This window comes from Microvirga medicaginis (assembly GCF_052658925.1).
Genome location: NZ_JBQWEL010000020.1, coordinates 56,281 through 99,705, shown reverse-complemented (window position 1 = coordinate 99,705; position 43,425 = coordinate 56,281). Strand labels below are relative to the sequence as shown.

Below are 43,425 nucleotides of genomic sequence, written 5' to 3'. Positions count from 1 at the left end.
CCGGAGATCTGGTCGAGCAACGCCTCGATCTGCGAGCCATCTTCGACATCATGGGCCGTCAGCTCTGAGGCGAGCATCTGCCCAGTGCTTGCATCGATCCCGATGTGCAGCTTGCGCCAAGATCGGCGTCTGCGGGTGCCATGCTTCTCGACCAGCCATTCGCCGGATCCACACAGCCGCAGCCCTGTGCTGTCCACCAACAGATGCATCGGCCCGGTGCGTGAGATTGATCTTGGCACCTCGAGGGTCTCGGCGCGACGGCTGAGGGTCGAATGATCCGGCACCGCCAGATCCAGACCGAGGAGCTGAAGGATCGAGCCAATCAGGCCTTCCGTCTGACGCAGCGCCAACCGGAACACTGCCCGGAGCGTCAGGGCTGTCCTGATCGCCAGTGCCGAATAATGCGGCTGACCGCCCCGTGTGGTGCGGGGCTCCGCGCGCCAGTCGGCGATCGCTTCCTCAGAAAACCAAACGGTGAGACTGCCCCTCTGACGCAGGCTGGCGTCGTACTCCGCCCAATTTGTCACCCGGTGCCGCTGCTTAGGGATACGGTGACGGCGAGCGGCATTGGCTTTGAACGGCACGGCAGAAATCCGACTGAAAGGGCGCAGGCCTCCTATGTCACCCCGTGCCGGTTACCAACTCGCTCATCCGTGCAACAAAGCCTTCCTGACAGGGCAGCCCTCAGGATCGCGCGACTTGTCAGGACAACGAGCGACGCCAATTCCTTTGATCGCGCTGCTTCAAGCGATGGACTGGCTTTGGCGCGGCGTCTGTTCTTCTTGGCGCTGTAATTCCACAGACCTGCACACCCCTAGACGATGCCCCGGGCGCGGTAACGGGTGCGGCCGGTGAGTTCGCGTGGCAGCGCGCCGCCGAGCTGGGCCAGCATCAGATCGATCGCCTTGGGCGTGACCTGCAAGAGCTTGGCGCCAAGCGGCACCGTCACCAGCGGGCGCGACAGGAACAGCTCGACCAGCTCCGGCAGCCTGGAGCTGCTGCGGCACTTGTCCGTCACGCGCCTCATCAGCTCACGAGCAAGGATCAGCCGGTCGAGATCCCGGTTGGCGATGGCAAGCGCTTCCTCAAGCACCTGGCAGAAGCCCTCCAGCTTCTCGCGCGCGCCTTCCCGGCCCTGCGGCCTCAACTTCGATTGCTTGAAGCCAGCGGCGAGCGGCAGCAGATGGGAGGTCAGGCCGCGCGCCCGCAGGATGGCGGCGGCCATGATCAGGCCGAGCCACGGCAGGCGGGTGTAGAGGTTGAGATCGAGCCAGGCATTCCACGCCACCGCCGCGGCGGCGATCGCGGGCCAGTGCGAGGTCCTCTTTACCACATCGAGCCACAGGTCCTCGGCCTCGGCCTCATCCTGATCGGGGTCATAGACCAGATGCGAGCGGCGTTTCGGCAGCGGGGTTTCGCCGGCGAGCACCTGGCTGGTGCGCTCGAGCAGAGCGTCGATCTCGGCAAAATGCGCCCGCCATGGGTCGGCATCATTGGCGAAGGGCGGATAGGCCTCGTCATCTTCCGGATCCGGCTTGCCCCTTGTTGGCTTGTGAGCGCCCTCCCCGCGCACGGGGCCGATGCCGCGCAGAGCCGCAAGACCATCGATCGAGAGCGGCCACGGGGCCGGTCGGGCCAGGGCGGTGCGCCGGGCCCGCAGGGCGGCGGCGGCGCGGGTGAGCTCGCGGGTGGGATGGCGCACGTCCATGCCGGCATCGTGCAGCACCAGGTCGCCGACATCGACCAAGTGGCCGTCGAGGATCAGCGCCCGCACAGCCTCGGTCATGTCGCAGCGGGACTGCCAGCCGGCGGCCAGGCCGGAGGCTTCCAGCCGGGCATCGAAGCGCAGGACGCTGATCGTGATCTGCTCGAGCTGGCCGGCGACAGCCTCCCACGGCAGCTCCGGCAGGTCATAGGGGGCGGAACAAGATCTGTGCCTATTGATACGCTAAGGTAGAACGGATCAGGAATTCGCCTTTCCGCTCCTTGACGATCCATCGTCCGGCGCCGAGCGCACTTACTGGGAGGTAGCAGCCCGGCGCTCTCAGCGATTAGCCGGAACCCTGCTGGTAACGATACCCAGAACGTAGCGTGTGGATACGCAGGGTAGCAGCAGTACGGGGTTCGTGGATCTCGCACCAATATCCGGCTCCTCAGGAGCGATTGAGCCAATAATTGGTCTTGTGCTGACCCCAACCCGGGACGCTAAAGATCAAATTCGGTGCAGGTCAGCTTGAGAGTGGCTTGGCGAGGGTTGCCCGCACCAGCTTGTCTAGCTCCTCAACCCGCTGCGTCTGATCGTGAAGCAAGCCTTCGAGATGCTCGACGCGAATGCGGTCAAGCTTGTCGTGGAGGGCCATGATCTCAACCTCGGCCTTCAGGTTAACCTCATAATCCAGGCTCGCGGCCAACCGGTCCCTGGCGGCCTGGCGGTTCTGAGACATCAGGATTACAGGGGCTTGGAGCGCGGCGACCATTGACAGGATCAAGTTCAGGAAAATGTAAGGGTATGGATCAAAGCCTCCGCCGAGGCGGGCCAAGGCAAGGCTGTTCACGACAACCCATGCGATGAGCATCCCCGTGAAGATCGTGATGAAGGTCCAGGAGCCGCCAAATTGAGCGACCCGATCCGCGAGGCGTTCGCCCAAGGTCTGCTGTTCTTCGAGAACACTGTTTACATTTCGGGCTATATGCGAACGCTTGGCAATATGGAGGATTACCCGCTGCTCGCGTTCAGACAGCCGTGTTACCCCGCTGTCGAGCAATTGGCGAGCGAGTTGCGTTACCTCGTCCATCAGCGCCCTCCGCTGTCACTCTGGTTAGAGACTTGCAGTCTACTCTAGCCATAAGCGCTGGAGGAGGCTTGCCATTCGAGTCTATGGCACATCCCAGGGCGATCGCCCCCTATTGAACACCGAGACCCGTGCCTCTCATCAACACATCGGGTCAACACATCGGGCGGCTGCTGCCTGCTTGCCAGGTGCATCAATCGGACCCGCTGGACACATCATCTATGCAAGAGCCAAGAGATCAGGGAAGGATAGCCACCTGTTTCCCATGTTTCCGACCGTTTAGGTCAGATGCAAAACCCGCGCAATCGCTCCAATCATGCTGAAGTAGACCTGTTTTGAGATAGTCATATATTTTTGTCTACTAAGCGCGTATACTTCGATAAAACTAGGAGGGCAGCATGATTCAGAGAATCAGGTCCTAAATTTCTTATGAAAACGAAGCGATCCTCGTTGCGGCTCTGGCCTTCCTGTTCTGCGGAGCCGTGATCTTGGGATTCATGTGATGCTTTCCCAGGCGCTGATTTCACTCCTTCTGATCGCTGGCATTCTCGCCGTCTTCACGCTGGCGCTCCGCTCCCATGGGTGAGAGAACCCTGATCGCGAACGCGGGTCCGTGCAATATCGCTGGTGCCGCCTGTCTGTCAGGAACGACACTCAGTCCTGGCCGATTATCCTGTAGACCGCGAAGGCTCTACCGACACGACATGGGCCTGGGCAGGCCCATGAAGAGTGGTGTCCGACAATGAACAAGCGCGCATCAATCATGCAACGCCGCCTCGCCGCGATCCTCTACGCTGACGTGGCAGGCTACGTGCGCCTGATGAATGCGGATGAGACAGGAACTTTGGCCCTGCTCGACTCTCGCCGCGAGATCATGGATCGGTACATCACCCAACACGGCGGTCGAACGGCCAACACCGCAGGCGACAGTATTCTCGCTGAGTTCCCAAGCGTCGTCGATGCAGTCCAATGTGCGGTTGGCATTCAGGAAAGGATCGCCGCGGCAAACGAGGAAACACCCAAGGAACGTCGCCTCACCTTCCGGATCGGCGTCCATGTTGGAGAAGTCATGGTTCGAGACGGCGACATGTTTGGTGATGGGGTGAACATTGCCGCCCGCATGGAGAAGCTGGCACAACCGGGATTGGTCTGCCTCTCAGGAACGGCGTATGACTACGTGTCCAGGGTGCTGCCGCTGGCCTTCGACGACCTTGGGACGCAACTGGTGAAAAACCTGGATGCGCCCATCCGGGCCTATTTGGCCCATCCGTCGGATCATCCGCTATCCCGGGCGCTGCCACCGGTTCACCGCCGCAGTGAGTTCAACCTGGCGCGACGCTTCCATACCATCCTGAACCATGCTCTCGTGGACGTGACCAAGCCCGAGGGCCTGACACTGGTCGAGCCTGCGGTGCTGGCCTCCCTCCACGATGCGCCTAACATCGACGAGCGGCGACTGGCCGAGCGGATCGGTATCGACCTCGCCAGTGCCCAGCGGATGGTCCGGCACCTGGAGCTTCTCGGGTTCGTCGCCCGAACATCGGGGAAACACGGACGCGACACGCGTCTCCTCAGCCTCTCGCCAGAAGGACACGAACTCTATGCACGGTTATACCCGGCGATCCTTGCTGTGCGGGATCGGGTGATGGCTGCCCTGTCGGAGCGCGAGCGGGAGACCCTGCAAGATCTCTTGGCGCGGGTGATCAACGCCAATGAACTCACGGGCAATCGCCGCTCGGGCTGATCCTGGCGAGACCACGCGGCTGAACCGAGGGGCATCCCTCAGAGCGCTATGACGGATTGCTCCAGTGTGCTGTGATAGCGCGAGCCTTCAGGGAGATATCCCATGGCCTTTGTCATGTTTCAGTATGACCGCCCGACCGACTCGCATCGCTGGAACGATTATAACCAGCGGGTCCGGGACTGGATTGCCGAGCTTCTTCAAATCCCTGGAGCGGTGTCCTTTATGGCCTATCGCACTGCTGACGGAGCCAGCCCCGACACGATCACCCTGCTGGAGTTCCATACTGTGGAGGATGCTCGCAAGGCGCAAGCATCCGAGCAGATGCAGAGAGTTCTCGAAGGTCTCCAGTCAGTCGGCGTGGCGGCCAAGATTCTGCTGGTGGAGCGCTCCCCATTCACGCCCGAGCCATTTCACGCGTGAGACCAGAGCCGTGTGGGAGGCAAGTGAGCCGACGAAGAGTCAACCAACGGCGCAAATTGCGCCGTCAGCCGGAGCACCGAGAATTGGAATCCGACCCAGAATCCGTCGACACTGATCAGGGAAGAGCCGAAGCGGGAATCAATACTGTTCAGCATCGCGGCGGCCCGTTCGTCGCCGCAGTCGAGGCCACCCGCATGCCGATGGTGGTGACCGACCCCAGCATTGACGGCAATCCCATTGTCTATGTGAACCAATCCTTCATCGACCTGTTCGGCTACACCCGTGAGGAGGTTCTGGGCCAGAACTACTTCTTTCTGACCGGTCCCGATACCGACCCTGAGGTGGAACGGCACATCCGGGCTGCCATGCAAGCCGACGAACCTCTCACCCTTGAGGTGGCGCTTCGCGCCAAAGATGGCCGCGAGGTCTGGGCGGCACAGTTCGTCAGCCCCGTCCATGATGAGCAAGGCCGCGTTATCCAGCACTTCGCGTCGTTTTGGGACATCACCCGCCGTGTCAGAGCCGAGCGTCACACCCAGCGCCTGAACGAGGTTCTGGAGACAAGGGTCAAGGAGCGGACCCAAACGCTCCAGAATGAAGTCGACCGCAGGCGGGCTCTGGAAGCGATTTTGACGGAAAGCATCCGCGAGAAGGATCAGCTTCTGAGCCAAAGGAGCGTGTTGCTGCATGAGGTCAACCATCGGGCCAAGAACAGCATCGCCATGGCGATCTCGATGCTGCGCCTTCAGATCGGACGACAGGACAATCCCGAGGTCTCGGAAGCCTTGGAGAATGCCATCCAGCGCCTGGATCACCTCGCCCGCATTCACGAGCTTCTCTACCGGCAGGACAGCAACGACGTGCAGGCAGTCGATATGGCAGGCTACCTGACGGAGCTATGCCGGAACTTCGGCCATCTCCGGAGCCCGCAGGATCAGCGCATAGACCTCACGAGCGACGCCGATGAGATCACGTTGGATGTTGATCGCGCCATCAACGTGGCGTTGATCGCGGGGGAGGCAATCACCAACGCGCTCAAGCACGCCTTCCCCGACAAGCGGCGCGGCACCATTCGGGTCGGGCTGCACCGCCAGGGAGAGGATGTGCTCCTCTTCATTGAGGATAGCGGTGTGGGTCTTCCCGCCACACGGCGCACAGGGTCATTGGGCATGCGCCTGATCGAAGGTATGGCTCGTAGTCTTAACGGCACCCTGGCGATCGAGGGGGATCGGAGGACACGGATTCAAGTGCGGTTTCCGCTCACGTCTGAGCGCAACGATCCTGCTGGCTAGGTCAGCGGCCACACGAGCAGGATGAGCGGCACGCCGATTAGAATGACAATGACGGAGAGTGGTAACCCCAGTTTCCAGTAGTCGCCGAAGCGATAGCCGCCCGGCCCCATCACGAGTGTGTTGCACTGGTGTCCTATGGGCGTGAGGAAGTCGCAGGCTGCACCGACCGCAACCGCCATGAGAAAGGCGTCAGGTTTATAGCCAAGTTGTCCGGCAAAAGTCACCGCGATGGGAGCCATCACCAGCACCGTGGCCGCATTGTTCAGGAACGGCGTCACGGCCATGGCCGCCATCATGATCAGCGCGAGCGCTCCATAGGATGGCAGGGTGCTGGCAAGCAGCGAGAGCCATCCGGCCACGAGATCGGCCCCACCGGTCGTACGGATCCCGTCGCTGACCGGGATCAGCGCCCCGAGCATCACCAGAATGGGCCAATCGATCGCTTCGTAAGCCTCCCGGAGCGAGAGTGCCCCAAGCAAGACCACCAGGGCGGCGGCGGTGAAGAAGGCGGTGGCGACGGGCAGCACGCCAAAGGCCGTGAGCCCCATGGCGCTCGCCAGGACCACCACCGGGGCGAGACCCTGCCGGACATTGCCCAGGCGGATTTCGCGCTCGGCCAGCGGCAGACAGCCGAGTTCCTTCAGCTTGTCCGGAAGCCGGGTGAGATCGCCCTTCAGCACGAGAACGTCGCCGGTCTGCAAGGTGATGTCGCGCAGGCGCTCGGTGAATCGCTCGCCGCTGCGACTGACGGCCAGGAGATTGATGTTGAAGCGCTCGTGCAACGCCATGCGTTTAGCCGTCTGACCGATCAGCGCCGAGCTCGGCCCAACGACGGCCTCGATTCCTCCGATCTCTTCGCCTGCCCCCTTGCCTTGCGTGGGGCGGTCGTCCCCTTCGAGCTCCAGGTGAGCGCGGGCGACCGCCCGCTCAAGCGCTTCCGGATCGCCCTCAAGGAGAACAATATCGCCCTTGCGAAGGACAGCATCCGGCAGGGGTGCCATGTGCTCGGTTTTGTTCCGAACGATCCCAGTGACCAGGACCTCGTTGTCACATGCGTTTGCCAAGTCGCTGACCGTCTTCCCGATCATCGGCGAATTCGCCGCAACGCGCGCTTCCGTCATGTAGTCGGTGAGGTTGATTGCCTCGTCCATGGTCCCCGCGGCTTTGCGACCGCCTGGCAGAAGCCGGTAGCCGAAGGCGAGGAACGCCACGCCGGCCGCCGCAAGGCCGAGACCGACGGGGGCGAAATCGAACATGCCGAAAGGCTGCCCCGTCAGGTCCTCACGTACGCGAGAGACGATGATGTTGGGTGACGTGCCGACAAGGGTGATCAGACCGCCGAGCAGAGACCCGAAGGCCATCGGCATGAGAAAGCACGAGGGGGAGGCATTGGAGCGACGCGCCATCTGGAATGCCACCGGGATCATCATCGCGAGCGCGCCGATGTTCTTGACGAAAGCGGACAGAATCGTGACCACCGCCACGAGAACCACGATTTGGCCCTGCACCGAGGTGATGTAAGGCGAGACCCGATGGAGGGCCGCCCCCATCACGCCAGAGCGTGCGACGGCCGCGCTGACGACGAGCGCACTCGCGACAATGATGACGATGTCGTCCCCAAAGCCGGAGAAGGCCGCCTTTTGTGGGACAATGCCGCTGAACACCGCGGCCAGGAGAGCCAAAACAGCGACAAGGTCGTAGCGCAGCCGTCCCCAAATGAACAGAGCCATCATTCCGGCCAGTATGGCGAAGGCGAAGGTCTGGTCCTGCGTCATCGTTCTGCCTTAGACCGCGCTGCGGAGAAGGAGCCCGCGCGATTTCCTGATCCGATCCGTCCTGCTGTCCTGTTTACACCGTGCAGGGTCTCGAATCTCATCCGACCGATGCCGACGCCACAATCCCATCGTGATCGCCTATCACCGCTCATGGAGCTTTGTCCTACAGCATCTGTTGTCTTTAAATCCGCCCAAGGATCTCATATTGCTCAAAGGAAGAATGCAGAGGCATGTTCAAGCTCAGTAGAAGAGTAGTCCCATTCAATCTGGGAATTCGTGCCGCTGCCCTGTTCTCCTTCACCGAAGGCTTCAGCGGCGAAGCCATCGGTGCGCCTGTTGGCGCTCTTAGGGCCACAGTCCTGCTCCCTCTTCTGGTTGGCACCGTGTTCGCGGCGGGCCACTGTGCCGAGAGGCGTCGTGTTGGAGCGGCGAGGTGCTTCCGAACCTGATATTCTGCCGAAACCGGATCAAAAAACCATGGCTCCGATGAATGAACAGGCAGAGGATTGGCGCTCCAGCGTCGGCGAGGAGGCGGCCCGCGGCGATCCATCGGACGATCGGGCCCGCGCCCGTGAGCCTGGCCGGGGACGCGACGCCAACACCCCTGGGGAGATCCCGGCGCGGGGCTGGAAGGACATCCTCTGGCGCATGGTGCGGTCGATCCCGGAGAACCGGATCCTGTCCACGTCAGGTGGGGTCGCATTCTTTGCCCTGCTGGCGGTGTTCCCGGCAGTCGCCACAATCGTGTCGCTCTACGGGCTCTTTGCCGATACCAGCACGATCAGGGGTCACCTGTCGCTTCTCACCGGGATACTGCCCGGCGGCGTGCTGGAACTCATCGGCGAGCAGATCGGCCTCATCATCGCCCAGGACAGCGACACGCTCAGCCTTGCCTTCGTGGTGGGTTTTCTGGTGGCGCTCTGGAGCGCGAACTCGGGCGTTGCGGCCCTCTTCGATGCGCTCAATGTAGTCTATGGCGAGAAGGAGAAGCGCAGCTTGCTGCGCTTCTACGCCACGACCTTCCTGCTCACGCTTGGCATGATTGGCGTCGTGATCCTGGCCATCTGCGCGGTGGTGGTGACCCCCGTCGTGCTTACCTTCATGGGCATCGTGACCCCGGCCGGACGGCTCCTGAGCATTCTGCGCTGGCCTGCCCTGTTCGTTATCGTCTTTGCCTGGCTTGCCGTCGTCTACCGCTACGGTCCTAGCCGCCGCGATCCGAAGTGGCGCTGGGTGACCTGGGGCAGCGCCATGGCGGCCGTCCTCTGGCTGGCGGCGTCGATGCTGTTCTCCTGGTACGTCGCCAATTTCGACAGCTACAACAAGACTTATGGCTCACTCGGCGCCGGCGTTGGCTTCATGATGTGGATCTGGCTGTCGGTGGTGATCGTCCTTCTCGGGGCCGCGCTCAATGCCGAGATGGAACACCAGACTGCTAAAGACAGCACGGAAGGCCCATCCAAGCCGCTCGGATCCCGCGGCGCCAACATGGCGGATCACGTCGGCGCGTCACACGCCTGACCAACTCGCCCTGAGATCGCGTCCGGAGACAACGCTCATCCGCAGGACCCGCAAACGTCGTCGGAGGGCCGTGCCTGGATCGAGGCTGCGGGAGGATCGCGCCTGCGCTATCATGATCATGATGACCCGGTCTCGCGCTTCACTCGGTACAGATGGCGCTGGCAACTCAGCGCGGCTATTGGCGGCAGAGGTTTCTAGGCTTCAACCCACGTCGGAGTTTATCGGAAGAGCCGAGAACAGGCACGAGCTCTCTCATGTGCAGACCACCAGCGATGTCGAGTTCCTGGTGCTGGCTCAGCAGGACTGGGATCCTTGTCGGATCAGGAACCGTTCTTGGCAGGCTTTTCGGGTTTTGGCGGCCTGCCACCCTGCTTCCGTGACCGGTCGCCACTCGAAGGAGCGCCTCCCTCGTTGTCCCATTGTGAGATACCATCGTTGGGCTTGCGCTTAGGCGGGCTTGGGCGAGGTTTCGTGGTCATTGGGATGTCCCTTCTAAAGGAACGCTCTTCGTCGGGGGCTGTTAGCGCGGCTCCGGTGGCGCTCGTGCGACATGGAAACCTTGTTCAGAAAGCGCGGTTAAGATTGCTCCTGCGACAGCCACCCGCTCCTCGGTCGATAGGACAACGCCAGGATTATCGGAAGCCTTCTGCGTGTGCTGGAGGGCAAATTGGATGGCGTTGACGATGATAGAGAGCACCATGTCTTGGTCCTTCATATCAACCTCCAAGGCTGCCCTGAGAGTAACACCAGCGGTCTCCCCCTGTTCCGAAAACCGCATCTCCAGACCAGGAACGCTGAAGTTGAAGCCAAGGTCAGGGAAAGGTCCGCCGTTCAGACAATGGGAGCGCCTGATGTCGACAGCGAACGCTGTGCTCTCAGACCTCAGTCGGGCAGTTTGATGCTGTCGTCTCCGTAGCCTCGCCTTCCGTTGAGCTGCGGTCGTGGTTGCACGGCGGGAGCTGGGGCAGGCGCCAACGCACCCCAAAACTTGCGGATGATGGATTTCGTCAAACTGAGGATGTCCTGGGTCATATCTCGCTCACTTTCCTTCGTGAAGCCACGGCTCGGCTTCGTCATGCTTCCGGCAGCTTGGTGCAGGTTCCTGCCCGAACCAGGGAACCCGGAGAGGAGCCTTAACGGCCACGAGCGCGGGCGCCCAGGTCCTCGCGGAGTTCGTGCTCACGCACGATCCGGTCGTAGGACTGATCTGCGCTTCTGATCGCGTATTGCGGTTCGTCGCGCGGATCATCGAGCCTGACGATCTCATAGCCGCCTTTCCAGACCTCGGGCCGGCCGTCCTCCGCGTAAGAGACGGCCTGTCCCACAGCAAAACGGTGCAGACCCCGGAGGGGCGTTGATGAGCTCTCCTCCGGGTGCTCGGCCGGCATGAGAGGCGCTGGGCGCGGTTCTTTACCGGCAGCCTTAGCCGGAACAGGTCTGGGTGAATAGGTCACCGGCTGCGCAATCTCTACCGGCACTGTCCAATCGAGCAGCGTGCGGCCACCATCGTCCATCACACGCAGAGCATCGGTCCGCACTGGCCAGCGCCTCATTCCGGCGGGGCTCCGGGCGAATGCCAAAGCGGCGGCACCATCGGCAGCAGTAATAGGCAGAGTTCCGATGACCTCGGGAACACCGCGTCGAAACCGTTTGAACTGGATCAGGAATCTCATGGCGACCTCCTTGATGCAGAGTTGCCTCAATGAACGCCCTCGGCCAAGCTCAACCGAAGCTGCAATGCCCGTGCGGCGGCGAGTGTCTGCGGTATACGGACATGCACGTCGATCCTTAGTAAGATATGGAACTCTGCCGCCTGAATAAACAGGGCCACAAGGCGAAATAAAAACCAAATAAGCTACTTGTTTGTGTTATGCTGATTTGTGAGAATGCATAGACTTCTGATTAATTCGCGCCAAGAAAACACTATGCAGACCCCAGAGTGGCTGAGGCCTGGACTCTACGGCGCCGCCTGTGCGCTGCCGCTCTTGCACCGTCGGGTTCTCCTGGGGCGGTTGGGTGACCAGCGGAACCGTCCGCACGATAGCCTCTGATCAGTGAAAAACCGCTGTGGTCACGGCTTTGTCCCTGATCTGCGTCGATCAATCAAAGCGCGATCCCCAGCTTGCCGAGCGCATTGCTGCAATCAAGGCGCCTTGTCCTGGAGCAGAGGCGATATGGTCTTGAAGAACGGGGGCTGACGATGCCAGGCACCACGGAAGGCGCGAGCCAGGTTGCCAAAGATTGCACCGAGATGATCGCGGCTTAGGAGCAACTCATGCGTACGACACGAAAAACCATTAGTTTCGATCACCCGTTCTCACTGATGGCTGTTGATGGCTTACAGCCCGCCGGCGCATACACGATCGACATTGACGAGGAACTGATCGAGGGACTGTCGTTCCTGGCCTACCGGCGAGTTGCGACCACCATTTACCTGCCATTTCGTCAAGGGGACCACGCCTCGGTGCAGGCGGTCAGGGTCGATCCTCGGGAGTTGACAGCAGCTCACGAAGAGCCGCCCACTGGAGGCGGGGATCAGCCGCCTCTGTGGTGAACGGCCTCGCCGATTGAACCCTCATCAGCAGCCGCGAGCACCAATGCATCCGCTGGTGAGTGGCTGAGGTCATGCAAATATCAATAGCTGAGGACCCGCAGCACGGCTTGGCTTATTTACTTCCAGGAAGAAAACGAATGAAGGAAACGCAAATGGAGCCGAGCACCAATTTCACCGAGGACCAAGTAAGACAGCGCGCCTTCGAGCTTTGGAAAAAACGCGGTTGCCCAGAAGGTCACGAGGCGGAGTTTTGGCGTCAAGCCGAGCGTGAGCTGAAGGGTGAAGGAAGCGCTAGCGACATCAGTAAAAGCGTCAGCGCCAATGCTGCTTCCGCGAAGAGCGGCTCCGGATCGGACGGCCCAGGTTAGAGATCGATTTCAGAGCCATGCAGACAGGCGGTTCTGGCGGGAAAGACCGCTGCCGCAAAGTCGGCTGACGATGCCTCGATCAAAGTGAAGCCTTCCAACTTCAGCACGTTCACGCCGACTGATCGCACGCACGGATCGATCCTATTCCGATCGACGGCACATTCGATCGAGCCGGAGCATTGCTCGGCGGGCGGGTGCGCGCTGAAAGTCGTCGGGCTCGCACCTTGGGAATAGCTTTTCTAGCAAGGGTCGACGAAACCGGGTATGGTCCACTGTGGACACAGGGACATGCTCACACTCCAGAAGGGAGAAAGGCCATGGTTCCGGTCTCAACGCCACCGCAGCGCCCCCCGTTGGCACCCGTCCAGGATGATCAGCCGCCGGAACCGAATGCCGTGTCGATGGAGACCTCCGACGAGGCAGAGATGCCGCTGCCATCAAGTCCGCAGACATTCTATCTCGGTGGACTTTTCGCATTGGCCTTCCTGGCGGCGCTCTACGTGGCAAGCGCGATCGTCCTCCCTGTCGTGCTCGCCTTCGTGTTGAAGCTGCTTTTGCAACCCGCTGTGCGCCTCCTGGAGCGTATGCGTTTCCCCCGGGCCGTTGGAGCGCTCGTAGCCATCCTGCTGGTGACCGGAACGATCGTGGGTGCTGTAGCGGCCTTGTCAATCCCCGCCGCGACTTGGGCGGAAAGGTTGCCGCAGGGCATACCGCGCCTCGAAGCCCACCTGGTTGTTCTCAAGGGGCCGATCCAAGCGGTGCAGAAAGTTATCGAGCAGACCGAGCAGGCCGCCAACGCTTCCGGACCAAAGGGGGCCACCATTGCGGTTCGCCGCGATCTTGGCCTGACAAGTGCACTGTTCGCGGGAACGCGGTCCATCCTCGATGGCCTGTTTACGACCATTCTGGTGCTCTACTTTCTAATGGTATCGGGCGATCTCTTCCTTCGGCGCATGGTCGAAATCCTGCCGAAGTTCAGCGACAAGCGGCAAGCTGTCGACATCTCCCAGCAGATCGAGGAAGACATATCCGCCTATCTCGTGACGATCACGGCCATGAATGCGGCGGTGGGAGTCGCAACCGCGACCGTGATGTATCTTTGCGGGCTGGGAGATCCTCTCTTGTGGGGGGCCACAGCCTTCCTGCTCAACTATATTCCGATCTTGGGGCCGCTGTTTGGGATCGGCATCTTTCTTCTCGCCGGAATGCTGAGCTTCGACAGCTTATGGTGGGCCCTGCTGCCGCCGGCCCTCTATCTCGGCATTCACCTCGTCGAGGGCGAAACTCTGACACCCATGCTGCTGGCGCGGCGCTTCACGTTGAACCCCGTGCTGGTGATCCTGTCGCTGGTGTTCTGGTTCTGGATGTGGGGCGTGCCCGGCGCGATCTTGGCCGTTCCGATGCTGGCGATCCTGAAGATCGTCTGTGATCGGGTGCGCCCGCTGAAGGTCCTGGGACACTTCCTGGAGGGATCATAGCGGTATCGCCTTCCGCTCGCACCTCCTCCTGAGCGCCGGTGGGAGACAATTCTCCTCAATAGGTCCACGTCCTTGTCGCCGATTACAGGCCTGAGCGAGCGATACTCGCCGTTGCGCGAGCCAGCCAAAATCAATTGGACGCGGGCGTGATCGAAGTACGATGCTCCGCTTGCCACGCATGGGAGGTACTTATTGTGACGGCTTGGGTGATCTTGAAATGTGAGGGAGCCTTGGCTGGCTATCCAGCCCTATTTATGATCGCCGAACTTTCAACTGCACCCAAGCCGCCTCAGGAAATGAGAACCACAGCCTTCACGGTATTTGCGCGGAGCGCCAGGGCAAGCAAGCTCATCGGCAGCACGGTCTACACGGGTGACACATCCATCGGCCAGATCGAAGATGTGCTGGTTGATCTTGACCATGAAACCCTAGCGACAGTGATCCTCTCGGTGGGGGCTTCCTCGGCATTGGCAATAAACTCGTTGCCGTGCCGGTGCGGCCAAGTATGGAAAATCGGCCCCATCGAGGAACGATGATGGGGCTTTTGTGAGACTACGCTGAGCTTGGTTTACTTCTTGAGCGCATCTTTGACGCTGCCTACGGCATTTTGGATCTTACCCTTGGCCTGATCCATCTTGCCTTCGCTTTGGAGCTTGGAGTCGCCCGTCAGATCGCCGGCAGCCTGTTTGATCTTGCCGCCTGTGCGTGTCGCTGAGCCTTTGATGCGATTTTTGTCCATGATTCTCTCCTGAGGGCTGACGTGTATTGACGTCACCAGAAGCAAGCATTTGGAGCCGATGATCGTTCCTGTGGCATGAGCGCACCCCATGAGCCTGAAACCCAATTGAGGGAAGCCACTGCGGATGATCCTCCTAAAACGGCCACTATCCTGAACGAGACTGACGCTGGGCGCCGTTTCAAGGATGAATACGATGCACTGTTCAGCTCCTATGGTTCTCATCGCCGCCCTCGGTTTTGGAAGCATGGCTCAGGCTCAGAGCACTCCCGCCGCGTCCAGTGCGCCTCAGTTCATCACGGTCAATAACAATGCCATTCTCAGCTCAAGGCTGATCGGATTGGATGTCCAAAATGCCAGTGGCAAGGAGATGGGTAAGATCGAGGACATCGCCTTTGAAGGCGGCCAGATCTCCGGCATCGTGCTGTCAGTCGGCGAGGCCTTGGGCGTCGGCCAAAGATATGTGGCCGTGGATCCCTCATCGATCTCGATCCGGTATATGGAGGGCGAGAATAAGTGGCATGCGGCGATGAACGCCGACCTCAATCAGCTCAAGTCGGCCCCGGAGTTTCGTTACGAGGGCAAGTGGACACGTTAATCTTCCATCGGTCACCATCTCGCCTTAAGTCGCGAGCCATATGGCCGAATGACAATGAATGTTGAAGCACCGGCCCGGCTTATCTTCTGGCATGATTATGATGGGGCGATAAGAGGCCAGGATTTCCCGACACTCGGCGGAGCCCTTGCGGCAGTGCTGCGAGATCGGATGCCTCGGGTTCATTGGATTGTGACCAACAGCGGGAACATCATTTGACCTTGGCATATTGCTTCCCTGCTGATGCGTCACCGTAATCGGATTTGCCTGTCCAATCGGGAGGGTCGGAGCCATGAGCCATCCTGACCTCAGTCGACCGGCCCAGGTCGTCTGGTCCGCCCCTGACGAGCCGACCCGGCAGCAGACGGGAGATCCGGGGACTGTCAAGCAGTTCAGCTGTCTAAAAGACGCCGTGGTCTTTACATTGGAAGGTCTGCCGGAACGATACCGTGAAAGCGCTCGCATCACTGTCGTGGATGGGGGCTCATTGGATTTCGATCAGATCAAATGCATCTACGCCGACATCATCAGATCCTGACATGCCGAATGCTAGAGGCAGTCTTCTCCACTGGATCTATCTAAGGTTTCGCAACTTGCGCTTCGCAAAGCTCTGTCAGGCGCTGTCGTTGATCCGGCTGTATCCGGCGATCTGCTCAAGATTCTCGATCAGAACGTGATCCATCTTCTTATGCAAAGCCATGATCTCGATTTCGGCCTTGAGGTTGATCTCATAATCGAGGCCAGCAGCAATGCGATCCCGGGCCGCCTACCGATTCTGTGACATCAGAACGAGCGGAGCCTGCACGGCAGCGATCATCGAGAGAACCAGATTGAGAAGGATATAAGGGTAGGGATCGAACGCCCCATTGGCCCGCTACAGCGGAATCGTATTGAGACGGGTCCGGACAAGGAGGCTGCTCAGGAAGGTCGCGATAAAGGCCCATGGCCCTCCGAACCCGGCGACGCGGTCAGCCCAACGGTCTCCCCGCGCTTCTTCCTGTTGGAGTGCGTGGTTGACTTTCGGGTCACATGGCGGCGGGCTGCAATTTGCGTCAGAAGCGGCATTCCCGTTCGGAGAACCGGTCAAAGCCGCTCTCCCGAAGTTGCTGGGCCAATTGTCGGATCTGATCGGGCTCACCCGCATCGTCCTCTCGCGCCGAGATCCTCCTGGAGCTGGGATTCCCCAACGACCCGATCATACGTCTGATCATCGCTGCGGATCTGGTACTGTGGCTCCCGGTCTCCGGCAGAGAGAAGGAAGACGATCTCGTAACGCCCGCTCCAGACATCATGGGGTGGATAGGCCTCGGCATAGCTCGTGCGGGCCGACGGCGTAGCGATGCGTTCTCATGACACAATTCTTTCCGGTCCTGGGGCAACGTCGCCAATCCTGCTCGTCTGTCACCAAGACCAGCCGCGCACGACGATGAAGTACACGGCAATCGACGCCGCGATTACAACGATGACGAGCGTCAGGTTCAGTGGATCATTGATCCAGGGCAGGCGATTTTTATCGAACATCTTGTCCTCCTTTACCGCAGGGTTTGGTAATGCTTGACCGTTCTTTCTCGAGTGCCCGCTTCGTAGAGGAGGAGGCACCCGGCAATGAGCAGAACCGAGACTACCGCTTGTCTAACATTGTTCTGCTCCTTGAATGAGGAATGAGCCATGTCGAATTTTCTAAGTAAATAATCCTTATATCGGTTTGATTTATTATTTCCCAGCATATTCTCTTGTCTGCATCTTAGATATAGAAATCGTATTTACTTGATATTTATTTTGTGAACCACCTGTAATTGCAACTCACGCCCACCATATTAATTTAAGATTAACTTTGTTCTTACTTTGCGATGGCCAAGATTCTTATATGAGAGGGGGAGGTTCCCCATGTGCCCGAACAGCCGCTTCATGTTCGATCTTCAGCACTATCGAACGCACGACGGCCCCGGACTGACGCTTCACGCCCTGTCGACGATGCAAGCCATGTGGGATCGATTGACGGCGCTAGAGGTGTCGGGGATCCGGACCCCATCGGAACTCATCGAGAAAGTCGAAGAGAGCTACAGTCTCTCCCACGAGCAGGCGACCAGAGATGTCGAGTTCTGGGCCCTGGATAAGCAGCTTTGAGCTGGTCGCTGTATGACGAGACCAGCCCCAACGATGGAGGCTACAATGTTTGGCTATCAAGGCGGCGAAAGCCAGGAGACCGTACGCGTAAGACCGGGTATCGGAATGACGCGAAGCGTCAGTGGGGCTGCCTAACCACCATAGACTTGTCCCAGATCAAGAACGCGGAGCAACTGATTGCGCTGGTGAAGGTCCGTTACAGCCTGCCCTACGAGACGGCCAAGGCCGATGTCGAAAGCTGGATGGCAGGCAAGCAGTTCTAACACCCCTTACCGGACTGAAGGGCAGTGGCGATGCCCTCGAGGGCAAGCAGGCGGACCTGTGCCTCAAAGGAGTGTGCCATGACGCGCGAAGTCTACGTCGTTCAGCATCACGGAGCCTGGCGGACCAGGATCGAGGGCAAGCATTGCGGCGAGTATCCGTCGCGAGAAGCTGCCGTCCGCCGCGCCGTCGCCAGGGCTGAGGAGACCGGACAGGACACCCGCGTCTTCAGCCAAGGCATACTCTGCCAGTTTCGCCTCGAGTGGCATTCTGGCGGTCAGCCTGACACCCCGTCCGTTTAGCATGCCATTCGGGGACCGAAAGTTCGTTGGCCCCGATACTTCTGCAACGTGATCGTACTGGCGCGATCCCCTGTTTGGAGAAATCACATGGCCTGGATCAACTTGACTGACACCAATGGCAGCAGCGTCTTCGTGAATACCGACAACGTGCTCTGGTTCAGCGCCTCGGGCGAGGATGGGCATGCCTGGCTGATCACCACAGCCAGCGAGAGAGACAGAGCTCTTTCCCTTCATGTAAAACAGTCTCCAGCTGAGGTTGTCGCGCTCTTGAGATCTGCCAGGCAAGAAGTCGCTGACGGACGTGCCTAACTCGCATTGAACAGCCCTCCGTGCTCGGGACACAACGTGAGGCGTCAACGCGAATACAAATGACGTCTCGGGACGGGCTCTCTCCGCCAATCCTAGCAATCAATCCGGTTCACAGGAGACCATCATGGCCAAAGGGCAAAAACGCAGTAATCGGGAGATCCGAAAGCCCAAAGCGAAGAAGCAGCCGACGGCCGAGGCGACACCAGCCGTGTTGACGAAAGGAATGCTGTCCCCGATCAGTCCTCCCAAGAAAAAGAGATGAGGTGCTCATCATGACGATCCGAACCACGGAGACGACTGTCACTTTCAGGTGCCCGTTCACGTTGACCTCTCTTGATAGCCCTCAGCCAGCAGGAACCTACCGGCTTGTGACTGATGAGGAGGAGATCCTCGGTCTTTCATTCCTGGCCTTCCAACGCACAGCCACGATGCTGTACGTCCCGGCGATCTCGACCTCGGGCAGCCCTACCCAGGTTTTCCATGTCAACCCGGCTGAACTCACAGCCACCCTGGAGGCTGATGGACAAGCGCAGCCCCAGATTCGATAGCTCACAGGAGACGGTTATGCACTATCTCGGCAAGATCTCAGGGTATGGCGTACTGCAGTGCAGCGGCGAACCCATCGCGCGTGCATCCTATGATTTCGATGGCTTCTTCAGGGAGCCGGTCGGTGTCACATGCTGTGGCGAGATCCAGCTCTCTGCCGCCGCTCTCAGCGGCGTGTTCGGCCGCAGGGACGTTCAGCTCCTCACGGACGAGGGCCGCCTCCTCGATCTCAGGTTCTCCGAGAGGGCACTGGTTTCGGCAAGCGACGTTGCCCACGTCGACGTCACAGGAGAGTTGCCGACCACACCACTAAGCTGGCGCAACTGACCACCCCTCGGCAATCGGCGCTTTGTTTAAGCCATGCCCTCATCAACAGCCCCTGGCACTCGTACTACGTAGAAGTGTGGAGAATGCTTGGATGTCATTGTGACTCCAACAGACGGCAAGGGATGAAGCCCGGCAGATCGACTTGGCTGCCCCCGTGCCTTTTATCAGAGCGTTGAGCCCTTGCGTGACTTCTCCTGTTGCACCAGTTCCTGCAGAAGCTGGTGGGCAAGGGTCTCGTGCGCCACCTTGGGGGCAATCTCGGCGGACTTCCTGCCGTAGCTTGTTGTGACAGTCAGGATCTTTCGGTCGACGTTGTAGGTCCCGGAATAGGTTCGTCCATCAACCTTGATGTGGATTGCGTGCCCTGACATGGGGATCTCCTCCTTGATGAGAACTCGCCCCCGCCTCAGCAAGAACATACCTTCGCAACGGCCAGGAGACCACATCAATGAGCCGCGCCAGAGCAGGCGGATCTAAAAGCCTGATCAGTGGACAGTTGGTCTGTCCCAAGCCCACGTTGGGTCGCTTCGATCAAGGGCTGAGACTATGTGAAGGTGCGCTTGCCGCCCAAACACGAAACTCAGGCTAAGGTCTGTCTCGTGTCATGAACTGACCTTCCGACCGGTAAATATGGTATTGAAGTCGCAGAGAAACTCTGCCAGCAGCGGTTGCATGGGCCCCGTCGCGCAGATCTGATGCCCAGTAGAACCGCGTTGGTCTTTGTGGGACACGACGACAGCGATGCAGCACGTCACGGTCTTCGGCGGGACGGGCTTTATCGGCCAGCATCTGGTCGAGCATCTCGCCAGGGCGGGAGCATCCGTACGGGTCGCGACGCGCCATCCGCTCACAACAGCAGAGCCTCCAAGGATGGCCCGGATCCAACACGTCGCGGCCGACCTTCTTAATGATGCGGCTGTCCAAGCGGCCGTCCAGGGAGCCGACACGGTCATCAATCTGGTTGGCATCCTCTCGCAGGCGCAACGGCAAACCTTCACAGCCATCCATGAAGACGGGGCTCGTCGGGTGGCAACCAGCGCCAGACGCTTGGGTGTCAGGCAACTCGTTCACGTCTCGGCGCTTGGGGCCAGCCGCACGGCACCCGCGCTGGCGGACCGCTCCAAAGCGGCCGGCGAAGCGGCGGTACGCGCCGCCTTCCCCGAGGCAACGATTATCCGCCCCAGCTTGGTTTACGGGCCAGACGATCACTTCTTCAACGGCTTTGCCACGCGGGCGCGCCGGCTGCCGGCGCTGCCGCTGATTGGCGGCGGGCAAACGAGGTTTCAGCCCGTCTATGTGGAGGATGTGGTGGCAGGAGTCGCCGCCATCCTTGCGGACCCGACCAGCCGCGGCCAGACCTACGAATTCGGAGGCCTGCGGGTCTATACCTTCAAGGAGCTGATCGAGTTCGTCTGTGCGACGATCGACGCCCGACCATTGCTGGTGCCTCTGCCGTTCTGGGCGGCCGAGGTGTTAGGCGGGGTGCTGCAGGTGTTCCCCAATGCGCCGCTCACCCGCGATCAGGTCCGGCTGCTGAAAACGGACAAAGTGGTCAGCGGCTCTGAGCCAACCCTCGCCGATGCTGGGGTTGAAGCCAAAGCCCTTGAGACCATCGTCCCTGAGTATCTGGAAATGTATCGACGGCGGGCCTGACGTCTGCGGCGCCTGTCCCGACGAGCATGAAAGCTGTAGCGCCTTTCCGCCATTAGCACAGGTTAACATCCTGTCTAGACGGCAAGATTCCACTCAACAAAACCAAGAATGTCAGAGGGGACGCCAGCCGTATGTGTACCTACCGAACGAGTTGCGGATGCAGCGGCCTCACCAATCCTTCGTAGCCTGACTGTGCTGACGCGGCGTCTCGGGCCTGAGACCGCGAATGGTCGAGACGCTCGTCAATGGAACAGAACCAAGCCGTGGGGCTGGGGCATTGATCAATGCCTTGCCGGTCTGACAACGTTAATCGACCTTGTGCCGGACAAGGAAAGGCACGGGGCCAAACGGGCGGAAGGAGCGTCCCTGTGATCACTCGCCTGCTCCACAAGCCGGAACGGCGCGACGTCCTCTCGGACGGGGAGAAGCAGGTTCTCGAAAGCGCAGTGGGAAGGGTCAAAGAGGTCCGCATGGATAAGGACTTCGTCCGCGAGGGGGGACCGTCCATCTGAGTGCACTCTTCTGCTCGAAGGCTTCGCCGTCCGCTATAAGTTGCTGCGGAACGGCCGGTGCCAGTTCACCGCCCTGCACATCCCGGGCGACTTCGTCGACCTGCACAGCTTAGTTCGCCACCGCAGCTGATCACCAGAGCGGCAGTTCGATTGTCGCTGGCGAGCCAGAGGCGTATACTATGTAAATACTAAGCAGCCGCGCCACGGGGCGCCAGTCGATCAGGACATGCCTTGTGACGCAGGGAACCCCTTGCCTCATGGGAGGCACGTCGTGGCGATCGCACCCACACTCCAAAAGTACATGGACGAGCGAGGGATCCGGTACGATCATGGTCCCGCATGAACGGACCCTGTCGGCCCTTGGGTCCGCCCACGCGGGTCACATCCCGAGTGACAGGCTGGCCAAAGCCGTCGTGCTCAGCGATGGTGGCCGCTACACGCTCGCTGTTCTCCCCGCCTCGCATCATCTCCGGCTGTCCGACCTCAGGATGGAGATCGGTCATGAGGTTCACTTGGCCACTGAGCCGGAAGCCGCGGAGGTCTTCCGCGACTGTGCGCTCGGTGCGGTTCCAGCGGTGGGCGCCTGCTATGGGCTGGATGTCATCATCGACAACAGCATCGATCCGCAGCAAGAGCTGTACTTTGAGGGCGGAGATCACGCGGCTTTGATTAATGTGAACCGGACCGAGTTTGCCCGGCTCAATCCTCAGGCCCAGCACGGCTCCTTCAGCGCCTATGATTGATGGCGTGGCTTGGGCGGTAGGAGTTGAGCATGGAGCCCGACGGGGTGCGGCTCAAACGAAGGGAGAAAGATCATGAAAGCAGCTCTGGTGTTTGCCGGCAGCGGACCGATCGTAATCCTGACGTCGTATCCGTCCTTGTCCGACGCGGGCCTGTTGCGTGCCCTGAAGGCGCACGGGGTTGGCAAGTTTATCGCTTACGAGCTTCCGCTTGATCTCGTAGCGGCCCGCTATGGCGGCCATTTCCAGGTTGTGATGAACGACGCTCGTGACAGCGATGACCTGCGGGTGCTGGACGTCAACGGCGACCGGGCCTTCCGGCTCTTCCGCTTCTCCGAGCTGGGTCCGCCGCTCATGCATGACGACGAGCACTCAGGCCAGGCAGAGACGGCAGCCTGAAGGGCTGTGTTGCAGTAACTCGGATAGCGCACATCGGGCCTAACCCAATAGGCCGCTCAGGCAGCAAAGCCGAACGGCTGGCTGACGAGACGGATTTCGGCTGTCGCTTCTGGCGCCCGCACGATGCGGTGGCTCCCGCGGGCCGTGCGCATGACCTCGAGCCCCTTGATCGTTGCTGAGACCGTTTGCATTCTCTGGAAGACGCGCATCGGCCGGATCATGCTCTTGAGGGCACCGTGATCCGCCCGGGCAGGAAGTTCGGACCTGATGATGCTTGGCGCCTTCGTCGCATGCCCCCACGCTCGACTGACGTTTGGCAGCTGAGGATTTTCAGTCCACGATTTCCTGCGGCGTGGCTATGGCGTCGTCCAGAACAATAGAGGTCAAGCGCCGTGCGTCTGAAACATTGCCTCAATTTTCATGATTTCCGCCAACTGGCCAAAAAGCGCCTGCCCGGTCCGATCTTCAACTACATTGACGGCGCTGCCGATGACGAAGTCACCTACCGGCGCAACACGGCCGCTTTCGACACGTGCGACCTCGTCCCCAACGTGCTGCGTGGTGTCACCGAGGTCGACCTTTCGGTAACCGTCATGGGCCAGAAGCTGGCACTGCCGGTGTATTGCTCGCCGACCGCCCTCCAGCGGCTGTTTCATCACCAGGGCGAACGAGCCGTCGCCGCAGCCGCGGCAAGATTCGGTACGCTATTTGGTGTGTCTTCACTGGGCACGACAAGCCTGGAGGAAGCGCGCCGGATCAGCGCGACGCCTCAGGTTTATCAATTCTACTTCCACAAAGATCGCGACCTTAACCGGGAGATGATGACACGGGCCAAAAAGGCTGGTGTCGAGGTGATGATGCTGACCGTCGACAGCATCACAGGGGGCAACCGGGAGCGTGACAAGCGCACCGGCTTTTCGATCCCGTTCAAGCTCAATCTCGCCGGGATCACGCAGTTTGCCATCCGCCCGGCGTGGGCGTTCAACTATTTAACACACGAGCCGTTCAAGCTGCCACAACTCGACGGTCATGTGGACATGGGCCGTGGGACCATGTCGATCAGCCGCTACTTTACCGACATGCTTGATCCGTCGATGTCATGGCAGGATGTCGCTCAGATGGTCGGAGAATGGGACGGTCAGTTCTGTCTCAAGGGTGTGATGTCGGTTGAAGACGCCAAGCGGGCGGTCGAGATCGGGTGCACCGGGATTGTACTGTCAAATCATGGGGGACGGCAGCTCGACGGCTCCCGCACCGCCTTTGAACAGCTTGCAGAAGTCGTTGATGCCGTCGGCGACCGCATCGACGTCCTTATGGATGGCGGGGTGCAGCGCGGCAGTCACGTCCTGAAGGCGCTTTCGCTCGGGGCGAAGGCCGTAGGCCTTGGTCGATACTATCTGTTCCCGCTGGCGGTTGCCGGTCAGGCAGGAGTCGAACGTGCGCTCGAGCTGATGCGTTCAGAGCTGGAGCGCGATATGAAGCTTATGGGCTGCACCTCAATCGATCAACTCAGCCGTGCCAATATACGCTTCCGCTGATTCTTGTTATGTCATTTTAGGAAAACCCGGATGTTTGTGGTTTCACAGGCCCCCGGTTCCATCCCAAACTCGATCAGGGACGAAAGTAGCAGGTGCTTCGTGACACGACCATGGTTCGCGGAGGGCTCTGCTGCAACAACTCGGTCGGGCACAATCCGTAGTTGGCTTTCAGGGGTCAGCACAAGATCTGTTCCTGATTATACGCTAAGCTAGAACCAACAAGGAACGACCTCTATCGACAGGCTATGCGGCGTGGGCCAAAGCCTTTGGCAGTCGCAGGGGACGAAAGCCGTCCACGAGCACAGGATGCTCGCCCCAGGCGTAGGTGCCGGTGAGGTTGATATGCTCCCAGCTCAGAGGCGAGACGTGTTTGAGCACCTCAGGCCGAACGATCCGTCCCTGGCGGCGGAGATGATCCACAGCGCGTCCAAGATAGACCGTGTTCCAATGGATGATGGCGCTCACGACCAGGTTCAGCCCGGATGCTCGGAAGGCTTGGCTCTCGAACGAGCGATCGCGGATTTCGCCGCGCTCATGGAAGAACACCGCGCGTTTGAGCTTGTGGGCTGCCTCGCCCTTGTTCAAACCAGCCTGGCAGCGCCGCCGCAGAGCAGGGTCCGAATACCACTCGATCATGAACAGCGTGCGCTCGAGACGACCGAGTTCGCGCAGAGCGCGGGCCAATTGACTGGGATTACGAGAGGCGGCCAGCCGCTTGAGGATCGTCGAGGGAGCGACCGTGCGTGTCTGGATCGAGGCCGCCAGATGAAGCAGATCGTCCCAGTATTCCATGATCAGACTGGTGTTGATCGGCACGCCGATATGCTTTTGCAGCGCAGGATAGGTCTCCGGTTTCTCGAAGGTATGGAGCTTCCGGTCTTTGAGGTTGCGCAGCCGCGGAGCAAATCTCCGGCCCGTCAAAGCGAAGAGGCCAAACACGTGATCGCTGGCGCCGCCGGTGTCGGTGAAGTGCTCCTGGATATCGAGTTCCGTCTCGTGATCAAACAGGCCATCTAGCACGTAGGGAGCCTCGCTCTCGGTAGCGCTGATCGGCAGGATGCTGAAGTAGCCGTACTGGTCGGATAAGTGGCTGTAGAACTTCGAACCGGGTTCGCTACCGTAATGCAGGTTGATGTCTCCACGCTTCCCGGCACGGTCACTGGCTTGGAAGAACTGCCCGTCAGAGGAAGCCGTGGACCCGTCGCCCCATAAAGCGGAATGAGGGTGCTGAGCGTGCCCGTCGGTGATGCAGGCCTGCGCCTGCTTGTACGTCTCCGGTCGCGTATGGAAGATCCGCTTCCAGGTAATCTCCTGCGGGCTCACTCCTTTCGACGCTGCTGCCATGCGCTTGGCGCCGAGATTGGTCGCATCAGCCAGAACACCGGCCAGCATGGCCGGTATGCTGCGTGGCGGCTCCTGCGTACGGATATGCGTGAACCGATCGGCGAACCCGGTCCAGTTATGAACCTCCATCAGGAGATCAGGTACCTCGACCATCGGGTACATGTCGCCAAGTTCCCATTTCAGCTCTTCGGCGGCGGCCGGCACGTCGCCGGGCAAAGGAGTAACGATGAGCTGTCCGGCCTCAAGCCGGACGCCCTCGAGCTTGCCGTTGCGGGCGCGGTAGGCCAGCCGCTTCAGGTTGAAGTCGACCGTTTGTCGCGCCTCGCTCAGATAGCTGATGACATCCTGTGGCACACCGAGCCCGAGATCGTCCGATGCTTTCAGGGCAGTGAAGGCAGGCTTCGGCATCAGCTGTTCGTCCATGGGCCGGAAGGCGCGGCTGCCCTCAACCCAGATGTCGCCGGAGCGCAGCCCATCCCGTAAGACGGCCAATGTCGCGATCTCGTACAGGCGACGATCTGGCCCAGCATCTCCAAAGATCAATTTACGACTCTTGATGCTGAGATGGCCGACCGGCACGCGCTCGGGCAGAGTGCGCCGGTTCGCGGCCTGCAAAGTCTTGAGTGTACCAATCGCAGCCAACAACGAGTCATGTTTGCGTGACGAGCAGAACGTAAAGGTCTCCAGGAACCGCACTGCGTACTTACGGATGGTGCTGTAGCGCTCTGCTGCCAGGAGAAGCGGATCAGGGTCGGCATCCCGCACCATGGCTTCGACTTCCGGTTGGGCCTGCAGCAGGCGGTGCCAGCCGACTTCATCATCGAGAACATCGATGGCATTCCGGCCCGTGTCGCTGGCGACAACGAGAGCTCGCAGGGTGTCTCGGAACAGGCGCAGCACCTTGGTCGTATCTTGTTGAGCCTCAACATACCGCTTCTTGCGCCGAGTATTGGCTCGGGCGAAGAGCCGTCCGATCAGCTTGTTGAACATCGTGACTGCCGCGTCCGTCAGCGTCTGCTCGAGCGTGATGGCTTGAGCCACAAGCGTGGCTCGTCTCCTGCGAGCGCCGAAGTCGGCAACCAACCACGCGGGTGTTACATCGCCTTCTCGCACAATCTGGGTCCATCGCTCAGGATGGATCCGGGCCTGTCGCCGGGGATCGATCGCCAGAGTACGTACAAACGTGAGACGGTCTATGAGGCCGATGAGGTTATCGGCGCTGGGGGCATCTGGAGCCGATCGTAGCCATGCGAGCCGGGTCTGCTGGACAGCCGGGTCGACCAAGAGGAGGGCTTCGAGCTGCTCTATCTGGTCTACCGAGAGGCCATCCAGAAGAGCGGCTTCGGCCCGTTGTCGGGCAATGGCACGTCCGGCGATGCCAATCTTCTCGAGCGCCGCATCCGGCAAGAGAAGGGCTCCGCGTCGGCGCAACTCGTTCACGACCGCGGTCATGATGGGCAGACCGCTTTCGGTCGCGCTGGCGGCCTCGGCAGCTGCGAGAAGGGCTGCTCGACGATCGTCTCGCGTTGCGGTCCGGACGCCGAGGTATTTCGCCAAGCGGTGACTGTGCTCAAAGCGTGTCGGGATGCGCCGCGCATAGGACGCGAAGGCACCAGGAGTGATCCCCAGTTGCTCGGCCACATAGGAGACCACTGCAGCGGGCGGATCCTCACTCATGCCTAAGACCCGGCCGGGATAGCGCATGATGCAGAGCTGGACTGCATAACCGAGCTGATTGTGAGGTCGCCGGCGGACTTCGGCTTGCAGGCGATCCTGCGGAGACAGAGTGTAGTGCCGGATCAGGCTTTCCTCATCGTCTGGAATACCGAGCAGGGCCTGGCGTTCGTCAGGGGTTAAGAGTTTCCGGCGCGCCATCGATCACCTCGCAGAATGTCGGCTCAATCGCTCCTGAGGAGCCGGACATTGGTGCGAGATCTACGAACCCCGTACAGCTGCCACCCTGCGTATCCACACGTTACGTTGTGGGTATCGTTACCAGCAGGGTTCCGGCGAATCGCCGAGAGCGCCGGGCTGCTCCTCCCAGCAAGTGCGCTCGTCGTCGGACGCTAAATCGTCAAGAAAAGCTGAGTTCCTGATCTGTTCTACCTTAGCGTATAATCAGGAACAGATCTTGCGCTGGCCCCACATACGGCCAGCCGTCGTGGTGGTGGAGATCGGACATAACCCAAAGACGCACAGAATCCTCCTGTGATGAGGATGATGATGGGAATGGAGCAAGGATCGAGAGATCAGGCGTGCTTATCGCAGGCGGTGTAGTAGTAGCCCTGCGCGGTTTTCCGTACCGTGCCAGGCTCTCCGTATTGCCCGCAGATGCCGTACGACACAGTCTCGCATGCAGCTATCACACCACGTACGCGGATGATCTGAGCATGAGACATGCCGAGGCCACACGAGTACGCCCGCAGTCCGGCGAGTTTCTCTTTGACCTGGCTGAACTTGAATCTCGGCGGCACGCCGATCTCGTGGACCCACTCAGCCATCGCCTGAATGAGGTCTGCCCACCCGACATCGCACTCGAATTCCAGATCAAACCAGCGCGGGAAATAGCGCCTAAGCTCTGCCGCCCAACCAGCCGACGGAGGGAGCGTTCTGCCCGTCTCTCGGTTGACGCGCCTGGAATAGGCGCAGGCTGTCCGAGCGATTGCCTCGACAACGAGGGCACGGTCCACGGCATAACTGATGACCTGCTCCGGCCATGTCGACGTCCGAGGCCCTGTCGGCGGGTGCTCGTAGTCGACAGTCGCCTCGGCAAGATCGTAGTCGTACGTCACACCAAAGACGCGAAAGGGCCGCTCGATCGGTCCGACGATTTCACGGACAACGCGGTCGAAGAAGAAGCCGGTTGGATTGCAGACTGTTGCCGGCCCGCGAAGGTAATATGTGTCATCTGTCATGATCCGCCCTTCTCAATGCCTGGGCGCGAAGGCCATCCGGCCGGCAAGGATCGTCTCAATCATCCTCCGCAACGGCCGCAGAGATCCGCCGCGCCATTGCCGAGCCAAGAGATTGAGCTCGCCGCAGTTGAGTTCCGGACACCAAACTTCGTCCTCGTTCCTCTGCTGCCGGATCTCGACAAGAATCGTCCGGACGACGATCAGCAGGTCTTGCTTCCGTGGCTGCGGGATCTCAAGCACGCGGAGGCGGTCGAGCAACGGTCCACTCAGGCGAAAAGATGTATTCGCCGTCGCGATGTATGAAACCGCCGACAGATCGACGGAGCACTCGAGATAAGGATCGTGGTACCGCCGCGAGCTCTCGATCTCGAGAAATGGGATCAAGACGTCGGTCAAACGGCCGTTGTGATCGCTGGTTCCTGCCTTCTCGAGCTCGTCGATAATGAGCATTGGGTTTGCGATGCCAGTCCGCTTGATCGCTTGCAGTGGCGTTGACGCCCGGCCAGTCGACCACTGCCGATTTGTGCCTCCAAAGCTAGCGTCGGCAGCCCCTGCCGCGGGAACGACCGTCGGCTGCAGGCGGAGGACCTCGCCGAGGCGACGAGCAAGACGAGTCTTCCCGCAGCCGGGCCGGCCGACAAGCAATGTGTTCCTGATGCGAGATGCCGGCGATCCGACAGAGTCCATTAGCAGCGTTGAGATTATATCAGTCGCCCACGGCATCTCCGCCGTCAGCTCCCTTGAAATCGCCTGCAGATCTGGCGTCTCGGCGAGAGGCATCTCAACGCCGCAAATGCTTGCAAACTCAAGCCTTGGATTCGGCTGGCTCGATGACTTGGTCTCGGGCAGGTGACTGAGCGTCCGCAGGACAACCAGTGTCGACGGCACGGACGCGGGAATAGGCGGAGTCGGATCTGCTACGGTGAGCAATGCGTCCAGATCGACTTGCAGATCGATATTGTCAGTGGGTGCGTTCGGCAGGTCGGACAGCATGTCTTCGATCTTATCCGCCTCGGCCGCTCTCTTTTGCTGTGCACGTCTGTGCTCAATAAGTGAGTCAGACGCAATTTCCAGCCGACGCAATGCCTCCTTGAACCACAACCCACTCGTCATCTCGATAATCCGACGCTCGGTCAGCGCTGTGTCTGCGAGACGGTACGCACGGTCGAGCAGAGAGAGGGCTATAGCGGTATACCGAGCGTGCAGAATACTATTCATCTGCACTCTTGCACGGCTGTAGGCGTGTGTTGCCGCCCTCTCGCAAGCGTGCGACTTGCCGAGCGCTGCATTGTACAGATCAGCTCGCTGCAATGTGTCGACGACTGCGGACTCATCGCCCTTCGATGATTTCCGACTCTCGACCGTCAGCAGCCACATTTGACACTGCTGTCCGAGCTGACGGATGCTCTCTCTAGTCGGCTGGCTCATGACCGTCGATGCAGCGAGACGGAGTCTGTCGCCGGGCAAATGATTGATGACATCTGCGGCGTACAATCGAGCGTCAGTCAAGACATCGCCGTTAGCAAAAGCCAGCGTTGCGTACAGTGCGTTCGTGTCGAGAACCCACCCCTCACGAGCGAGACGGGCGAACTCAGTTAACTGGGTTAGTGTATCGTTCTCGCTACTAGAACTGGAGATTGGACCGCACACACGCGGCCGGCCGGCATTATCGGCGGACATTTTTCGCTCCATCGCGTCGTCAGGAGCGCGAACGCGCTCTCTGCATGTCCAACCTTGTACTATATTCCTTTAGGGATTGTTATCCTGATCCTTGATTTTCTCCACAGCCTCATCAAGAAAATGCAGCAGGATCGGTCTTTTAATGCCAGCGCGGTCGGATTCATCGATCAAGCGCTGGATGCTGCCCTGGAGATCAAATTCTTCGACGGCTTCGATCTGATCTTCAACGAGATCAATAATGTGGTCCGGGGTCGGATCGCGACCTGAAAGCCAATACTGAACTTGCCGTTGATTTACGCCCACAAGGAAAGAGAGCCTCGTCGACGGAGGAGGCTCCTTCTTGAATAACCGGATTGCGAGGTATCGAAGCGTTTTCACGCCCGCGACCTTAGAGCCTGAGGCCCACCGTCCGCAAGAAGGAAGCGAAAGCTTTAGGCTGACGATTCTCATTTAGGCCTGCACCTCAGCTGAGCCGCAGGATTTTTGCATCGGATCGAAGTATCCTGTTCGCGGAGAGGGATGACATGGCACAGAAATGGCGTCAGGTTGGCAAACACTACAACAGATTAATGGGCCGGGTCGTGCCGACGCTCGAGCACTACTGGGAGCTCACGCCGGAAGAGGAATCACATATCCAGGAGGTCACTGCCCGCTCAGGCTATAAGGCCCCGCCTCCAGAGCTGGAGCCCGAAGGAGTTCTGGGTGAGGATGGCCGCTGGGATTATCTATGGGATTGGTTTCATGAACACACGGGCAGTGGTCATGATGCTTTTCTGGTGTATCTGTGCCGCCGGTATCCCGGTCGATCGATTGCTGACGTATACGCGGGCACGGATTCCTGGGTCAAAAGCAAATTGGGGCTCAGAGGATACAACTGAAAAGCTGATTGCTTTCAACCCAATGAATACTGTCGACCTTGGAGAGCTCTCGTCGTGATCTTGCCTTCCGAATTAGATGTCGGGAATAGGGTCGGGGTGCGTGGCCCTTGCCAAAAACTATAAACGACATTGAGCGTTCTTTTTATTAGGTATCAGCTTTACTGTTTACCGCTTCATGAGGCTGCCCCTCCCATTTTCTATCGTATGACAGCGATCGAAATCACACTCGCTAGTGTTTTAAGGCGGGCTTGCTCCGTGAAGAATCCTTTCGACGATCTAGTGAAAGTGCCGCGTCTTGAACCGCAACCCGACGTCATCTCTCGAATGAGCGATATCAACCGGGGCTTTCGGGACTTCTTTCGCGCCCTCGCGTAGTTGGTCACGCGTCCCGATCTTCGCCTCGTCGCCGCGCCCATGCCGCATGGAAAAGCTGTCGCGCTCGCTGACGCTCCGCAGAAGATCCGAGAGATCAACGAGGTTTTCAGCAATCAGGTGCGTCACCCCACCTTCTCGCTGGTGACGTCCTCTGATGCCGATCATACTTGAGGACAGGATCAAGCGCCGATGTTTCTCGAACAGGTTTGGCCAGACAATGACGTTGGCCACATCGGTCTCATCCTCGATCGTCATGAACATCACGCCTTTCGCCGAGCCCGGTTTCTGCCGCACCAGAACAAGGCCTGCCACGGCCACCCTGCGGCCGTCCCGGACCTGTCTCAGGTCAGCGCAGCTGCGAATTTTTCGGGCCGTTAGCTCAGCCCGTAGGAACGCCAGCGGATGTTGCCGGAGCGTCAGCCCCTTCGAACGGTAATCCTCCACGACCTCCCGGCCTTCGGTCATTGGCGTTAGGTCGACCTTTGGCTCGTGCCCTTCCGGCCGGATCTGGTTGTCGCGTTCGTCTGCCGCTGCAAAAAGTGGCAACGGCTCATCGGACAATCCCTTTATTTCCCAAAGAGCGTCTCGTCGGCTGATCTGCAGCGATCCGAACGCATCGGCGTCCGCCAGGCGCTCAAGGGAAGAGACGGATATTCCGGCTCTGCGCCAGAGGTCCTCGATTGACGTGTAAGGATCATCCCCTCGGGCGATCGGGATCATGCCGCCGTGGGCATTCGCAAGGCCTCTCACCAAACAAAATCCCAGCCGAACGGCAAAGCGGCGTGGGTTACCCATCGGCTCCAGAGTGCACTCCCATCGTGAAAGGTTGATGTCGACAGGCCTTACCTCGATCCCATGATTGCGGGCGTCCCGCACCAGCTGAGCGGGCGCATAGAAACCCATCGGCTGTGCGTTCAGGATGGCACAGCAGAACACGTCCGGATGGTGGCACTTCATCCAGGACGAGGCGTAGGCGATCTTAGCGAATGACGCTGCATGGCTTTCCGGGAAGCCATAGGAGCCAAAGCCCTCGAGCTGCTTGAATGTCCTCTCTGCGAACTCGGCGTCATAGCCCCGGGCTGTCATACCCCGGACGAGCTTGTCCCGGAACTTGGTCACGCCGGCGGTCAGCTTAAAGGTCGCCATGGCGCGCCTGAGCTGGTCGGCCTCGGATGGTGTGAACCCGGCGCATTCGATGGCCACCCGCATCGCCTGCTCCTGGAACAGCGGTACGCCAAGTGTTTTTTCCAAAACCCGCTTGAGCTCGGGTCGGGGGTACTCCGGCGCCTCGCGTTTCTCCCTCCGGCGCAGATAAGGGTGCACCATGTCGCCCTGGATCGGGCCTGGCCTGACAATCGCCACCTGAATGACGAGGTCATAGAACTTTTCCGGCTTGATCCGCGGCAGCATGGCCATCTGGGCCCGGCTTTCGATCTGGAACACGCCGACGGTATCCGCCCGCTGGATCATGGCGTAGGTTTTCCGGTCATCCATCGGGATTGTCGCGATGTCCCGGTTTTCGCCCTTGTGATCACGCAGGAGGTCAAAGGCGCGACGCATGCAGCCGAGCATGCCGAGGCCCAGCACATCGACCTTCATGAATTTCAGGGTGTCGATGTCGTTCTTGTCCCACTCGATCACCTGCCGGTTTTCCATCGCCGCGGGCTCGATCGGCACCAGGTCATCAAGACGCTCACGGGTTAGAACGAACCCGCCCGGATGTTGGGAGAGATGCCGGGGTGCTCCGATCAGCTCCGAGGCCAGTTCGAGGGTCATCCGGAGCCGCGGATCGCTGAGATTGAGGTTGAGCTCCTGCGCCTCTTTCTCTGATACGCCGTCCCTGCCCCATCCCCAGACAAGACCGGCGAGGCTCGAGGTCACGTCCTCGGGCAGGCCCATGACCTTGCCGACCTCACGCACGGCGCCTCGGGCACGATAGCAGATCACCACCCCGGTCAGGGCAGCCCTGTGACGGCCATAGGTGTCATAGATCCATTGGATCACCTCCTCACGCCGCTCGTGTTCGAAGTCGACGTCGATGTCTGGCGGCTCACGCCGTTCTTGGGAGACGAAACGCTCGAAGAGGAGGTCGTGCTCGACAGGATTGATCGAGGTGATGCCGAGGACATAGCAAACGGCAGAATTGGCGGCCGAGCCCCGCCCCTGACACAGGATGCCCCGGCTTCGGGCAAATTGGACGATTGCATTGACGGTCAGGAAGTACGGTGCGTACCCCAGCTCCTCGATCAGATAAAGTTCATGTCGAATTGTCCCAGCGACCCCATCGGGAATGCCGTCGGGGTAGCGGCGGTTGCCTCCATCCCAAGTCAGGCGCTCCAATTTCTCCTGGGCGGTTTCACCGGGACACGTTTCGGTGGGGTATTGATACCGCAACTCGTCGAGAGAAAACCTGCAACGATCCAGCACCTCCTGGATCCGGCGGAAAGCCTCCGGATGCCGCTCGAAGAGACGCCGCATCTCGGCGGGATCCTTGAGGTGCCGGTCCGAATTCCGTTCCAGGCGATAGCCGGCCGTGTCGATCGTGCAGCCTTCCCGGATGCAGGTGACCACGTCCTGGAGCCGACGCCGGTCGGGATGGTGGTAGAGGATGTCGCCGAGCGCCACCGTCGGTACACCTGCAGCCCTTGCGGCTTCCTCCACGTGATAGAGACGCAGGTGCTCGTTTGGAGCAAAGCGCCGGATCAGAGCCATATAGGCGCGATTGCCGAAGGTCGTCTTGAGGCGGGTGAGGTTCACTGTGAGGGTGTCATTGGCCTCATCCCCCAGCAGGATCGCGAGAAGGCCATCGTTCCATCGGGCGACATCGTCCCAGGTGAGAAAGCACTTCCCCTTCCCGCCTCTGCTTTTCCCGATGCTCAGCAGCCGGCACAGGCGCGAATAGGCCGGGCGGTCCATGGGGTAGACGAGGAGCGATGTGCCGTCGGTGAGATCGAGGCGGCAACCGACGACCAGGCGCACGCCTGTTTCCTGCGAGGCCTCATAGGCGCGAACGATCCCGGCCAACGAATTGCGGTCGGTGATGCCCAAAGCCGTGATCCCGAGCGATTTGGCCTGCTCGAACAATTCAGCCGGGCTCGACGCTCCGCGCAGGAACGAAAAATGGGTCGTGACCTGCAGGTCGGCATACACGCTCATGCGAAGAACCCGTGCATCCACCAGCGGCCGCCCTCGCTCAAAGGCGCGTCACGGAACACCCAGAACCGGGCGCCCTTGTCGGTCTCGAGCCGGTAGTAATCCCGGATCGTCCTGTGCTGGTCGCCCAGCCACCATTCGGATGTAATGCGCTCCGGTCCATCGGCCTTGATCACCTTGTACCGCACCCGCCGCCAGATGAAGGCGGCCGGCGGATAGTCGGGCAGCAAGGCCGTCGTGATGATCCCTTCCGGTGGATCGAGCAGGCGCGTGGGCCGCGGCAGACCGTCCGGCCAGGCCGATCGCGCTGGCGGAGACAGCGCCGGCACCTTCGCGGCCATTCGCTCCGGAACAAGGGTTTCGACGGGGGCCAGACGGTACACCCGGTCCACCCCCACTCTGGCGGTCAGCCGGTCGACCAGGCGGCTGATATCGGCCTCCTCTTCCGCCTCGTCCAGGCCGCAGGCAACAATCTGTGTTGCATCGAGAGGTTCTGTCCGGCTGGCGATCAGCACCACTTCCTCGATGCCGAAGCCCGGATCGATCGTCTCGAGCCTGTCGTCGAACAGCTTCGCCAGATGGGCATGATCTCGCGTGGCTCTGGCGGTGCCGGCCCGAAGGGCAGCACCCTTCTCGTCGACACGGCGGAAGACGATGTCCAGGCGCCTGACCCCTTGCCCTTTCTTGACGAGCGTCCGGCAGACCTCCTCAGATAACTGGCGCACCACGAGCTTGAGGTCTTCCAAGCGGGCGATGGGGTCTGCGAAGATGCAGGTGGCCACCGTTGTCTCGTCCGGAATGATCGGGCTGATCGGCTCGGCCGCATGGCCCAACGCCTGATCGAGCCGCAGGCTGGCCTCCCGCCCAAACCGGCGCACCATCGGAGCTCGCGGCATCGCCGCAAGCTGCCCGATCCTCTCGACTCCGAGACGATGCATGGCGCCGATCGTAGGTGGCGAAAGCCGGAGTGCCTGCACCGGTAGGCAAGAGACTGCATCGACAGCTCGACCCGGTGGGATGATCCCACCCTTCCCGTATCGTGCTACGGCCCATGCGGCTCCTGGCACATCGGCAATGGCAGCACAGGCCCGAATACCGTTGCTCTCTAATCGTGCGATCAGTGTCTTGAGCAATGCCTCTTCGCCGCCGAACAGGTGCTCGACGCCGGCGATGTCGATCCAGATGCCGTCTGGAGAATCGAGCGCGACAACGGGCGAGAAGCGGATCGCCCACTTGGCGAGCTCCAGCAGGGACTTCGATTCACCCTCCGGATCCGCATCCATGACGTGCAGATCCGGAACCAGAGCTTGTGCCTGGGCGACGGGCATTCCCTCAACCAACCCGCATTGCCGCGCGGCTTGGCAGGCGGAGGCAATGATCCGGCGAGACCCCGTCGTACGGACGGTGACGAGCGGCTTATCCGGCGGCGGGCTTTCGAACTTGCGCCGGATGCGGTCCGTGGGCCAGGTCGGAAGGTAAAGCGAGACGACCCTGCGCATCGCAGGCCTCCACAATCCAGGAACAGGGTTCAGCACCGCGGCAACGCATCAGACCGACCTGCCAGCGGGCACGCCCGAGACCATCGGCAGGCATGCTCTCAGACACTGCAGGGGTGATGCGCCATCGCGTCAGGGCGGCTGTCGGAAGGTGCGTCAGGTCCTTTTGCGCGAGGGTCCACCAGCGTCGGATCAACAAGGCTGTGACGCCTGAGGCCTCGGCGGCGAGTTGCAAGCGCCGGGATGCCGTCAGGCCAAGCTTTGTGACCTCCCCGACGACAGCGCCGAGGCCCTTCTCATGCAGACCCTCCTCAATCAGGGGCAGGACATCGGCGTCGCGATGGGTTTCGACGAAGATCACCCGGTTTGGGTGAAGGCCCACCTGCATGAGACCGGGGGCAAACAGATCCCGGCGGGTTAGACACCAGAGAACCGGACCTTTGAGGCGGGCGAGAATGCCGGCCGTGAACAAGGTGGCGGTCCCCGCGAATTCCGCGGCCGGACCATGCTCGATCACCTCGTGCAGGGCGCCTAACGCCAGTCCCTTGGCAGGCAAATGGCGGTCGATCGGGGCGATGCCGAAGGGGAGCGATTTGCGCGAGGGCGAGCCTCCATGAAACCGGTCGATCCGACGCCGCAAGTCCTCGATGACCTCGCGACTGGCACGCATGATCCATGTTGACCCCTCTACGACAAAATAGAACAAAGCAGGAACATAAGCCAACGCAGAGAGTCAATGACAGTTGCCGGATCCGGTCTGTGGATAGCGGGGAGGAACGGGACTTGGAACCATTCATCCGCGGCTCGGCGACAGATTCCCGCTTGTGGGGCGCCCGAGTGATGGCCTTTGAGGGCCTGACCATGGCAATCAATATGAGGCGGTCACGCATCTGGAGGCGATCTGCGTTTGCCTGTCACCGATCGTCCTCCTTCTCCATCGTAGCTCATCCTAAAGATGCCTTGATCCGAAGGCAGATGTGACGACACTGCCGCGCATATCGATGCTCATCGAGAACTGGCCACGGACACGACATTGGGCGGGCAGACACCAAACAGATTTCAGGGACCCGAGATGGCGCGTGGGACATCGATCTGGGCAACCTAACTAAAAAAACAAACAGGATGGCGGCCATGCTCTCGCGCGGCTCGGCTTGCCTTGGGGGACACTAACATCATGAAAATTGCGGATCTCGTCGCGCCTGACCGGGTCATCCCAAGCCTTCCCGGTACGAACAAGCACGCCGTCCTGAAGGAGCTGGCCCGTATCGGGGCCGCTGTGGTCAATCTCGACCCCGGCAAGGTGTTCGATGCCCTTCTCGAGCGACAGGACAGCACGACAATCGGCCTCGGTCGTGGGATGGCAATCCCGCACGCGACAATAGAGGGAGTCGATGCTCCCATAGGGTTTTTCGTGCGGCTTCAGCCGTCTGTTGACTTCGGAGCCGTCGACGGCGTACCCGCCGATCTCGTCGTGATGATCCTCGCCCCCGAAGATGACCACAGGACACTCCTGCGGGCGCTCTCCTGTGTGGCGCGACGCCTTCGGGAGGGCGATGTCGCCGCACGCCTTCGGTCAGCAAGCGATACCGAGACGCTCTACGCCGTGCTCGTCAGCGATGTTCGGAGCGATGCGGGCGTTGCCGAAAGGGACATGAGATCCTCCGGAACCTGACGAGGTAGCGCGAGATTGGCCGGTTCCCCTTACAGGTTGCCGGAAAGGCTCTCCATTTCCGGATGGCGAGTAATGGGAGCCGATGGTGACAATGGAGGACGATATGGTGGCTGAAATGGACAGTGACATGGCGAGGCGCGGGGAATGGATCTCCATCACGGACCATTTCGGCTACCATAATTCTCCATCTCACCACCATTCTTGGATCCATGCCCCAAATGGGAAGAATGGACGGATGGCATTCCTCCCAATTGGGGGAAATGGCGTGGAGCAGGCTGCGGTTTCGCGGTGATCCGCTTGAGACGGTCTCAAACTGAGGAGCCGGTGAGATCGTTGTCAGCGATAAAGGTCGGTCTGGGAAAATGCCGACCTATTTAGAGCCACCAGGACAGGACTAACTTGGGGTCGCCTGATAATTCCCTACCTGGACCACAAAGTGGCTCAACGCTGCTATAAGCGCGTTCACGCTGAGATATTGCAACTAGATATCAGATTGTGGTGCCGAACACCGAGGGCGAGCCCAAGAAGTAGGCCTTCTTGGAGAGCATAGTTCGTCAGGGTACGGAGCATTCTGGTCGTTCTTCCCCCATGCCGGGCAGCTTGCCGTCGATCCAGGAGATGGAGCCACGTCGGCGACGGCACCTGAAACCATTTGTTTCAGCGACGGGCCGGTTCACTCCTGAAACTCCTTCGCCATGAACTCGCGCTCAGCCGTCATCGGATTTCCGAGCTCCACGATCCGGCCTACTGTCTCCGCTGCCTTCACCATCGCCACGGCTCGCAATCCATCAGCTGTGATCAAGAACGTAAGGTAGTTGTCGGCGCAGTCATGCGGCTTACAGATCCCGCCTGCAAAGTACGCCTTGCCGTCGACCGTCACCCGCTTAACCGGCATGCCGGTTCCATCAAAGCGGCCGAACCAGGCTGTGCGCTTCAACCCGGCTGGCAGGATTTTCAGATAGGCCTGGTAGTGGACCGGCATCTTCTTGCGCAGGTCCCATGGGTAAGCAGGCAGGCCAGGCGAGGCAGCCTGCACGGAGATCTCTGCGCACAGAAGCGACCCGGCGACCAGAAGGCTGACGCCAAGAGCGTGCCCGAGAAACCGAAGTGCCATTGCCGCCCCTCCCGATCCCGTGCCGGCGTATTGGCCGTGGCACGGATCGACCAGGACTTTATCCAGGCCGCGGGCTCAGTCTACGCTGCAGTCCAGATCCACCGAACCAAGCTTTCGATAGAGTAAATGCCGATGTCGATGATACTGTTCGAGTTCACCGCCCGCCGTTTATGCGCTGTCCTTCTGACGAGCCCGATGATGGCGATGGCCGCCTCTGACGTTTACGCCCAGGCCGTTCCAAAAGTCGGCACCTGTCCCTCAGGTTATCACTCAAGCGGCGGCGCCTGTCTGCCGTATTCGAGAAACCCGCGGCCGGCTCTGCCAAAAGTCGGCGCATGCCCGTCCGGCTATCACAGCTCGAGCGATTATTGCCTCGGCTACACGAATGCGAAACACGCGATCCCGAAAACCGGCTCCTGTCCGAGCGGGTACCACTCGAGCGGCGCTTACTGTCTGTCCTATCGATGAGACTGCGATCGAAGACAGGCACGCGCGCATGCGTGTCATTCCGTGCAAACCGATAAATCCAGCAGAGATCCTATGCTGGCGTCCCAGGATGACGGTCATAAGAACGTCTCGTTGAGCACATCGGATCTTGTTCAGACATCGGGCCGATAGGGAAATGTGCCGTTTTCAGGTGACTGCAACGGAGCTGATCAATGACGGTTCGGTCGCGGCCGCCAATCACAATCCGATATGTCACAAACCCGCTCGAGTCGCGTCAGCGCTTATTCAGGAGGACCACGTTGGATCCAGCGGTGTTGGTGTCGTTGGCCGGCTTGACCCTGCGGAGGACGGCGGGCGAGACGTTCCACCTCTGCCCGGTATCGGTGATCACCGTCACGGTCTTCTTGTTGTAGCGCGTCAGCATGCCCTCAAGCTGCCCCTGGCCGGGCGGCTGGAAGGTGACCCGGTCACCGATCTTGAACTCCAGCATCTCCACATGGGCACGCATCTGGTCGAGAAAGCGCAGGCGTTCGACGATGCGGTGGTTGAGATCGATGAGCTCGACCTCGGTCAGCTGGTCAATGTCGATCGTCATAGCAGTGCCCTCGATGCAAGCCGGGCTGGGATGATCGAGCGAATGTCTGGCCAGCCTACCTGCGTGTCAAGAGGACGGCTCAGGCTCTGAAAGCCCCCTGCCCTACGCGAATGTCCGTTATCGCCGGACGAGCGGAACAACGCGCTTCTTCTGAGGAGTGCCAATATGCGACATTTCCAGTTCCGGCGTGATATGGGGATACGGCATAGCTGAGCCCTCCTCCTAATCCAGTGACATCCGGTTTAGGTTGACTGGTATTTCCATGACCTCCCTCAGGCTAAAAAGTCATACTTCAGGGAGGATCACTGTTCAGGAGGCAGGCCAGACTGGCCGGAGGCTGCCGAGAAGGCGCGCTATCTGCTGGGTCTGCTCGCGCGGAATTTGGATGCGCCCGACCTGCGTCGCCGCAGACTGATCGACCGGGTGCTGGCCGACTTCGATCATCTGCTCGACAGGTTACCCCACGGCTGAGACAAGTTTTCCAGAACCTGACTGACAACGGAGGTACCCCAAGGTCAGAGGCGAAAAGCGCGGCAACCGTGAAGCAAAGAAGCCGAAGCAGGACAAGCCCAAGAACCCGAGCCCGGCCTCTTCCTTCGTGAACCAAGGCAAGGGCAGCATTCCGGCGAAACCGGCCGGTGGCAAGCGGGTATCCTAGCTGAGCCGCAATGGGAACGAGATCAATCGAAGCTTGCTTCAATACCCGCTGACATCTTTCGGTGACGAGCGGAAGATCGAGTCGAAGCGTTTCAGCATGTTGGCGGCTCGTTCGTCGCTACGATCGAGGCCGTCCGCATGCCTATGGTGGTCATCGGCACCACGACCGTCCAAAATGGCGGATCAGGAAGTGAACTCGGCGGGCACACCTGTGCGCCAACGCGCATTCTCGCGGAGACCGCTGACTGAGCCCCGGTGAGGCGCTGGCCGATCCAAAGCAGGGCTGCATCTAAATCGGCAAAGGTCGGATGGTTGAGCCCATCCAGCCGACCGAAGCGTGCCTCCAGCTATCACTGCCCCGGAGCCATGTCGCTCTCGTCCGAAATGCGGGTCAACACCGCCAACAGTCGCTGCTCCTCATCGCGGACCAGCATGCCGTCCTCGCCAGAGCCGGTCGCCACGCGGACGGGCTGAAGGATGATGCTCATGCGGCGGCCTGATCGCTCTCCAGGTGCAGGATCAAGGTTGAGATCGAAAACCGGCCGGAAGATTGCCGGTCAACGGCGTGTCACCCGGCGCAGCACCCGGGACAGCTCCTCAGCCGCATAAGGCTTGTGCAAGAGCTCGAAGCCATGACGGCCTTCCTCAGCCAGCACATGGCTGTAGCCGGACGTCAGGATCACGGGCAAGCCAGGGCGCCGGCGGCGGATCTCCTCGCCGAGCTCCACGCCGCCCATGCCAGGCATCACCACGTCCGAGAACACCACGTCGAAGCCATCGACCTCGCCCAGGAGTTCGAGCGCCTCGCGCGCATTGGCCGCCCAGGTCGTCTCATAGCCGAGATCCTGGAGGAGCTGCGTGGAGAAGCGCCCCACCTCGACGTTATCCTCAACGACTAGAACCCGCCGCCCCCGTCCCTCCGCCGATACGCCTGCCGCCTCGTCCCATTGAACGACCTGCTCCTCCGGCGTTGCTTCGACCTGAGGCAGATAGATCGTGAACGTCGCGCCGTGTCCGGTCTCGCTCACGACCGCAACGTCGCCGCCCGATTGCTTGACGAAGCCATAGACCTGGGACAGGCCGAGACCTGTCCCCTTGCCGATGTCCTTGGTGGTGAAGAAGGGCTCGAAAATCTGGGAGTGCCTGTCGGCCGGAATGCCGGCACCGGTATCGCTGACGGACACCGCCACAAACGGTCCCGGGCTGCCGGCATGGCCCCTCAAGGCCGGCAACATGGGCATGCTGCGCACCGTGACATTAAGCTTGCCTTCGCCATTCATGGCGTCGCGCCCGTTCACCGCCATGTTGATCAGCGCCGTCTCAAACTGGCTCACGTCGGCTTGAGCGAAACAGTCGTGGGCATCGACCTCTGTGATGATCTGGATCCGCGCCCCCACCACCGTGCGCAACATGTCAGTAATGGCTTCGACGTGCTTGGGCACGTCGAACACCTCGGGCTTCAGCGCCTGCCGGCGTGCGAATGCGAGAAGCTGGCCGGTCAGTTTCGATGCCCGGTCCACCGTATCAGAGATTGCGTCCACATAGCGACGCCGGCGCTCGTCGGCCAGGTTGGGGCGACGCAAAAGGTCGGTCGAGCTCTTGATGATCGTGAGGAGGTTGTTGAAGTCATGCGCCACACCGCCCGTCAGTTGGCCCACCGCCTCCAGCTTCTGCGACTGGCGCAGCGCGTCCTGTGCGACCGCGAGTTCCATCTCCCGTGCTTTCACAATGCTGAGATCACGCCCCACAGCGATGAAGTTGACACCCTCCGCCTCAGGCGCAACGGTCCACTCGATGGGCTTCCAGTCGCCATTCTGGGTCGCAATGCGGTTCTCGAACCGCGTCGGCTGGCCGGTTTCGCTCATGTGCGCGAGCGCCGCCAGTGTCCGGTTCATATCATCGGGATGCATGAACGTTGCGTAAGGTCGCGTCAGGAGCTCCGCTTCGGTCCATCCCAGCACTCGCGTCCAGGCCGGGCTGACGGCCGACATCATCCCCTGATAATCAGCGCGCGCCAGCATATCCTCGGACAAGGTCCAGAGCCGGTCAAGCTCAGCCCTGCGCTCGGCGAGCTCAGCAGCCTGCTCCTTTTCTACGGTCACGTTACGCCCGCTGCAATAGAACTCCTCGCCCTCGGGAACAGCGACCCACGAGATCCAGCGGTAGGATCCGTCCTTCGCGCGGTAGCGGTTCTCGAACCGCAGCACCGGCTCACCCTGCCTGAGCTTGTCGAAGGCAGCGAGCGTTGGCCCGATGTCATCCGGGTGCAGCAGGTCCACGAAGGGTGTCCGAGCGATTTGCTCCTGCGTCCATCCGAGGGTTTGCTCCCAGGCCGGGTTTAGGCTCGTGACATAACCTGTGGCATTCGCGACGCCGAGGAGGTCTGGGCTGACTTGCCAGGTGCGGCTGCGCTGCCGCGTGCGCTCATCCACCTGACGTTCAAGGTCCGCATTGAGGGCCCGCAGGCGAGCCTCGCTCTCGCGCAGGGCCAGCTCGGCCTGCTTGCGGGCCGTGACGTCCCGGAAAACCACCGCGACCTGCCGCCGGCTCGCAGGCTCGACGCGGAAGGCGGCCAGTTCCAGGTAACGCCGGGTGGCGACGAGCTCCCGCTCGAAGCGGGTGGGCTCGCCGGTCTCCAGAACGCGGCGGTAGAGCGCCACCCAGGCCTCCGCCTCGTCGGGCACCATCTCGCGCACCTTTTGTCCCACGACGTTCGGGATGCCGGCATGGATGGAGTAGGCTGGGTTTGCCTCGATATGGATGTAGTCGCTCAGGGGGCCGTGAGGTCCGTTGAGGAACTCGATGATACAAAAGCCCTCGTCGATGTTCTCAAACAAGCTGCGATAGCGCGCCTCACTCTCGCGCAAGGCTTCGAGCCGTGCCCGCGCTTCATATTGCCGTCGGCGCGCACGCAGCGCCGTGCCGGCCAGGCTGACGAGGGTGGTTGGGTGGAAGGGACGCTCCAGGAACGAGACGTTGCCGAGCACGTCAAGGTAGCGTCTCGCGGCTGGGTTGCGCTCGATACCGCCGCCCCGCAGCGTCAGGACGACAAAGGCAAAGTCTGACCAGGGTGGTTGCTGGGCAAGCCACCGCGACAGCTCTTTGAGATC

General features: G+C 60.6%; 41 protein-coding genes and 1 pseudogene (1 of these 42 only partly in view). 21 read left to right on the top strand and 21 right to left on the bottom strand.

Annotated elements, in window-relative coordinates; translation table 11 throughout:
• The 3 genes from ACUXUR_RS21250 to ACUXUR_RS21240 all read right to left on the bottom strand — a co-directional run.
• A partial coding sequence (locus tag ACUXUR_RS21250; RefSeq protein ID WP_445504350.1) for an IS5 family transposase occupies positions 1-584 on the bottom strand: 584 nt, incomplete at its 3' end.
• Between the two features lie 230 nt (positions 585-814).
• Complete coding sequence (locus ACUXUR_RS21245; RefSeq protein WP_445504351.1) at positions 815-1,909, bottom strand: RHE_PE00001 family protein; 1,095 nt, start codon at positions 1,907-1,909, stop codon at positions 815-817.
• 319 nt (positions 1,910-2,228) lie between these two features.
• Positions 2,229-2,795, bottom strand: a complete 567-nt coding sequence (locus ACUXUR_RS21240) for a DUF1003 domain-containing protein (protein WP_445504349.1) — start codon at positions 2,793-2,795, stop codon at positions 2,229-2,231.
• A gap of 739 nt (positions 2,796-3,534) precedes the next feature.
• On the opposite strand from ACUXUR_RS21240, the gene ACUXUR_RS21235 reads away from it, so the two are divergent.
• From ACUXUR_RS21235 to ACUXUR_RS21225, 3 genes are all read left to right on the top strand, one after another.
• Entirely contained in the window at positions 3,535-4,536 is a 1,002-nt protein-coding gene (locus ACUXUR_RS21235) for an adenylate/guanylate cyclase domain-containing protein (protein ID WP_445504348.1), read from the top strand.
• Between the two features lie 102 nt (positions 4,537-4,638).
• Entirely contained in the window at positions 4,639-4,956 is a 318-nt protein-coding gene (locus ACUXUR_RS21230) for a DUF1330 domain-containing protein (RefSeq protein ID WP_445504347.1), read from the top strand.
• Between the two features lie 83 nt (positions 4,957-5,039).
• Complete coding sequence (locus tag ACUXUR_RS21225) at positions 5,040-6,248, top strand: sensor histidine kinase (RefSeq protein WP_445504346.1); 1,209 nt, start codon at positions 5,040-5,042, stop codon at positions 6,246-6,248.
• Here ACUXUR_RS21225 and ACUXUR_RS21220 read toward each other — a convergent pair.
• Positions 6,245-8,023 carry an SLC13 family permease gene (locus ACUXUR_RS21220; RefSeq protein WP_445504345.1) on the bottom strand — a complete coding sequence of 593 codons (1,779 nt, stop codon included), beginning with the start codon at positions 8,021-8,023 and terminating at the stop codon, positions 6,245-6,247. The two genes, ACUXUR_RS21225 and ACUXUR_RS21220, sit on opposite strands and share 4 nt — an antisense overlap.
• Before the next feature lie 477 nt (positions 8,024-8,500).
• On the opposite strand from ACUXUR_RS21220, the gene ACUXUR_RS21215 reads away from it, so the two are divergent.
• Positions 8,501-9,544 carry a YihY/virulence factor BrkB family protein gene (locus tag ACUXUR_RS21215; protein WP_445504344.1) on the top strand — a complete coding sequence of 348 codons (1,044 nt, stop codon included), beginning with the start codon at positions 8,501-8,503 and terminating at the stop codon, positions 9,542-9,544.
• A gap of 520 nt (positions 9,545-10,064) precedes the next feature.
• On the opposite strand, the gene ACUXUR_RS21210 is transcribed toward ACUXUR_RS21215, so the two are convergent.
• Together ACUXUR_RS21210 and ACUXUR_RS21205 are read right to left on the bottom strand one after the other, a co-directional pair.
• The gene (locus ACUXUR_RS21210; protein ID WP_445504343.1) at positions 10,065-10,259 is read right to left on the bottom strand and encodes a hypothetical protein; all 195 of its coding nucleotides are present in this window, start codon (positions 10,257-10,259) and stop codon (positions 10,065-10,067) included.
• 418 nt (positions 10,260-10,677) lie between these two features.
• Positions 10,678-11,217, bottom strand: a complete 540-nt coding sequence (locus ACUXUR_RS21205) for a hypothetical protein (protein ID WP_445504342.1) — start codon at positions 11,215-11,217, stop codon at positions 10,678-10,680.
• A 602-nt stretch (positions 11,218-11,819) separates the two neighbouring features.
• Here ACUXUR_RS21205 and ACUXUR_RS21200 point away from each other — a divergent pair.
• From ACUXUR_RS21200 to ACUXUR_RS21185, 4 genes are all read left to right on the top strand, one after another.
• Positions 11,820-12,098 carry a hypothetical protein gene (locus ACUXUR_RS21200; RefSeq protein WP_445504341.1) on the top strand — a complete coding sequence of 93 codons (279 nt, stop codon included), beginning with the start codon at positions 11,820-11,822 and terminating at the stop codon, positions 12,096-12,098.
• Positions 12,099-12,235: 137 nt separating this feature from the next.
• Positions 12,236-12,466, top strand: coding sequence for a DUF2934 domain-containing protein (locus tag ACUXUR_RS21195; protein ID WP_445504340.1), 231 nt, complete (start codon positions 12,236-12,238; stop codon positions 12,464-12,466).
• A gap of 317 nt (positions 12,467-12,783) precedes the next feature.
• Positions 12,784-13,944, top strand: a complete 1,161-nt coding sequence (locus ACUXUR_RS21190) for an AI-2E family transporter (RefSeq protein ID WP_445504339.1) — start codon at positions 12,784-12,786, stop codon at positions 13,942-13,944.
• A gap of 230 nt (positions 13,945-14,174) precedes the next feature.
• Positions 14,175-14,480, top strand: a complete 306-nt coding sequence (locus tag ACUXUR_RS21185) for a PRC-barrel domain-containing protein (RefSeq protein WP_445504338.1) — start codon at positions 14,175-14,177, stop codon at positions 14,478-14,480.
• A 32-nt stretch (positions 14,481-14,512) separates the two neighbouring features.
• On the opposite strand, the gene ACUXUR_RS21180 is transcribed toward ACUXUR_RS21185, so the two are convergent.
• A complete protein-coding gene (locus ACUXUR_RS21180) occupies positions 14,513-14,683 on the bottom strand; it encodes a CsbD family protein (protein WP_414471391.1) in 171 nt (56 codons plus the stop codon).
• A gap of 193 nt (positions 14,684-14,876) precedes the next feature.
• On the opposite strand from ACUXUR_RS21180, the gene ACUXUR_RS21175 reads away from it, so the two are divergent.
• Positions 14,877-15,278 carry a PRC-barrel domain-containing protein gene (locus tag ACUXUR_RS21175; RefSeq protein WP_445504337.1) on the top strand — a complete coding sequence of 134 codons (402 nt, stop codon included), beginning with the start codon at positions 14,877-14,879 and terminating at the stop codon, positions 15,276-15,278.
• A gap of 289 nt (positions 15,279-15,567) precedes the next feature.
• Positions 15,568-15,813, top strand: coding sequence for a hypothetical protein (locus tag ACUXUR_RS21170; protein ID WP_370437832.1), 246 nt, complete (start codon positions 15,568-15,570; stop codon positions 15,811-15,813).
• A gap of 228 nt (positions 15,814-16,041) precedes the next feature.
• On the opposite strand, the pseudogene ACUXUR_RS21165 reads toward ACUXUR_RS21170, so the two are convergent.
• Positions 16,042-16,125: pseudogene (locus ACUXUR_RS21165) on the bottom strand (DUF1003 domain-containing protein); the annotation flags it as partial.
• Between the two features lie 1,037 nt (positions 16,126-17,162).
• Here ACUXUR_RS21165 and ACUXUR_RS21160 point away from each other — a divergent pair.
• From ACUXUR_RS21160 to ACUXUR_RS21145, 4 genes are all read left to right on the top strand, one after another.
• The gene (locus tag ACUXUR_RS21160; protein ID WP_445504336.1) at positions 17,163-17,402 is read left to right on the top strand and encodes a hypothetical protein; all 240 of its coding nucleotides are present in this window, start codon (positions 17,163-17,165) and stop codon (positions 17,400-17,402) included.
• Positions 17,403-17,743: 341 nt separating this feature from the next.
• Positions 17,744-17,965, top strand: a complete 222-nt coding sequence (locus ACUXUR_RS21155) for a hypothetical protein (protein ID WP_445504335.1) — start codon at positions 17,744-17,746, stop codon at positions 17,963-17,965.
• Positions 17,966-18,052: 87 nt separating this feature from the next.
• Positions 18,053-18,274, top strand: a complete 222-nt coding sequence (locus ACUXUR_RS21150; protein ID WP_445504334.1) for a hypothetical protein — start codon at positions 18,053-18,055, stop codon at positions 18,272-18,274.
• A gap of 564 nt (positions 18,275-18,838) precedes the next feature.
• Positions 18,839-19,147 carry a hypothetical protein gene (locus ACUXUR_RS21145; RefSeq protein ID WP_445504333.1) on the top strand — a complete coding sequence of 103 codons (309 nt, stop codon included), beginning with the start codon at positions 18,839-18,841 and terminating at the stop codon, positions 19,145-19,147.
• 164 nt (positions 19,148-19,311) lie between these two features.
• Here ACUXUR_RS21145 and ACUXUR_RS21140 read toward each other — a convergent pair whose 3' ends face one another.
• On the bottom strand, positions 19,312-19,518 hold the full coding sequence (locus ACUXUR_RS21140) for a hypothetical protein (protein WP_445504332.1): 207 nt from the start codon (positions 19,516-19,518) through the stop codon (positions 19,312-19,314).
• Positions 19,519-19,888: 370 nt separating this feature from the next.
• Between ACUXUR_RS21140 and ACUXUR_RS21135 the strand changes: the two genes are divergently transcribed.
• From ACUXUR_RS21135 to ACUXUR_RS21120, 4 genes are all read left to right on the top strand, one after another.
• On the top strand, positions 19,889-20,800 hold the full coding sequence (locus ACUXUR_RS21135; RefSeq protein ID WP_445504331.1) for a complex I NDUFA9 subunit family protein: 912 nt from the start codon (positions 19,889-19,891) through the stop codon (positions 20,798-20,800).
• Positions 20,801-21,168: 368 nt separating this feature from the next.
• Positions 21,169-21,312, top strand: coding sequence for a hypothetical protein (locus ACUXUR_RS21130; RefSeq protein ID WP_445504330.1), 144 nt, complete (start codon positions 21,169-21,171; stop codon positions 21,310-21,312).
• 329 nt (positions 21,313-21,641) lie between these two features.
• Positions 21,642-22,055, top strand: coding sequence for an aminoacyl-tRNA deacylase (locus tag ACUXUR_RS21125; RefSeq protein ID WP_445504329.1), 414 nt, complete (start codon positions 21,642-21,644; stop codon positions 22,053-22,055).
• 72 nt (positions 22,056-22,127) lie between these two features.
• Complete coding sequence (locus ACUXUR_RS21120) at positions 22,128-22,451, top strand: cytosolic protein (protein ID WP_445504328.1); 324 nt, start codon at positions 22,128-22,130, stop codon at positions 22,449-22,451.
• A 56-nt stretch (positions 22,452-22,507) separates the two neighbouring features.
• Here the strand turns inward: ACUXUR_RS21120 and ACUXUR_RS21115 are convergent, their stop codons facing one another.
• Positions 22,508-22,660, bottom strand: a complete 153-nt coding sequence (locus ACUXUR_RS21115) for a hypothetical protein (RefSeq protein ID WP_445504327.1) — start codon at positions 22,658-22,660, stop codon at positions 22,508-22,510.
• A gap of 183 nt (positions 22,661-22,843) precedes the next feature.
• Here ACUXUR_RS21115 and ACUXUR_RS21110 point away from each other — a divergent pair, with 183 nt between their 5' ends.
• Positions 22,844-23,989: an alpha-hydroxy acid oxidase gene (locus tag ACUXUR_RS21110; protein WP_445504326.1), complete on the top strand. Its 1,146-nt coding sequence runs from the start codon at positions 22,844-22,846 to the stop codon at positions 23,987-23,989.
• A 243-nt stretch (positions 23,990-24,232) separates the two neighbouring features.
• On the opposite strand, the gene ACUXUR_RS21105 is transcribed toward ACUXUR_RS21110, so the two are convergent.
• From ACUXUR_RS21105 to ACUXUR_RS21090, 4 genes are all read right to left on the bottom strand, one after another.
• On the bottom strand, positions 24,233-27,208 hold the full coding sequence (locus ACUXUR_RS21105; RefSeq protein ID WP_445504325.1) for a Tn3 family transposase: 2,976 nt from the start codon (positions 27,206-27,208) through the stop codon (positions 24,233-24,235).
• A gap of 374 nt (positions 27,209-27,582) precedes the next feature.
• On the bottom strand, positions 27,583-28,248 hold the full coding sequence (locus ACUXUR_RS21100) for a hypothetical protein (RefSeq protein ID WP_445504324.1): 666 nt from the start codon (positions 28,246-28,248) through the stop codon (positions 27,583-27,585).
• Between the two features lie 12 nt (positions 28,249-28,260).
• Positions 28,261-29,928 carry an AAA family ATPase gene (locus ACUXUR_RS21095; protein WP_445504323.1) on the bottom strand — a complete coding sequence of 556 codons (1,668 nt, stop codon included), beginning with the start codon at positions 29,926-29,928 and terminating at the stop codon, positions 28,261-28,263.
• A gap of 69 nt (positions 29,929-29,997) precedes the next feature.
• Complete coding sequence (locus ACUXUR_RS21090; RefSeq protein ID WP_445504322.1) at positions 29,998-30,378, bottom strand: hypothetical protein; 381 nt, start codon at positions 30,376-30,378, stop codon at positions 29,998-30,000.
• Positions 30,379-30,452: 74 nt separating this feature from the next.
• On the opposite strand from ACUXUR_RS21090, the gene ACUXUR_RS21085 reads away from it, so the two are divergent.
• A complete protein-coding gene (locus tag ACUXUR_RS21085) occupies positions 30,453-30,806 on the top strand; it encodes a hypothetical protein (RefSeq protein WP_445504321.1) in 354 nt (117 codons plus the stop codon).
• A gap of 276 nt (positions 30,807-31,082) precedes the next feature.
• On the opposite strand, the gene ACUXUR_RS21080 is transcribed toward ACUXUR_RS21085, so the two are convergent.
• Genes ACUXUR_RS21080 through ACUXUR_RS21070 form a run of 3 tightly spaced genes read right to left on the bottom strand, consistent with a single transcriptional unit; the run spans position 31,083 to position 36,500 of the window.
• On the bottom strand, positions 31,083-34,337 hold the full coding sequence (locus ACUXUR_RS21080; RefSeq protein ID WP_445504320.1) for an error-prone DNA polymerase: 3,255 nt from the start codon (positions 34,335-34,337) through the stop codon (positions 31,083-31,085).
• Entirely contained in the window at positions 34,334-35,833 is a 1,500-nt protein-coding gene (locus ACUXUR_RS21075; RefSeq protein ID WP_445504319.1) for a Y-family DNA polymerase, read from the bottom strand. Before ACUXUR_RS21075 ends, ACUXUR_RS21080 begins: the two co-directional genes overlap by 4 nt.
• Entirely contained in the window at positions 35,751-36,500 is a 750-nt protein-coding gene (locus ACUXUR_RS21070) for an ImuA family protein (protein ID WP_445504318.1), read from the bottom strand. Before ACUXUR_RS21070 ends, ACUXUR_RS21075 begins: the two co-directional genes overlap by 83 nt.
• A gap of 504 nt (positions 36,501-37,004) precedes the next feature.
• Between ACUXUR_RS21070 and ACUXUR_RS21065 the strand changes: the two genes are divergently transcribed.
• Positions 37,005-37,502: a PTS sugar transporter subunit IIA gene (locus tag ACUXUR_RS21065; RefSeq protein WP_445504317.1), complete on the top strand. Its 498-nt coding sequence runs from the start codon at positions 37,005-37,007 to the stop codon at positions 37,500-37,502.
• A 673-nt stretch (positions 37,503-38,175) separates the two neighbouring features.
• On the opposite strand, the gene ACUXUR_RS21060 is transcribed toward ACUXUR_RS21065, so the two are convergent.
• From ACUXUR_RS21060 to ACUXUR_RS21045, 4 genes are all read right to left on the bottom strand, one after another.
• A complete protein-coding gene (locus tag ACUXUR_RS21060) occupies positions 38,176-38,616 on the bottom strand; it encodes an Ivy family c-type lysozyme inhibitor (RefSeq protein ID WP_445504316.1) in 441 nt (146 codons plus the stop codon).
• A 721-nt stretch (positions 38,617-39,337) separates the two neighbouring features.
• A complete protein-coding gene (locus ACUXUR_RS21055) occupies positions 39,338-39,658 on the bottom strand; it encodes a hypothetical protein (RefSeq protein WP_445504315.1) in 321 nt (106 codons plus the stop codon).
• A gap of 1,007 nt (positions 39,659-40,665) precedes the next feature.
• Complete coding sequence (locus ACUXUR_RS21050) at positions 40,666-40,803, bottom strand: hypothetical protein (RefSeq protein WP_414472879.1); 138 nt, start codon at positions 40,801-40,803, stop codon at positions 40,666-40,668.
• Between the two features lie 69 nt (positions 40,804-40,872).
• Positions 40,873-43,425 carry the 3' portion of a PAS domain S-box protein gene (locus ACUXUR_RS21045; RefSeq protein ID WP_445504314.1) on the bottom strand. 198 nt of this gene lie beyond the right edge of the window, so the window shows 2,553 of its 2,751 coding nt (coding positions 199-2,751); its start codon lies beyond the right edge, outside the window — the gene reads right to left on this strand; the stop codon is at positions 40,873-40,875.

Excerpts from the sequence above, each read along its gene's own strand:
- ACUXUR_RS21120 (WP_445504328.1), top strand. The coding sequence starts at position 22,128 with ATGAAAGCAGCTCTGGTGTTTGCCGGCAGCGGACCGATCGTAATCCTG.
- ACUXUR_RS21190 (WP_445504339.1), top strand. The coding sequence starts at position 12,784 with ATGGTTCCGGTCTCAACGCCACCGCAGCGCCCCCCGTTGGCACCCGTC.
- ACUXUR_RS21075 (WP_445504319.1), bottom strand. The coding sequence starts at position 35,833 with ATGCGCAGGGTCGTCTCGCTTTACCTTCCGACCTGGCCCACGGACCGC.
- ACUXUR_RS21170 (WP_370437832.1), top strand. The coding sequence starts at position 15,568 with ATGAGCCATCCTGACCTCAGTCGACCGGCCCAGGTCGTCTGGTCCGCC.
- ACUXUR_RS21155 (WP_445504335.1), top strand. The coding sequence starts at position 17,744 with ATGACGCGCGAAGTCTACGTCGTTCAGCATCACGGAGCCTGGCGGACC.
- ACUXUR_RS21105 (WP_445504325.1), bottom strand. The coding sequence starts at position 27,208 with ATGGCGCGCCGGAAACTCTTAACCCCTGACGAACGCCAGGCCCTGCTC.
- ACUXUR_RS21195 (WP_445504340.1), top strand. The coding sequence starts at position 12,236 with ATGAAGGAAACGCAAATGGAGCCGAGCACCAATTTCACCGAGGACCAA.
- ACUXUR_RS21090 (WP_445504322.1), bottom strand. The coding sequence starts at position 30,378 with ATGAGAATCGTCAGCCTAAAGCTTTCGCTTCCTTCTTGCGGACGGTGG.
- ACUXUR_RS21140 (WP_445504332.1), bottom strand. The coding sequence starts at position 19,518 with ATGTCAGGGCACGCAATCCACATCAAGGTTGATGGACGAACCTATTCC.
- ACUXUR_RS21070 (WP_445504318.1), bottom strand. The coding sequence starts at position 36,500 with ATGCGTGCCAGTCGCGAGGTCATCGAGGACTTGCGGCGTCGGATCGAC.
- ACUXUR_RS21210 (WP_445504343.1), bottom strand. The coding sequence starts at position 10,259 with ATGAAGGACCAAGACATGGTGCTCTCTATCATCGTCAACGCCATCCAA.
- ACUXUR_RS21235 (WP_445504348.1), top strand. The coding sequence starts at position 3,535 with ATGAACAAGCGCGCATCAATCATGCAACGCCGCCTCGCCGCGATCCTC.
- ACUXUR_RS21180 (WP_414471391.1), bottom strand. The coding sequence starts at position 14,683 with ATGGACAAAAATCGCATCAAAGGCTCAGCGACACGCACAGGCGGCAAG.
- ACUXUR_RS21080 (WP_445504320.1), bottom strand. The coding sequence starts at position 34,337 with ATGAGCGTGTATGCCGACCTGCAGGTCACGACCCATTTTTCGTTCCTG.
- ACUXUR_RS21175 (WP_445504337.1), top strand. The coding sequence starts at position 14,877 with ATGCACTGTTCAGCTCCTATGGTTCTCATCGCCGCCCTCGGTTTTGGA.
- ACUXUR_RS21215 (WP_445504344.1), top strand. The coding sequence starts at position 8,501 with ATGGCTCCGATGAATGAACAGGCAGAGGATTGGCGCTCCAGCGTCGGC.
- ACUXUR_RS21220 (WP_445504345.1), bottom strand. The coding sequence starts at position 8,023 with ATGACGCAGGACCAGACCTTCGCCTTCGCCATACTGGCCGGAATGATG.
- ACUXUR_RS21085 (WP_445504321.1), top strand. The coding sequence starts at position 30,453 with ATGGCACAGAAATGGCGTCAGGTTGGCAAACACTACAACAGATTAATG.
- ACUXUR_RS21095 (WP_445504323.1), bottom strand. The coding sequence starts at position 29,928 with ATGTCCGCCGATAATGCCGGCCGGCCGCGTGTGTGCGGTCCAATCTCC.
- ACUXUR_RS21230 (WP_445504347.1), top strand. The coding sequence starts at position 4,639 with ATGGCCTTTGTCATGTTTCAGTATGACCGCCCGACCGACTCGCATCGC.
- ACUXUR_RS21050 (WP_414472879.1), bottom strand. The coding sequence starts at position 40,803 with ATGAGCATCATCCTTCAGCCCGTCCGCGTGGCGACCGGCTCTGGCGAG.
- ACUXUR_RS21115 (WP_445504327.1), bottom strand. The coding sequence starts at position 22,660 with ATGCGCGTCTTCCAGAGAATGCAAACGGTCTCAGCAACGATCAAGGGG.
- ACUXUR_RS21055 (WP_445504315.1), bottom strand. The coding sequence starts at position 39,658 with ATGACGATCGACATTGACCAGCTGACCGAGGTCGAGCTCATCGATCTC.
- ACUXUR_RS21200 (WP_445504341.1), top strand. The coding sequence starts at position 11,820 with ATGCGTACGACACGAAAAACCATTAGTTTCGATCACCCGTTCTCACTG.
- ACUXUR_RS21240 (WP_445504349.1), bottom strand. The coding sequence starts at position 2,795 with ATGGACGAGGTAACGCAACTCGCTCGCCAATTGCTCGACAGCGGGGTA.
- ACUXUR_RS21100 (WP_445504324.1), bottom strand. The coding sequence starts at position 28,248 with ATGACAGATGACACATATTACCTTCGCGGGCCGGCAACAGTCTGCAAT.
- ACUXUR_RS21135 (WP_445504331.1), top strand. The coding sequence starts at position 19,889 with ATGCAGCACGTCACGGTCTTCGGCGGGACGGGCTTTATCGGCCAGCAT.
- ACUXUR_RS21205 (WP_445504342.1), bottom strand. The coding sequence starts at position 11,217 with ATGAGATTCCTGATCCAGTTCAAACGGTTTCGACGCGGTGTTCCCGAG.
- ACUXUR_RS21060 (WP_445504316.1), bottom strand. The coding sequence starts at position 38,616 with ATGGCACTTCGGTTTCTCGGGCACGCTCTTGGCGTCAGCCTTCTGGTC.
- ACUXUR_RS21145 (WP_445504333.1), top strand. The coding sequence starts at position 18,839 with ATGCACTATCTCGGCAAGATCTCAGGGTATGGCGTACTGCAGTGCAGC.
- ACUXUR_RS21150 (WP_445504334.1), top strand. The coding sequence starts at position 18,053 with ATGGCCTGGATCAACTTGACTGACACCAATGGCAGCAGCGTCTTCGTG.
- ACUXUR_RS21125 (WP_445504329.1), top strand. The coding sequence starts at position 21,642 with ATGGTCCCGCATGAACGGACCCTGTCGGCCCTTGGGTCCGCCCACGCG.
- ACUXUR_RS21065 (WP_445504317.1), top strand. The coding sequence starts at position 37,005 with ATGAAAATTGCGGATCTCGTCGCGCCTGACCGGGTCATCCCAAGCCTT.
- ACUXUR_RS21160 (WP_445504336.1), top strand. The coding sequence starts at position 17,163 with ATGTGCCCGAACAGCCGCTTCATGTTCGATCTTCAGCACTATCGAACG.